This is a genomic window from Sorangium sp. KYC3313 (genome assembly GCF_052075895.1).
Lineage (GTDB): Bacteria > Myxococcota_A > Polyangia > Polyangiales > Polyangiaceae > Sorangium > Sorangium cellulosum_B.
In genome coordinates, this window is record NZ_CP197255.1 from 10138530 (window position 1) to 10196200 (window position 57671).

The 57671-nt window shown below is 70.1% G+C and carries 40 protein-coding genes (2 of these 40 cut by a window edge); 22 read left to right on the forward strand and 18 right to left on the reverse strand.

Translation table 11 applies throughout. The features are described from left to right. A protein-coding gene (locus ACSRUE_RS38445) for a hypothetical protein (RefSeq protein ID WP_441287913.1) crosses the window boundary here: on the reverse strand, positions 1 to 1054 show its 5' portion. Its footprint begins 977 nt before the window's first position; the window shows 1054 of its 2031 coding nt (coding positions 1–1054); it begins with the start codon at positions 1052 to 1054; its stop codon lies beyond the left edge, outside the window. A gap of 324 nt (positions 1055 to 1378) precedes the next feature. On the opposite strand from ACSRUE_RS38445, the gene ACSRUE_RS38450 reads away from it, so the two are divergent. Continuing rightward, positions 1379 to 1549: a hypothetical protein gene (locus ACSRUE_RS38450; RefSeq protein WP_441287914.1), complete on the forward strand. Its 171-nt coding sequence runs from the start codon at positions 1379 to 1381 to the stop codon at positions 1547 to 1549. 95 nt (positions 1550 to 1644) lie between these two features. Here ACSRUE_RS38450 and ACSRUE_RS38455 read toward each other — a convergent pair whose 3' ends face one another. Continuing rightward, positions 1645 to 3678 (reverse strand): hypothetical protein, encoded by a 2034-nt coding sequence (locus tag ACSRUE_RS38455; RefSeq protein WP_441287915.1) that lies wholly within the window; start codon positions 3676 to 3678, stop codon positions 1645 to 1647. A 124-nt stretch (positions 3679 to 3802) separates the two neighbouring features. Between ACSRUE_RS38455 and ACSRUE_RS38460 the strand changes: the two genes are divergently transcribed. Further along, positions 3803 to 4615 (forward strand): sulfite exporter TauE/SafE family protein, encoded by an 813-nt coding sequence (locus tag ACSRUE_RS38460; protein WP_441287916.1) that lies wholly within the window; start codon positions 3803 to 3805, stop codon positions 4613 to 4615. A gap of 20 nt (positions 4616 to 4635) precedes the next feature. On the opposite strand, the gene ACSRUE_RS38465 is transcribed toward ACSRUE_RS38460, so the two are convergent. Next, on the reverse strand, positions 4636 to 5256 hold the full coding sequence (locus tag ACSRUE_RS38465; protein WP_437944103.1) for an SAM-dependent methyltransferase: 621 nt from the start codon (positions 5254 to 5256) through the stop codon (positions 4636 to 4638). A 15-nt stretch (positions 5257 to 5271) separates the two neighbouring features. Then, positions 5272 to 6405, reverse strand: coding sequence for a lysylphosphatidylglycerol synthase domain-containing protein (locus tag ACSRUE_RS38470; RefSeq protein WP_437769142.1), 1134 nt, complete (start codon positions 6403 to 6405; stop codon positions 5272 to 5274). A 114-nt stretch (positions 6406 to 6519) separates the two neighbouring features. Here ACSRUE_RS38470 and rfbF point away from each other — a divergent pair, with 114 nt between their 5' ends. The 4 genes from rfbF to ACSRUE_RS38490 are packed head-to-tail and all read left to right on the forward strand — an operon-like array spanning position 6520 to position 10344. Next, entirely contained in the window at positions 6520 to 7290 is a 771-nt protein-coding gene (gene rfbF, locus ACSRUE_RS38475; RefSeq protein ID WP_437769875.1) for a glucose-1-phosphate cytidylyltransferase, read from the forward strand. Beyond that, positions 7287 to 8363 (forward strand): CDP-glucose 4,6-dehydratase, encoded by a 1077-nt coding sequence (rfbG, locus tag ACSRUE_RS38480; RefSeq protein WP_437870461.1) that lies wholly within the window; start codon positions 7287 to 7289, stop codon positions 8361 to 8363. Before rfbF ends, rfbG begins: the two co-directional genes overlap by 4 nt. Further along, entirely contained in the window at positions 8360 to 9310 is a 951-nt protein-coding gene (locus ACSRUE_RS38485; protein WP_441287917.1) for an NAD-dependent epimerase/dehydratase family protein, read from the forward strand. Before rfbG ends, ACSRUE_RS38485 begins: the two co-directional genes overlap by 4 nt. Further along, positions 9307 to 10344, forward strand: coding sequence for a glycosyltransferase family 2 protein (locus ACSRUE_RS38490; RefSeq protein ID WP_437769145.1), 1038 nt, complete (start codon positions 9307 to 9309; stop codon positions 10342 to 10344). Before ACSRUE_RS38485 ends, ACSRUE_RS38490 begins: the two co-directional genes overlap by 4 nt. Here ACSRUE_RS38490 and ACSRUE_RS38495 read toward each other — a convergent pair. The 4 genes from ACSRUE_RS38495 to ACSRUE_RS38510 form a co-directional block, all read right to left on the reverse strand. Then, complete coding sequence (locus ACSRUE_RS38495) at positions 10302 to 12035, reverse strand: DUF6798 domain-containing protein (RefSeq protein ID WP_441287918.1); 1734 nt, start codon at positions 12033 to 12035, stop codon at positions 10302 to 10304. The genes ACSRUE_RS38490 and ACSRUE_RS38495 overlap by 43 nt on opposite strands. A gap of 138 nt (positions 12036 to 12173) precedes the next feature. Next, on the reverse strand, positions 12174 to 12905 hold the full coding sequence (gene aqpZ, locus ACSRUE_RS38500; protein WP_437769147.1) for an aquaporin Z: 732 nt from the start codon (positions 12903 to 12905) through the stop codon (positions 12174 to 12176). Positions 12906 to 13115: 210 nt separating this feature from the next. Beyond that, positions 13116 to 15065 (reverse strand): GNAT family N-acetyltransferase, encoded by a 1950-nt coding sequence (locus ACSRUE_RS38505; protein WP_441287919.1) that lies wholly within the window; start codon positions 15063 to 15065, stop codon positions 13116 to 13118. A 178-nt stretch (positions 15066 to 15243) separates the two neighbouring features. After that, positions 15244 to 16050, reverse strand: a complete 807-nt coding sequence (locus ACSRUE_RS38510; protein ID WP_437769149.1) for a class I SAM-dependent methyltransferase — start codon at positions 16048 to 16050, stop codon at positions 15244 to 15246. Positions 16051 to 16284: 234 nt separating this feature from the next. On the opposite strand from ACSRUE_RS38510, the gene ACSRUE_RS38515 reads away from it, so the two are divergent. Beyond that, on the forward strand, positions 16285 to 16827 hold the full coding sequence (locus tag ACSRUE_RS38515; protein WP_012234603.1) for a DinB family protein: 543 nt from the start codon (positions 16285 to 16287) through the stop codon (positions 16825 to 16827). An 84-nt stretch (positions 16828 to 16911) separates the two neighbouring features. Here the strand turns inward: ACSRUE_RS38515 and ACSRUE_RS38520 are convergent, their stop codons facing one another. After that, positions 16912 to 18408: a hypothetical protein gene (locus ACSRUE_RS38520; protein WP_441287920.1), complete on the reverse strand. Its 1497-nt coding sequence runs from the start codon at positions 18406 to 18408 to the stop codon at positions 16912 to 16914. Between the two features lie 594 nt (positions 18409 to 19002). Here ACSRUE_RS38520 and ACSRUE_RS38525 point away from each other — a divergent pair. Next, positions 19003 to 19344, forward strand: a complete 342-nt coding sequence (locus ACSRUE_RS38525; protein ID WP_437769151.1) for a hypothetical protein — start codon at positions 19003 to 19005, stop codon at positions 19342 to 19344. Between the two features lie 70 nt (positions 19345 to 19414). Here ACSRUE_RS38525 and ACSRUE_RS38530 read toward each other — a convergent pair whose 3' ends face one another. Then, entirely contained in the window at positions 19415 to 20371 is a 957-nt protein-coding gene (locus ACSRUE_RS38530) for a LysR family transcriptional regulator (protein WP_437769152.1), read from the reverse strand. A gap of 206 nt (positions 20372 to 20577) precedes the next feature. Here ACSRUE_RS38530 and ACSRUE_RS38535 point away from each other — a divergent pair, with 206 nt between their 5' ends. The 3 genes from ACSRUE_RS38535 to ACSRUE_RS38545 all read left to right on the forward strand — a co-directional run bounded on the left by ACSRUE_RS38535 (position 20578) and on the right by ACSRUE_RS38545 (position 25233). After that, the gene (locus ACSRUE_RS38535; protein WP_437769153.1) at positions 20578 to 21201 is read left to right on the forward strand and encodes an RNA 2'-phosphotransferase; all 624 of its coding nucleotides are present in this window, start codon (positions 20578 to 20580) and stop codon (positions 21199 to 21201) included. 872 nt (positions 21202 to 22073) lie between these two features. Then, a complete protein-coding gene (locus tag ACSRUE_RS38540) occupies positions 22074 to 22823 on the forward strand; it encodes a glutathione S-transferase (protein ID WP_441287921.1) in 750 nt (249 codons plus the stop codon). Positions 22824 to 23448: 625 nt separating this feature from the next. Beyond that, on the forward strand, positions 23449 to 25233 hold the full coding sequence (locus tag ACSRUE_RS38545; protein WP_441287922.1) for a hypothetical protein: 1785 nt from the start codon (positions 23449 to 23451) through the stop codon (positions 25231 to 25233). A 180-nt stretch (positions 25234 to 25413) separates the two neighbouring features. On the opposite strand, the gene ACSRUE_RS38550 is transcribed toward ACSRUE_RS38545, so the two are convergent. After that, complete coding sequence (locus ACSRUE_RS38550; RefSeq protein ID WP_441287923.1) at positions 25414 to 26754, reverse strand: hypothetical protein; 1341 nt, start codon at positions 26752 to 26754, stop codon at positions 25414 to 25416. 299 nt (positions 26755 to 27053) lie between these two features. Here ACSRUE_RS38550 and ACSRUE_RS38555 point away from each other — a divergent pair, with 299 nt between their 5' ends. Beyond that, positions 27054 to 28187, forward strand: a complete 1134-nt coding sequence (locus tag ACSRUE_RS38555; RefSeq protein ID WP_441287924.1) for a hypothetical protein — start codon at positions 27054 to 27056, stop codon at positions 28185 to 28187. A 671-nt stretch (positions 28188 to 28858) separates the two neighbouring features. Here ACSRUE_RS38555 and ACSRUE_RS38560 read toward each other — a convergent pair. Further along, positions 28859 to 29278, reverse strand: coding sequence for a hypothetical protein (locus tag ACSRUE_RS38560; protein WP_437769159.1), 420 nt, complete (start codon positions 29276 to 29278; stop codon positions 28859 to 28861). A 586-nt stretch (positions 29279 to 29864) separates the two neighbouring features. Between ACSRUE_RS38560 and ACSRUE_RS38565 the strand changes: the two genes are divergently transcribed. After that, a complete protein-coding gene (locus ACSRUE_RS38565) occupies positions 29865 to 31526 on the forward strand; it encodes a glycoside hydrolase family 43 protein (protein WP_441287925.1) in 1662 nt (553 codons plus the stop codon). Positions 31527 to 31604: 78 nt separating this feature from the next. On the opposite strand, the gene ACSRUE_RS38570 is transcribed toward ACSRUE_RS38565, so the two are convergent. Together ACSRUE_RS38570 and ACSRUE_RS38575 are read right to left on the reverse strand one after the other, a co-directional pair. Further along, entirely contained in the window at positions 31605 to 33167 is a 1563-nt protein-coding gene (locus tag ACSRUE_RS38570) for an RtcB family protein (protein ID WP_441287926.1), read from the reverse strand. Positions 33168 to 33405: 238 nt separating this feature from the next. Continuing rightward, positions 33406 to 35307: a hypothetical protein gene (locus ACSRUE_RS38575; protein WP_441287927.1), complete on the reverse strand. Its 1902-nt coding sequence runs from the start codon at positions 35305 to 35307 to the stop codon at positions 33406 to 33408. A gap of 955 nt (positions 35308 to 36262) precedes the next feature. Between ACSRUE_RS38575 and ACSRUE_RS38580 the strand changes: the two genes are divergently transcribed. Then, positions 36263 to 37606, forward strand: a complete 1344-nt coding sequence (locus ACSRUE_RS38580) for a hypothetical protein (RefSeq protein ID WP_441287928.1) — start codon at positions 36263 to 36265, stop codon at positions 37604 to 37606. Here ACSRUE_RS38580 and ACSRUE_RS38585 read toward each other — a convergent pair. The 3 genes from ACSRUE_RS38585 to ACSRUE_RS38595 form a co-directional block, all read right to left on the reverse strand. Further along, positions 37595 to 40834, reverse strand: a complete 3240-nt coding sequence (locus tag ACSRUE_RS38585; RefSeq protein WP_441287929.1) for a serine/threonine-protein kinase — start codon at positions 40832 to 40834, stop codon at positions 37595 to 37597. The two genes, ACSRUE_RS38580 and ACSRUE_RS38585, sit on opposite strands and share 12 nt — an antisense overlap. A gap of 33 nt (positions 40835 to 40867) precedes the next feature. Continuing rightward, a complete protein-coding gene (locus ACSRUE_RS38590) occupies positions 40868 to 42181 on the reverse strand; it encodes a sigma 54-interacting transcriptional regulator (RefSeq protein ID WP_441287930.1) in 1314 nt (437 codons plus the stop codon). Between the two features lie 208 nt (positions 42182 to 42389). After that, positions 42390 to 44720 carry a 2OG-Fe(II) oxygenase gene (locus ACSRUE_RS38595; protein WP_441287931.1) on the reverse strand — a complete coding sequence of 777 codons (2331 nt, stop codon included), beginning with the start codon at positions 44718 to 44720 and terminating at the stop codon, positions 42390 to 42392. A 198-nt stretch (positions 44721 to 44918) separates the two neighbouring features. Here ACSRUE_RS38595 and ACSRUE_RS38600 point away from each other — a divergent pair, with 198 nt between their 5' ends. From ACSRUE_RS38600 to ACSRUE_RS38625, 6 genes are all read left to right on the forward strand, one after another. Beyond that, on the forward strand, positions 44919 to 45989 hold the full coding sequence (locus tag ACSRUE_RS38600; protein ID WP_441293177.1) for an AraC family transcriptional regulator: 1071 nt from the start codon (positions 44919 to 44921) through the stop codon (positions 45987 to 45989). A gap of 170 nt (positions 45990 to 46159) precedes the next feature. After that, positions 46160 to 47791, forward strand: a complete 1632-nt coding sequence (locus tag ACSRUE_RS38605) for an AAA family ATPase (protein ID WP_441287932.1) — start codon at positions 46160 to 46162, stop codon at positions 47789 to 47791. Further along, the gene (locus ACSRUE_RS38610) at positions 47788 to 49320 is read left to right on the forward strand and encodes a VWA domain-containing protein (RefSeq protein WP_441287933.1); all 1533 of its coding nucleotides are present in this window, start codon (positions 47788 to 47790) and stop codon (positions 49318 to 49320) included. Before ACSRUE_RS38605 ends, ACSRUE_RS38610 begins: the two co-directional genes overlap by 4 nt. Before the next feature lie 232 nt (positions 49321 to 49552). After that, positions 49553 to 50113 carry a hypothetical protein gene (locus tag ACSRUE_RS38615; protein ID WP_441287934.1) on the forward strand — a complete coding sequence of 187 codons (561 nt, stop codon included), beginning with the start codon at positions 49553 to 49555 and terminating at the stop codon, positions 50111 to 50113. A gap of 285 nt (positions 50114 to 50398) precedes the next feature. Then, a complete protein-coding gene (locus ACSRUE_RS38620) occupies positions 50399 to 51550 on the forward strand; it encodes a hypothetical protein (protein WP_441287935.1) in 1152 nt (383 codons plus the stop codon). A gap of 43 nt (positions 51551 to 51593) precedes the next feature. Continuing rightward, the gene (locus ACSRUE_RS38625; RefSeq protein WP_441287936.1) at positions 51594 to 52160 is read left to right on the forward strand and encodes a hypothetical protein; all 567 of its coding nucleotides are present in this window, start codon (positions 51594 to 51596) and stop codon (positions 52158 to 52160) included. 98 nt (positions 52161 to 52258) lie between these two features. Here the strand turns inward: ACSRUE_RS38625 and ACSRUE_RS38630 are convergent, their stop codons facing one another. Continuing rightward, positions 52259 to 55063: a hypothetical protein gene (locus tag ACSRUE_RS38630; protein WP_441287937.1), complete on the reverse strand. Its 2805-nt coding sequence runs from the start codon at positions 55061 to 55063 to the stop codon at positions 52259 to 52261. Positions 55064 to 55482: 419 nt separating this feature from the next. On the opposite strand from ACSRUE_RS38630, the gene ACSRUE_RS38635 reads away from it, so the two are divergent. Further along, complete coding sequence (locus ACSRUE_RS38635; RefSeq protein WP_441287938.1) at positions 55483 to 56499, forward strand: ABC transporter substrate-binding protein; 1017 nt, start codon at positions 55483 to 55485, stop codon at positions 56497 to 56499. 56 nt (positions 56500 to 56555) lie between these two features. Next, positions 56556 to 57671 carry the start of an ATP-binding protein gene (locus tag ACSRUE_RS38640; protein ID WP_441287939.1) on the forward strand. It continues 1704 nt past the right edge of the window, so only the first 1116 of its 2820 coding nucleotides appear in the window; it begins with the start codon at positions 56556 to 56558; its stop codon lies beyond the right edge, outside the window.

Genomic DNA, 57671 nt, shown 5'->3' on the forward strand with positions numbered 1-57671 from the left:
GTTCCCGGCCGGCCGCGCTGCCGAGGAGATATTCAGCGGCGACCGGCGCGAGGAGGAAGTCGTCGTCGATCATCTTGTAATCGTAGACGGGCTCGCGCAGCGCCCCGGGGATGCCCGAATCGAGGTGCATGAGCGCGGCGTACTCGCCGATCGCCTCCTCGTGCGCGACCTCACCGGCCAGGCTCAGCCGATCGAGGACCGAGCCGAGGCCCGCCTCGACCACCGCCGGCTTGAGGACGGGCAGGAGCATCCTCACCGCGAGCAACGTGTCCCGGCCGAAGTACGTGAGGAAACGCCAGGACCCGGCCAGCAGCTTCTCCCGGTACGCGAGGAAGGCGAGCGCCTGGCGGTGGCGCGGATCGTCGCTGGCGCGCTCCGTCACGAGCTCATCGAGGGGCACCGGCGTGAGCGGCGCCTCGTCCGAGAGCGCCGTCACCCGGACACGGAGGCCGCTCGGCCCTGCCGCCAGCGCGATCCGGCCGTCGTCCCCGAGCGCGGCCGTCGTGCCGTCCTGCGGCTCGATGAGCAGCTCGAGGTGATGATCGCCGTCCAGCATCGTCCGCCGCACGGCGATCGCCGCTCCCCGCTGCGAGGCGAACGCCTCGACGTCGTTCCCGAGCCAGGCCGGGACCTCGGCGTCGCGCCCCACGTCGCGGAGCGTACGGACACTCCCGAGGAGCACCCGATGGACACGCAGCACCGGCGCCTCGCTCGCGAGGAGCGCCGACACGCCGCGCATGACGCCGGGCCGCTCCACGCGCTCCACGCGCTCCACGCCAGCGACGTCCCCCTCCACCGAGAGATCGACCGGCGCGGGCAGAGAATCGAACCACACCGCGACTCCCATGTTCCCTGCCGGAAAAGCGACGATGAGCCGCGGCGACACGCCCGACGTCGTCAAGAGATGAGCGGCGATATGGCCACGACGGAAGAAGTGGTTGTCTATCTGGCCTTCTTTCAGCTCGAAGGCCAAGAGCTCGGCAGGCGGCGGCGCGGAGGGCGCCTCGCCGTGCGGTGCGCGGGAGACACAGGAGGCGGCAAGCAGCGTGGACAAGGTGGTTCCCCTCAGAAATCGCTCGATCTTCGTGGGCCTCGTGGGCACCGCGGGACCGTACCCAGCCGGGGCGCGCCTGCCAAGGACCAAGGGTCTTCGTTGGCCGCCAGCTTACGTCTCCGACGCGCTGGCCGCTTATCGCGGGTTTTCAGAGAATTTAGCGACCAACCAGGGCACCAGGGGGCGCGATCGCGACGAGGAGATGACAAAGAAAGAGCTCACGCCTCTGTTGCCCTGTGATAACCCATCCGAGAGCTCAGCTGTCGATAGCGGGTTCGCAGCAGGCCAGTGACCTGCGCGCCATTTTGAGGAAGGGGGTTCGAGATGGACGAAAGCATCTCCGGCCAAGCCGCGGCCGGCAGCAATGGTTCTGATCGCGCGAAGCTCAGCGTTCCGCAAGAGGGCCTGATCACCACCGGGGTTGATGGCAGCCTCGGGTTGAATTGCCTGAAAGCGCGGATTTTCGAACCGCCGACACCAAGAGCGCAAATATAGAATCTTATCTTGGCGTCCCTGGCGCGCTTGGCGGTTGATTTCTCGCTTGATCGACGTGATCGCTATTCCAGGCAGGCGAGTGAGGCGTACGCCGGTCAGCGCCCCTCGCCCCCCCGCCCTTGCTTCCCCCGGCGGTAGAGCCCGATGACCAGCGCGAGCACGGCGGCGCCCAGCCCGGCGACGGCGATGAGCCGCGCCGTCGTGCTCCACCGGCCGAACGGCCGCGGGCTGGCCTGTCCCGCGCGGGGGAGCGGGACGAGCGCGCGGCGGGCCGCCGCCGCCTCGGCGAGCGCGCGGCGGACGCCGGCGGCGTCGAGCGAGGCGTCCGCCGGGATGAGGGCGCGCAGCGCGGAGCGCGCCCTGAAGAACGGGGCGCCGTCGCTGCTCCACGCGGCGGGCGCGCTGTCGAGCGCCTCGTCGAGCGCGGCCGGGATCACCTCCTTGACGATCGCGTCCACCGCGCCGGGCGACGCCGACCTCGCGAGCGCGATGTAGCCGGCGTCCTGGATCCCGCGGCGAAGGCTCTTCAGGCGCATCGACGGGAACACGCCGGGAAAGCCGACGGATCGGGAGGAGAACGCGCCCCGCTGCGTCCCGGGATAGAGCAGCATGCCGTCGCCGAGGCACGCGTCGCCGTCGCGGTTGTGGAAGTTCTCGGCGACGGTGAACGGGTCGATGGGCCCTCGGCCGCCGCGGTTGCCGTCGTGCCAGAACGCCGTCTCCCACAGGAACCAGCGGTCCACCTCGTGGGAGGCCGCGATCCAGCCGTCGGCCATGAGCCCGGTGAGCGGCGCGTCGATCATGAACGTGCCGGTCCGCGGCAGCGCGCCGTTGTACACCCAGAGCCGCTGGCCGGCCTCGCGCGCGGCCCGCGCCCACGTGGAGTCGAAGCGGTTCGCCGGCGTGAGCACGAGGTCGACGTCCTGCTCCACCGGGGGGACCTCGCCGCACGAGTGCCCGACGAGGACGCGCGACGACAGGCGCGAGCCGCGGATCAGCCGGCGCCAGCCAGGCCCGCGGGGGCTCTCGCACTGCTCGTCGATCGCGTAGAGCATCACGTCGTCCACCGTCGGCGGGAGGAGGTCCGCGACCGCCTCGACGCGGAGGAGGGTCGCTTCCCCGGGATCGCCGAAGCTGCCATAGGCGCCGAGCGCCACCGCCCCGGGCGGCACGCCCGCGCCCGGCCCCCGGTAGCCGCGCGCCTCCGTGAAGAGCGAGCCGTCGATCGCCGCGCGCAGCCGCTCGACCTCGGCGGGGCTCCGGACCGACGCGAAGCCGTCGACGTGGTGCTCGTGGAGCAGCTGCCAGAGCTGCTGCTCGACGGCGGGCCCGCCGCCGACCCGCTCGGCGACGGGATCGGCGTCGTAGAACGCGATGAAGTCGACCGCGCCGTACGGCAGCACCGCCGGGGCGACGTCGAGCTTCAGATCGAGCGATGCGAGCTCGCCGTGCGACGCCGATCCGACCACCACCCTCCCCTCGTAAGCGCCGGGGAGGGCGCCCTCCGGGACGTGGAGATCGATCCAGACCGCCCGGGTCTCGCGAGCGCCGACCTCGAGCGGGTACGGCGCCCAGGGGGGCGCGAGCTCGACCGGGATGAGCGCGTCGGGGAGGAACCCGAGGTGCACATCGTCGGGCGGCCGCGCCGCAGGGCTCCACCCGAGCGACTCCAGGGGGCGCTGCTCGTTGCGCGAGCGCCGCGTGATCTCGACGTAGTGCTCGACGAAGCGGCGGATCGAGATCGTCCCCGCGGGCCCCGCTCCCTGCCCCTGCGCGGGCGGCTCGGGCGCGTTGGCCGGCGCGCCCGGGCCGGCCGCGGGGCCGAGCGCGGAGAGCTCGACCGTGACGCCGCGCACGGGCTCGGCGCCGGCCTCGACGACGACCTGGAAGGCGACGACCTCCGCGCGGAGCGCGCCGAGCCGGATCGGCTCGCCGGGCCGGAAGACCGCGTTTCCTTCGCCGCGCGAGAGCGGCAGGCCGACGTCCTCCCGGCGGACGCGCGTGCCGTCGTCGGCCACCCAGACGCGCGCGCGCTCGGGCTGCCCCTCGCCGGCGGCCGCTTTCGCGAGCGCGCCGCACGCCATGGCGGAGAGCAGCGCGGCGGGGAGGTGCGGGAAGGATCGCGGCATGTCGCTCGGCTCTCCGAGGAGGAGCGACCGCCGGGGTCGGCCGCAACGCCATCCTAGGGGCGCCGCGCCCGCCCCCTCAAGCGCGGCGGTTGACAGGCCGGCGGGGCTCGGGCGATCTCGCGCCGTGGATCTGACCAGAGCGGCACTGCTCGCCGGCGGCGCCGCTGTCGCCGGCGCCATCAACGCGGTGGCCGGGGGCGGCACGCTGGTGTCGTTCCCCGCGGCGATCGCGGCGGGGCTGCCCCCGCTCGCCGCGAACGCGACGAACGCCGTGGCGCTCACGCCGGCGTCGCTCGCGTCGGCGTGGGCGTATCGCCGGGAGCTCTCCCGGGACTACCGGGTCCTCGGCGTCCTGTTCCTGCCCTCGCTGCTCGGCGGCGTCGTGGGCTCGGCGCTCCTGCTCGTGACGCCGCAGCGCGTGTTCGACGCCGCGGTGCCGGGGCTCGTGCTCGTCGCGACGCTGCTCCTGCTCTGGCAGAACCTGCGCGCGGCGAAGCCCTCCGCGGCGAAGCCCTCCGCGGCGCCGTCCTCCGCGGCGGATGCCGGCGCGGAGCGCTTCGCGCTGCCCTCCCGGCCGTGGCTCGTGTTCCTGCTCCAGTTCCTCGTGAGCGTCTACGGCGGCTACTTCGGCGCGGGCATCGGCATCATGATGCTCGCGCTGCTCTCCTCGTTCGCGGGCGACGTGGACATCCACCGGCTGAACGGGATCAAGACGGTGCTCGCGAGCCTGATCAACGGCGTGGCGGCGCTCGCGTTCCTGTTCGCGGGCGCGGTCGACGCCGTCGCCACGCCGATCATGATGGCGGCGGCGGTGGTGGGCTCGCTCGCCGGCGCCGTGGTCGCCCGCCGCATCGAGCCCAGGAAGGTGCGGTGGTTCGTTGTCGCCCTCGGCCTCACGCTCACGGCCAAGCTCGCGTGGGACCGGTTCGGCGGCTAGCCCGGCGGCTGGCCCGGGCGCTACGCGACCCGCGGCGCCTCGAGGCTCATCATGAAATGGGAGGCGGGCATCCTGAGGGTGTCGCCCACGAAGCGCTCTTCGATCCGGCCGAAGGACCGGTCGGCGAGCCGCCGGAACGCCTGCGGGGTGCGGATGTAGTCGCCGCGATCGTTCTTCGCGATGAGCCGCGCCAGCGAGGACTGGCCCTCCCAGAGGGCGGTGTCGAGCGTGATCACGCGGCCCGAGGGGCGGATCGAGCGCGCGACCAGGGAGAGCAGCGAGCTCGCCACCTCGTCGTCCACGTGGTGCAAGAGGCCCAGCATCAGGACCCGGTCGAAGGGGGCCAGCGCGCGCGCGTGCAGCTCGCCGAACGGCTCGTCGTAGAACCTGGCCCGATCCCCGTGGCGCGCGCGAGCCGCCGCGATGTGGCGGCGGTCGGTGTCGAACCCGTGGTAGTCGACCGACGGCAGGCGATCGAAGTAGTACGCAGGGCCGCAGCCGATATCGAGCACGCGATCGCCGGGGCGAAGATCGAGCGCATCGAGGCACGCGCGCCGGGCCAGGTCGGCCCCGACGAGGCGCTGGGAGAGGACGTACAGGGCGGCATGGCCGCGATCGAGCAGGTGGGAGGAGAGCGCCATGAAAGGGCGGCGAGCCTAGCTCGCGCCCGGCGGCGAGGGTAGCCCCTGCGACCTCACGTCCTCGGCCGGATTTTCCGCGAACGCCTGGCTCAGCGGCGCCCCCTCCACCGCGAGCGCGATCGCGCCGAGCAGCACCGCGAGCCCGATCTGCAGCGAGTAGGTCGAGAAGACGAGCGCCGAGCCGGGGCCCATCACGACCGCCGGCGCGAAGTAGAGCGAGAGCGCCGCGTAGACCGCCATCTGGAACGTGCCGAAATACCCCGGCGCGTTCGGGAGGAGGACGCCGAGGTGGAGCACGCCGACGAGGACGGCCGCCCGCGCGAAGTCGATGGGCAGAAGGCCGCACCCGAAGGCCAGGATCTGCATCGCCCACACGTTCAGGAGGAAGTACCCCGCCGTCGCCAGGAGGAACGGGGCGGTGTACCGGAGCCGGGGCAGGAAGCCGAGGCCCGAGGCGACCCGCTCCACGGCGTCGGCCAGGCGGCCCGCGAGCTTCGTCGAGACGAGCCCGACCACGCGCTCGGTCGCGCGCCGCGCCCAGGCCCTGCGGAAATAGAAGACGCCGATCGCGAGGAACGCCGCGCCGAAGACGGCGAGCGCCAGGTAGGCGGCGCGCGGGACGGCGGCGGCGGGGACCGCGAGATCGCCGATCCGATCCGGGAGCGGCTCGCGGGGGCGCGCGAGCGCGAGCCCGGCGAGGAGCAGCGCGCTGAGGAACAGGCCGTCGATGATCCGCTCGGCGGCCACCGTGCCCGCCGCCGCCCACGCCGACAGGCCGCGGCGGCGGATGAGCAGCGGGCGCACCGCCTCCCCGGTGCGGAACGGCATCAGCACGAGCGCGCCATAACCGATGAAAGAGACGGCGACGACGCGCCGGAGCGGCACGGGCTCGATGGGCTCGAGCAACCACGTCCAGCGGTGGGATCGCAGGTAAAGCGCGCCGACGTAGAGCACCCCGTGCAGCGCCACGGCCCACCACGCGACGCCCGCGAACGCGGCCCTGTCCGGCACGACGGGCAGCCCCCCGGCGCGCAGCACCCACGCGCAGCCGAGCGCGACGACGAGCGACGCCGCGATCGCGAGGCGATGCCTCTGCAAGCTCCGGAACCGGAAGAGGCCTCGCAGCGACGCCCGCTTCGCCATGCTCATGCGGCCGCGTCTACCACGACCCCGCTGCCCGAGGTAGCGAAGCACGAGGTGCCCACAGTTCGCGCCGTGTAAGTTCCGTCGTTCTGATCTATCCTCCGGCGCCCCATGGAACCCATGAAGGTCGTCCTGCTCGCCGGAGGCTTCGGAAGCCGGCTCGCCGAGCACACCGAGGCTCGTCCGAAGCCGATGATCGAGATCGGCCCGTATCCGATCCTCTGGCACATCATGCAGATCTACGCGGGCCACGGGTTCAACGATTTCGTCGTGGCCTGTGGCTACAAGGGCGAGGTCATCAAGGATTACTTCCACAACTTCTACGTTCGCAGCACGGACTACGTGGTGAACCTGCGCGACGGCGCCCAGCGCTTCGTCCGCAGCGCCGCGCCCGACTGGACCGTGGCCCTCGTGGACACGGGGCTCCACACGATGACGGGCGGCCGGCTCCGGCGGCTCGACGGCTGGCTCGACGGCCCGCGCTTCATGTGCACCTACGGCGACGGCGTGGGCGACGTGGATATCCGCCGCCTCGTCGAGTTCCACAAGTCCCACGGCAAGCTCGCCACGGTCACGGCCGTCCGCCCGCCGGCGCGCTTCGGCGGGCTCTCGCTCGAGGGCAACCTCGTCCGCGAGTTCTCGGAGAAGCCCCAGTCCGGCGAGGGCTGGATCAACGGCGGGTTCTTCGTGTTCGAGCGGCGCGCGCTCGACTACATGACCGACGACACCACCGTGCTCGAGCGCGAGCCGCTCGAGCGGCTCGCCTCGGAGGGCCAGCTCGCGGCGTACCGGCACGACGGCTTCTGGCAGCCGATGGACACGCTGCGGGAGAAGCGGCTCCTCGAGTCGCTGTGGGAGTCGGGCAAGGCGCCCTGGAAGACCTGGGCATGACCGGCCGCGGCGGCTCGTTCTTCGCCGGGCGCGCGGTGCTCGTCACCGGGCACACGGGCTTCAAGGGCAGCTGGCTCTCGCGCTGGCTGACGCTCATGGGCGCGCGCGTGGTGGGCTTCTCGCTGCCGCCGGAGGGGCGGCCGAACCTGTTCGAGCTCGCGGGCATCGCGGGCGACGTCGCCTCCGTGACCGGTGACGTGCGGGATCTGCCGGCGCTGCTCTCCGTGGTCGAGGAGCACCGGCCGGAGATCGTGCTGCACCTCGCGGCCCAGCCGCTCGTCCGGCGCTCGTACCGCGAGCCCGCGGAGACGTTCGCGACCAACGTGATGGGGACGGTGAACGTGCTCGAGGCGTGCCGGCGCGTGGGCTCCGCGCGCGCCATCGTCGTCGTGACCTCGGACAAGTGTTATGAGAACCGCGAGTGGGTCTGGGGCTACCGCGAGGACGAGCCCATGGGCGGGCACGACCCGTACAGCAGCAGCAAGGGCTGCGCCGAGCTCGTCACGGCGGCCTACCGGCGCTCGTTCTTCTCCGGCAGCGGCGCGGCGGTGGCGTCCGCGCGGGCGGGGAACGTGATCGGCGGGGGCGACTTCTCCGAGGATCGGCTGGTGCCCGACATCGTGCGCGGCGTCGCCGCCGGGGAGCCGATCGTCATCCGCAACCCGCTCGCGACCCGGCCCTGGCAGCACGTGCTCGAGCCGCTCGGGGGCTACCTCCTGCTCGCGCGGCGGCTGTGCGAGGCGCCCGCGGCCCACGAGGGCGGGTGGAACTTCGGGCCGCGCGACGGCGACACGTGCGCGGTCGGCGGCGTCGCCGAGCGGCTCATCCGGCAGCTCGGGCGCGGCGAGCTCAGGCTCGTGCCGCCCGAGCACCGCTCCGGCCCGCACGAGGCGCAGCTGCTGCACCTCGACATCAGCAAGGCGCGCGCCCGGCTCGGCTGGACGCCGCGGCTCACGCTCGACGAGACCCTCGCGCTGACGGCGCGCTGGTACCGCGCGTACCTCGACGACCCCGCGTCGAGCCGCGCCGAGCTCGACGCGCAGATCCGCGCGTACGGGGTCGACCTCGCATGAGCGCCGGGCTCGGTGCGGTCCTCGTCACCGGCGCCACGGGGTTCATCGGCGCGGCGCTCGCGGCGCGGCTCGCGGCGACGGGCGCGCGGACGGCGTGCATCGTCCGCGCGGAGAGCCCCCGCCGGGCGCGGCTCGCGGGCATCGCCGGGGTGGAGATCACGCCCGTCGCGTCGTTCTCGACGCCGGAGCTCGCGCGGGCCGTCGCGGCGATCCGGCCCGAGGTGGTCTTTCACCTGGCCGCGTCCGGGGTGAACCCGAGCGAGCGGGATCCGGAGCTCGTGGTGGACGGGAACGTGGGGTTGACCACGCGCCTGCTCGCGGCGCTCGAGGCGCACCGGCCGGCGCGCTTCCTCCACGCGGGCTCGTGCTCCGAGTACGCCCCGGCCCCGGAGCCCGCGCGCCTCCGCGAGGACCACCCGCTCGATCCGGCGTGCGTCTACGGCGCGGCCAAGGCGGCCGCCTACCTCTGCGGCAAGGCCGTCGCGGCGCGGCTCCGGATCCCCTTCGTCGCGCTGCGGCTCTTCGGCGTCTACGGCCCGGGCGAGGGCCCCACGCGCCTCATCCCTCACCTCATCGCGCGCTTCCGGGCGGGCGAGGCGCCGGCCCTGACGCCCGGCGCGCAGGCGCGCGACCTCACCTACGTCGACGACGTGGTCGAGGCGCTGATCGCCGCCGCGACGTCGAGAGGCCTCGAGTCCGGTGTGTACAACGTGTGCTCGGGCGCGCCGGTGCGCGTCCGCGAGGTGGCCGAGCGCGTCGCGCGCTCGGCGGGCTGGCCCGGCGGCGACCTGGGCCTCGGGCGCCTCCCCTACCGGGACGGCGAGCCCATGTGGATCGTCGGGGATCCATCCCGCTTCGCGGAGGCGACCGGGTGGCGGCCCCGGATCGCGCTCGACGAGGGGGTGCGGCGCATGATCGAGGCCGCCGATGCAGAGAGGGCGCCGTGAGCGACGCGGGGAGCAGGCGCAGGCTGATCTCGATCGTCGTGCCGGTCTACAACGAGGAGCGCAACGTGGCCCCGCTGTACGAGGCGATCACCGCGGTGATGCGCCGCATCGCGGATCGGTACGACCACGAGCTCGTCTTCACCGACAACCGCAGCACCGACGGGACCTTCGACGAGCTCGTGAAGCTGGCGGCGCGGGACGAGCGGGTCCGCGTCTTCCGCTTCTCTCGCAACTTCGGCTTCCAGCGCTCCATCTACACGGGATACATGAAGGCGCGCGGGGACGCGGCCGTGCAGATCGACTGCGACCTGCAGGACCCGCCGGAGCTCATCCTCGATTTCGTGAAGGAATGGGAGGCGGGCGCCCAGGTGGTTTACGGGATACGCCGCAGCCGCAAGGAGGGCTATCGCATCACCCTGCTCCGGCGGGTGTTCTACCGCCTGATCGATTTCCTCAGCGAGGATCACCTGCCCCACGACGCGGGCGACTTCCGGCTGGTGGATCGCCGGGTGCTCGAGGTGCTGCGCCAGGTCGACGACACGAAGCCCTACCTGCGCGGGACGCTGGCCACGCTCGGGTTCAAGCAGACGGGCATCGCCTACGATCGGGCCGCGCGGGAGCGGGGAGAGAGCAAGTTCCGGATGAAGGATCTCGTCGGGCTGGCGCTCGACGGCATCCTCAGCCACTCGACCGTACCGCTCCGGGTCGCGACCTACACGGGGCTCGTGGTCTCGGCGCTGACGCTCCTCGCGATCGCGGGCTACGCCGTCGGCAGGGTCGTCTATGGCGCGGACTGGCCTGCTGGCTTCGCGACGACGACGCTGCTCATCCTGCTCTCGCTGAGCATCAACGCCCTGTTCCTGGGGATCATCGGCGAGTACGTGGGCCGCATCTACCAGCAGGTGCGCAGGCGCCCGCTCACGATCATCGACCAGAGCGTGGACCGGGCGCCGCCGCGCGAGGCGGGCGCAGCGCCCCAGGCCGAGATCCGTTATTCGCGGACGTCCAGCACGGTGAACCCGCGGTTGGAATAAGCCGTCTTGTACCTGCGCAGCTCCTTGTTCTGGCCGCGGCGCACGACGACGTAATCCACGCCGTAACGTTGCCGCAGGGTCTGGACGCGGGCCTCGTCGAGGCTGCTATAGCCCTGGAGATCCCGGTGGCTGCGGATCTTGCGCCCGGTGACGTCCTCCAGCCGGCGGATCCACTCGAGCACCTCGCCCGGGACGATGGGGTTCGACTTCCAGTCGACGACGATCGGCCGCTGCCCGTGGTAACGCATCCTCTCGTTGTCCGGCGGCGTCAGGAAGATCGCGTCGACAGGGGTGCTGGCCTGCATCCAGGCGAAGAGGGCCCGCTCGTCGGCGCGCAGGCCGGAGAGGACGCTGGAGCTCCGGCGGACCTCCTGGAGCCTCGGCGCGAGGAAGGTGAGCAGGACGGCGACCGCGGCGGCGAGCCCCACGAGCGCGCCGCCGCGCTGCCAGAGCGCGCGGGCGCGCGCGAGGCCGGGCTCGGGCACGAAGCGCCGGGCGGACTCCGAGGCGAGCCAGGACAGCGCGGCAACGGCCACGACCCCGGCGGCCAGCGCCGGGAGGCGCGCAGACTCCTCGACGCTGCCGTGCAGGGCGAGGGCCCCGAGGCCGCCGACGATCAGGGCCATCGCGGTGACGCCGTAGCGACGCCCGGCGGAGGGCTCGAGGATGACGCGCACCGCCCCCGCGCACGCCAGCGCCGTGAGGAGCAGCTCCACGTGCGGGGTGATGCGCCACGGGAAGAGCTGCGTGACCGGGCGCAGCTGCGCGAGCGCCGAGAGGCCGACGCCCGTCCAGATCACGAGGAGGAGCGCGAGGATCAGGGTGACCAGCCTCGCCGCGGGGCCCTTGCGGTTCCTGGTGAGCGGCACGGCCGCGCCCAGCCCGAGCAGGTGCCACGCGATGAAGCCGAGGAAATCGCGCTCGCGGCCGTGGATCATGAAATGGTGAGGGGCCCGGATGGTGGTGTAGATCTCCTGCGCGAGCCGCGCGTCCTTCGCCCCGGCGGTGGCGAGGATCATCGGCGCGAAGAGCGCCAGCACCGCCAGCGGCGGCAGGAGCTGCCGCGAGGCGCGGCGCCAGAGCTCTTTCGGGTCGCGCACGCCGAGCCCGAGGTGCGCGAGCGCGTACGCGCCGAAGAAGAGGATCAGGTAGTTGGCGTGGAAGAGGCCGCTCACGGCGAGCGCGATGCCGGAGGCGAGCCACTGGCCCCGCACGAAGAACGGCACCGAGATGAAGAACGCCGCGGTGCCGAGCGATGAGGGCTGGAGGATATAATCGAACGCGAAGATGGCGCAGGCGCCCCGGGTGCGCGTGAGCGTGGCGAACGCGACGAGCAGGAGAAAGCCGGGCAGCGCGTGGCGGCGATCGACGAGGGCGCGCAGCAGGAAGTAGAGGGCTGCCGTGCCGGCGCCGATGACCACGGTCTGGGCGATGCCGACGGCCCACCCCTTCTCATTGAGCGCGAGGAGCCCGGCAGCCAGGTACTTGAACGTGGGGTGATAGTGCGTCGTGCTGGTCGCGAACCAGTCCCGCGCGAGGATGTCGGGGTGCACGAGCCGCAGCGACCCGAGCATGTACACGACCTGGTTGTTGATGCCGCAATTCCACCCGAACGAGGCCCCGAACAGCAGCGATACCACCGCCGCCAGCGTGACCTCAGCGCGATCCCTGATGCGTTCTAGCCCGGACATGGCGGCGCGAGACTAGCGCGCGGCCGAGCGCACCGCCAAGGGGCAGCTCGCTTGCTCTCGCGGCGTGTCCGCCGGCGTCTTCTCGGCCGCCTCAGCCTCCTGGGCCTTGTCCCCCTCGTCCCCCTCGTCCCCCCTTCGTCAGATTGCGGGCGGCGACGTGACGACGGCCCGGCCCGGCCTCGGGCCCACGAGCACCGGATAGAGGACGCCGGCGAGCACGCCGCCGGCGAGCGGGGCGAGCCAGAAGAGCCAGAGCTGAGACAGCGCCCCTCCGCCGACGAACAGGGCAGGACCGGTGGAGCGCGCCGGGTTCACCGACATGTTCGTGACAGGGATTCCGATGAGGTGAACCAGCGTGAGCGCGAGGCCGATGGCGATCGGCGCGAACCCGCGCGGCGCGCCGTGATCGGTCGCGCCGAGGACCACCGTCACGAAGCCGAACGTGAGGACGATCTCGGTCAGGAGGCTCGCGAAGAGCGAGTATCCGCCGGGCGAGCGCCCGCCGTAGCCGTTCGACGCGAAGCCTGCCTGCACGGCGAACCCGGCGGCGCCGCTGGCGATCGCATAGAGGATGCCGGCGGCGACGATGGCGCCGGCGATCTGGGCGAGGACGTACGGCAGGAGGTCTCGCGCGGGGAAGCGCCCGCCGGTGATCAGGCCGAGCGTCACGGCGGGGTTGAAGTGCGCGCCCGAGATGTGGCCCACCGCGTAGGCCATCGTCAGCATGGAGAGCCCGAACGCGAGCGCCACGCCGAGGAAGCCGATCCCCATCCTGGGATACGCCGCGGAGAGCACGGCGCTCCCGCAGCCGCCGAGCACGAGCCAGAACGTTCCGAGAAACTCTGCGGCCGTACGCCTGGACAACGACATCTCCATCTCTTCTTCTCCCCTGCGGAAGGCCCCCTCGGCGCGGGCCGAGGCGCGGCGGCGGCCGCGCCCGGCCGTGGGGCCATCCGACGGCTGGCGCAGGCCGCACGGTCGACCGGCGGGCACCCGCCGAGGCGATGCTCCACCGGCCCTTCGTCGACATTGGATGAGCTCCGGCCCGCCGCGTTGCGGTCGGACCGCTTCGAGCGCCCCTCACGGATGCTCGATCTTCCGCAGCCGGTACGCCCGCGCGTCCCACAGCGAGAACGCCCGCTCGCCGCTCGCGAGGACGTCGAACCCGTGGCGGGCCGCGAGCCGCGCAACGTCGGCCGCGTCGCGCGCGGGGTCGCCGCGGTACGAGTAGCCCAGGACGACGAGCTCCCCGCCCGGCCGCAGCGCCCGGCGCGCCTCCGCGACGAGCCGATCCACGACCTCCGCGCCCGCGGCGACGACGTACGGGAACGAGTCGACCGCGTACACGAGATCGAAGCGGGCCGACGGCGCGTCGCCCAGATCGACGCCCGACGAGACCGCGAGCACGACGTTCGAGCGCCCCGCGCAGCGGCGCCGGGCGGCCTCGATCATGCGCGGCGAGACGTCGAGCCCCCACGCCTCGCGCACCCTCGGCGCGAGCGCCGCCTCGAAGCGGCCGATCCCGCAGCCGATCTGCAGGATCGCGCGGTCCTCCCCGATCGCGCCCCACCGCTCGAGGAGCTCGACCACCTCCCGCGTCGCGCGCTCGAGGATCTCCGGATCGCCGAGCGAGTACGCGGCGACGCTCGCCTCCTCCGAGCGCTCGCAGAGCTCGTCGAACAGCCGCGCGGCGGAGCGACAGGCACCCCGGGCGTCCTCCCCGGCGACGCGCGCGTCCCGGTGCGCGCCCAGCATCGCCGCCACGGTGGCGAACGCGGCGCGCCGCTCGTCCAGGCAGCGGCGCAGCGCCTCGAGGCGCGCCGCCCGCTCCCCCTCCCCCGCCGCCGGCCGCGCGGCGTGCGCGGCGTGCGCGGCGTGCGCGGCGTCGATCACGCGCGCGGCGGCCGCGAGGTCCCCCGCGACGCCGAGCAGCCGCACCAGGCCGACCTCCGGCGACGCCTCGCCGGACATCACGGCCTGCACCGCGCCCTCGCCGTCGCTCTGCCCGTCGTCCCGCCCGGGCCCGCGCGCGCCCCGGCGCCGCAGCCGTCGGCGGAACGTCCAGCGGTCGACGGCGCCCCAGTCGTACTTGTACGGCTCGCGGCCGCGGAGGAAGTCCACGGTCCGCGCGCCCTCGCGCGCCGCGTGCTCGATCGCGCTGGCGAGCATCACGAGCCCCGGGCTGTACCACGCGAGCTCCGGATCGAAGCCGGTGATGTACGACGCGAGCCCGCCGCGCTCCGCGAGCCCGTAGAGCGACGCGATGATCCGCCCGTCGAGCCGCAGGCCGAAGAGCCGCAGCGCGCCCCGCGCGCACAGCGCGCGCGCGGCCTCGCGGTGGAACGGCCGGAGCGCCTCGTCGAGCACGCCCCCCTCGCCGCGCGAGCGCCAGCGCGCCTTGTGGTTCGCGAACAGCGCGTCGAGCAGCTCGTCCACGCTCGCCGCGTCGGCCACGTCGAGGCGCAGGTCCCCGGCCCGCGCGAGCCGCTTCCGCGCGCGGGCGACGCGCGCGCGCATCCCCGCGGGAAACAGCTCGTCCGGCGCGGCGCCCTCGGGGATCGTCACCGCCGGACACGCCTCGTGCCTCTCGACCTCGTCCGACCAGCCGGGGGGCGCCTCGGCCAGGAGCAGCGGCGACGACGCGCGCAGGTCGTGGAGATCGGCGACGTCCCACGCGCCGGCGCGCTCTTCGAGGCAAGCGAGCGCCGCGTCCGCGACCGCGCGCTCGTACCCGGACGCGGCCAGGACATCGTTGTAATCGGTGATCCCGGCGCCGAGCAGCGCGACGACGCGCTCGTCGCCGATGCGGTGAACCGCGAGGGGCGCGAGGCCGACGAGCCCCCTGTCCGACCGGAAGACCAGGGCGAGCACCTCCTCGGGCCCGAGCGCGCGGCACCACGGGATCAGCCACTCCGGCCGCTGGAACGTCGTCGCCGCCGGGCAGCGCTGCCACAGCGCGCTCCACGGCTCCCGCAGCGCCTCGAGCTCCTCGCGGCGGCTCAGCACCTCTACGTCGAGTCGTTCGCTCACCTGCCCTCCGAGCGGCGGGCTCAGCGCTCGTCGGTCGTCGTCGAGCGCGCGCGGGCGCTCACCGGGCTCCCCGCCCCTGCCGGCGCCGTATCCTCGCAGAGGCGCGCGGCCACGCAACCGGGGCGCGCTATCTCGGAGAGGGCTCTGGAGAGCTCGAGCCAGCCGGCCCGTCGCCTCTCTAGGCCCCTCCCGCGCGCGCCACGGCGAAGATCAGGTGACGTTGCAGCCGGATCCCCTCCGGCGCGCGGCGGCGCTCGAGCTCGGCCGCGAGCGCTGCCTTGACCCGCGTGGCCTCCGCCGGATCGAGGTTGGACAGGAAGTTGCCGAACGAGCTGGCCAGGTAGAACGCGATCACGTCGTCCGTGTCCGCGAAATGGTCCGTGAAGGTGCGGATCTGGAGCCTCGGATCCTCGAAGCCGGCGAGCAGGAGGGTGCTCGTCAGGTCGTCCGAGGTCACCTTGTAGGTCGTGCTGCCGAGCGTCTCCGCGGTGGCGGTCACGCCGAGAGACGACCGCACACCCTCGATCACCTGCTCGAGCTCGTGCGGGCGCTCCCTGGCGGCCGAGCTGATGCCGAGGCGCCCTCCCCGCTTGAGGACCCGGCGCGCCTCGCGCAGCGGGCCGAGCTTCTCGGGCAGCCAGTGGAGCACGCTGTTCAGGAACACGACATCGAAGCTCCCGGCCGCGAACTGCGAGAGATCCTCGGCCTGCCCGACGCTGGCGCGGAAGTTCGGCCGGCGCTTCTCGTTCGCCAGCTCGACCCGGAGCGGCAGCGGATCGACGCCGGCCACCGCGCCGGAGGGGCCGACCCGCTCGGCGACGTAAGCCCCGAGCCGGCCCGTCCCACACCCGACGTCGAGGACGCGCTCGCCCAAGGAAATCTGGAGATCTTCGATGAGCAGCTTTCCGTGGTTGAACTGCCGATCGCTCACGCGATCGTACGTCTCGGCCAGGACAGCTGAATCGAGCGAAAGGCTGACCATCATGGCTCCTTGAGAGAGGAGGTGGAGATCGGCGAAAGACGGGGGCCGAATGGAGGGTCTCCCCGAGCGCCACGCGTCTGCTATCGAGGACAATAGTCCGCCATAACGGACCGAGCAAGCGCTATCTCGATGGCTGCGCGCGATGTGCGCGTGATGGCGGCGGTGCTGGCCCGGTTTCGCCGTCGGGGGCGGGCGTGGTAGCGTTCGCGCCTGCTCTCGAACAATGAGGAGTCGCTCATGAGCTGGATCGACCAGTACCGCGCCTTGGCTCGCTACAACCGGTGGATGAACGACAGGCTCTTTGCGCTGGTCGGCGAGCTCGACGACGTGGAGCGCAAGCGCGATCGCGGGGCCTTCTTCCGGTCGATCCACGGCACGTTGAACCATATCCTGCTCGCCGACCGCACGTGGATGGGGCGCTTCACCGGCGGCGCGGAGCGGTTCGTCTCCCGTGATCCGAGCGGGAAGGCCATCGAGATCACCGCGCTCTCGCAGGAGCTCTACGCGGACTTCGGCGATCTCTCCCGCGAGCGCGCCAGGACGGACGCGGATATCCTCGCGTGGGTGCACGAGATCGATGACCGGGCGCTCGCGGGCGACCTGACGTACACGCGGAGCGGGACGGTCTACACCTCTCCGCTCTGGTGGTCCGTGGGGCACTTCTTCAATCATCAGACCCATCACCGCGGTCAGGTGACCACCCTGCTCACGCAGATGGGAATCGACCCTGGCGCGACCGATCTGATCGCGATGCTGCGGGACGAGAGCCGCGGGCGATGACGCGCGCCTCGCCCCCCGGCGAGCGCGGATGTTCGACGGTCCGATAGCACCTTGGGCGGGCGGGCGGGCGAGGCCAGCCCGGGATCAGCGGGCGGCGCGCCGCCGGCCGTCCTGCCGCGCCAGGCTCGCCGCCCTGACCTCGACGAGCGGATTGCGCGCCTCGGCGGCGCGCAGCCGCTCGAAGCGCTCGATCCTCGCGCGGTTGCCGCTCTGCCGCAGCGTCCGCGCGAGCACCACGCTCTTGGCGAGCCGGATGAACCGCAAGCGGTGGGCCGAGTCCACGTCCTCGACGTCTCTCCTGCCCGCCCGGGGCCCGAATTCGCGTTCGTAGGCGGCCCGGAGCCGGTGCTCTCCGTGGAGGCCCAGCGCGTCCGAGAGCCCCTCGAGCGCGGCCCGCTCCGCCGGGGTCGACCACGAGAGGACCCTGGAATAGGGCGTCGCCATGGTCTCGTGATCGGGCTTGATGACGAAGCGGCGCAGGAACACATCGGACGTCGCGACCGGCACATCGCCCGTCGCCTGGTGGAGGAGGGCGTACGCGAACGCCTCGTTCATCCCCACGAGCTGGTTCCGATCGTAATCGGCGCCGTCGACGCGCTTCCCGAGGCGATCGACGCCCGCGAGGGCGGCGAAGAAGAAGCTGCTGAAATCGGTGTAATCCGCCTCGTCGATCTCGGGCGTGCAGCCCGACGCGGGGCGGTCCCGGGTCGCCGCGAAGAAGCCGACGATGTCGCGCTCGACCAGCTCGCCGTCGGGCCTGCCGCCCTCGAAGAGGAGGTTCGCGAACGAGCCGGAGTAGCACTGGGCCATGACGAGGACGACGGGGGTGCCGCCGGGCAGCTCCTTCACGCGGGCGGCGAGATCGCGCACGGACAGCGCTCCGCCGCCCCAGAGGTCGAACACGTTGTTGTCGAGGTCGTGCCCTGGATCCGGGCTCCCGTGGCCGGCGAAATAGAGCAGCAACGGGTCGGCGGGGCGCGCATGGACGAACCTGCGCCAGATCGCGTCGAACCCCGGGCGGGTGGTCGCCCCGTCGATGCGCGGCAGCCTGGGCGCGCGGTAGCGCGTCTGGTCGCCGTCGAGGAACTGCACGCTCCGCGTGCCCCGGCGCCCGTCGGCGAAGAGGACGCGCCGCTCTGCCCTGGCCGGGAGCAGCGACTGGAAGTACCGGATGTGGCCTTCGATGGCCACCTGGTTCATGGGCGGCCTCGGGCCGCCGCCCACGACGAGCGCGCGCCAGGCCGCGGGCTCGGGGGAAGCCGGGGCAGGCAGGGCGGGCGGGGCGGGCGAAGCCGGGGGCGCGGCCGGCGCAGGCAAGAGGGCCTGCGGCGCGGCCGGCGCAGGGCGCGGCGGGCGCCGCGGCGAGGGGGCTGGCGCACGGCGCGGCGAGCCCACCGGCGCGGGGCGCGGCGGGTGAGCCTGCGGGGCGGCCGGCGCGGGGCGCAGCGGGCGCGCGCCCGCCGTCGCGGCGGTCGCCGTGGCGACGGCGATCACAGCGACCCGGAGGAGCAGATGGTGCGCGGCGGTCACGTCCTCGGCCTCGGCAGCGCGCGCATCGCGGCGCTCGATTCTAGGTAGCACGACCGGCTCCCCCGCGTCGACACGCGCTCTCTCGATCTCTCGGCCGCCCAACCGGCTTGGCCCGGCCCACGTGGGTTACATCGAGCGCGAGCTACACTGGGGACGCCTGGTTCCGTGGCGAGCGCCACCGGGATGCCCTCGCTGCGTGCTCGTGGGCCTCCACGAGGGCGCCGCGCGTCGCGTGTCGGCCTGTTTCTGTCTGCCAGGCAGTCTGTCGGCCAGCATTCAAGCAGGCAGTCTGTCGGCCTCTCTCCTTCTGGTTCAATCGGATCCAGGGGAACGCGATCTCCGACGAGGACCTGCGCCAGCCGGCAGCATTCCGCCGCAGGCGGGGCGAATTGCATCGCCGAGCCCATCCTCGACCACAGCAGAGATCCCCTGCTTTCACCGCGGTCTCCGCCAGGTGACCGCGACGCGTCGCGGGCACGACGGCGCGGTCCGGCAGCGCGGCGGGCTCCGCGGCGCGCCGCGCTCGGTCCAGGGAGCCACCGTATGGCCGAGGTCGACCCTCGCGTGCCCGGATCTTCTCATCGACCTCTGGCATGCGGATTGCCGTTCCCGCGCCATCGATGCACGAGCACAGGAGGGAAGACCATGTCGGACAGCTCATCGAAGACGACCATCGTTCATGACGAGATCCGCCAGTGGGCAGAATCGCGCGGAGGCCGCCCGGCGACGGTGAAGAGCACGCAGGAGGGCGGCGAGCCTGGCATCCTCCGCATCGATTTCCCCGGGTACAGCGGGGAAGACACCCTGGAGGAGATCTCGTGGGAGGACTTCTTCGACAAGTTCGAGGAGTCGAACCTCGCCTTCGTGTACCAGGAGAAGACAGCGGACGGGCAGCCGAGCAACTTCTCCAAGCTGGTGAGCCGCCCGGCCGACGTCGGCGGCAAGAAGGCGAAGCAGGGCAAGCAGAAGTCGAGAAAGGCGGCCTGAGCCCGGAAGCCAGGACCCGGCCGGGAGACCGGCAGAGACCGGCACGCGGCAGGAAGTGTGATGCCGGGGCTCAGCGCCGGCGCGCGGGCGGTGTCGGGGCGGCGTCGGTCGCGCTCGACGCGCCCGACGCGCTCGACGCGCCCAACGCATGGTTTCTCTGCCACGCCGCGGCGTGCGCGAGCAGCGCGTCCCGGAGCTCCGCGGCCGCGCCCTGGAGCTCGCCGCCGCGCCGGCGGACGAGATAGAAGACCTTGCGCGGCAGCTCGGGCAGCGGGCGCGCGACGAGGCCGCGGGGGAGGCGGCAGCAGGCGTTGACCACCGCGATGCCGACGCCGAGCTCGACGAAGTGGAGCATCAGCTCCCAGCCGTTCGCCTCGACCGCCGGTTCCCAGCGGACCCCCGCCGAGAGCAGCGCCTGCGCGAGCAGGGCCCGGTGGGGCCGCGACGGGCCGGGGACGACGAGCCGCGCCCCCTCGAGGTCGCGCAGCCGGATGTGGCGCTTCCGGGCGAGCGGGTGGCCGTCGGGCACGACCAGGACCTGCGCCACCTCGGTGAGGCGATCGGCGGCGAGCCCGTCCGGCGCCCCCTCGAGCGGCGCGACGCCGAGGTGCGCCTCGCCCGCCGCGACGGCCTCGATCGTGCCCTCGCGGTCGCGCGTGAGCAGCCGGAGCGGGGCGGCGCCACGCGCGGAGAAGGCGCGGATCCCCTCGCCGAGCAGGTAGAGGTACGAGCCCTCCCCGGCGCAGAGCACCACCGGCTCCCGGCTCTCGCCGTGGCGGAGCACGTCGAGGAACGAGCGCGTCCGCTCGCCGACCTCGCGCCCGAACGCGGCGACGCGCTTGCCGTCGGCCGTGAGCTCCAGCCGTTGCCCGCGCCGCTGGTAGAGCGTGACGCCGAGCGCCTCGCCCAGCTTGCCGATCTGGGCGTGGAGCGCAGGCTGCGAGACGTGGAGCGCCCGCGCCGCGCGCGTGAAGTTGAGGTGCTCGGTGAAGACCACGAAGGCGCCGAGCCAGTCGAGGTTGAGCATGGCGGCAAGCTATCGCGAAACGCGATAGCGACTCCAGAAATACTTCTTCCGCATGATAGCCGGGCGTCTATTCTTTCCTCTGCCGATTCCCTTCACGGTTTCGGTCCCGGTCCCTGCACCGTCCAGGGGCCTTCCGGAGGCCTCTGCGTGCCCGCGCGAATCGCGGGCCGCGGCTCCGGCTCACGAGAAGAGAATGGAGCTTGACGATGGGCCGCGATCGCTTGACCGACACGAGCAAGAAGCTCTCCTGGCTGCTCCGCCACGCGGCGCCCTCGCAGGGCGTCGCCATGGACGACGCCGGCTGGGTGGCCGTGGACGACGTCCTCAAGGCGCTCCGGATCTCCCGGCCGGTGCTCGACGAGGTGGTGGAGAAGAACACGAAGAACCGCCTCGAGATCCGCGGCGACCGGGTGCGCGCCTCGCAAGGCCACTCGCGCGACGGCATGCCGGTGACGCTCGCGGGCCTCGAGGCGTCGTGGGAGGAGGTCCACGGCGACGCGTCGATCTGGCACGGCACCAGCGTCGACGCCGTGAGGGGCATCGCGCGCCACGGGATCCGGCCGGCGGCGCGCACGCACGTCCACTGCACCGACGCGCTGGGCAGCGCGGTGGGCAAGCGCGCGAAGGTCGACGTGATGCTCGAGATCAGCCCGGCGAGGCTCCGGGCGCGCGGCGTGCGCGTGTTCCGCAGCCAGAACGGGGTGATCCTGGTGCGGGAGGTGCCGGTCGAGTGCCTCGTGGGGCTCTTGCCCATCGTGGCGCGGGCGCAGCGGGAGGCCGAGGCGCTCCGCGCGATGCTCTTCGGCGACGGGTCGCGCGGGGCGGCGTGATGTCCGGATAGGCCCAGGCGCTTCGCGCGACGCGGATCATCGGTGCGTCCTCGAGCCGCCAAGCGTGGGGACCAGCTCGTCGCCCTCGACCGCGAACGCGCGCCCCACGACGGCAGCGTCGCGAGACAGGTCGTCGAGAAAGTCAACGGGGCGTCATCACTGAGCCTGCACGTAGAGCGAGAACGGGAATTGCCCTCCCCGTCGATGAAGGTCGCGTCAGGGACGTCGAGCACGAACTCGTGCATGCCGGCGCCCGCGGCCCCCCACGGGGCGATCCGGGTGTCGATGACGTCGCAAGGGCATGAGTTGCTGAACGACTGCCACTCTTCGTCCGACCGTCGGCCTCTGTCGATCAAGCGCGAGGGCCGGAGGGCCGGGGAGTTGCATCACTCGTTCGCCTCTATTTCTCGGCTTTCGAGCTGCTCGGGTACGAGCCCGGCGTGCGCTGGGAAGACGGGCTCGGTCGGACGGCGGACGACCTCTCGGACCTGCGGGTATGCTTGGGCTGGTACTCGAAGAAGACGTGATCCTTGTCCGCGAGGACGACGAAGAAGTGTCCCTTGCGGCACGGCCCGGGCTTCTTGTCCTTGCGCTCCTGGATGGCCCCGGGCTGGATGGAGACCCCGGTGGCGTCCGTGGACAGGCGACGCCCTGGAGCGGGGCCGCTTCCCCGTCGCCAGAGCTGCTCGCATCCGTGACGGACCGCTCGGCCTCGTACACGACGCGTGCGAGCACGATGCGGCGCATTCCGCCGCGCTCGTAGCCGGCGGCGCAGCGCAGGGGGCACCGGCTCGTGTGTCCACGTCGGATCCGGCGGGCCGTTCGGCGGCGCGCCCATTGACCGCGGCCCTCGCCGGCGCGATTCATCCATCATGAACGCGCCAACGTACGAGCTGTACTATTGGCCTGGCATTCAGGGCCGCGGCGAATTCGTGCGCCTCGCGCTCGAGGACGCCGGCGCTCCTTATGTCGATGTCGCCCGCCTGCCCACGGCGAAGCACGGCGGCGTCGCCGCCATGCAGAAGCTCATGAAGAGCCACGCGCTCGCGCTCGAGCCCTTCGCGCCGCCGTTCCTCCGCTCCGGCGATCTCGTGATCGCCCAGGTGGCCAACATCCTCTTCTACCTCGGCCCGCGCCTCGGCCTCGCGCCGGACGACGAGGCGAGCAGGCTCGGCGCCCATCAGCTCCAGCTCACCATCACCGATCTGGTCGCCGAGGTGCACGACACGCACCACCCCATCTCCGTCGAGCTCTATTACGAGGACCAGAAGCCCGAGGCCCTCCGCCGCAGCCAGGCCTTCCTCGCCGAGCGCATGCCCAAGCTCCTCGGCTATTTCGAGCGCGTCCTCGAGCGCCACGGCGGCCGCCACGTCCTGGGAGGCGCGATGTCCTACGTGGATCTCTCGTTGTTCCAGGTGATCGCGGGCCTCCGCTACGCGTTCCCGCACGCCATGGCCGCCTTCGCGCCCAGGATCCCCGGGCTCGTCGCCCTGCACGACCGCGTGGCCGAGCGCCCGCGGATCGCGGCCTACCTGGCCTCGGATCGGCGGATACCCTTCAACGAAGACGGCATCTTCCGGCACTATCCGGAGCTCGATCCGGCGCCGTCGAAGAGGCGGTGAATCCGCCCGACGCGATCTCGAGCTTCGTGCGGGTCGCGCTCGCGCAGAGAACGCTCGCGACGCTGCACCGCGCGTGCGTCACGCGTCGTCTCGACGCTGAGCCGCTGGGGCGGCGTGGAGCAGCTCGCGCCCCTCATCGCGCGGGTCGGTCCTCGTAGGTCTCGAGCAGCACCCACCGCCCGCCCTCGAGGCGGTACACCTCGAGCGTCGCCGGCTGAGCTCGTAGGACCGATTCCCTAGCTGTAACCTGTACGGTACATGGACAGCACTACGTACAGCGCGCCCCCCCACACCTGTCCGGGCGCCCACTCGCGATACGCGCCGACATGGATCGACAACGTCCGCATTCAGCGATGAATCTGCACGCGAGATTTGCTCATGTCGCGCGCCACGCGCATTGTGGGGGTTGCGTTACGTATGCGGGAGATGTTACGGGTGGGCCTGCGTCATTCTGAATTTTTCCTCGATGAGCAGCCCCGAATGCCTCTCCTGGAGCTCTTGGGCGGTAAAGCAGCAATCACGCCGACTCCTGCCTGACTGCGACAGGCACGGGACTTGCCGTGCGCCGGCCCCCCACGGGTGCCCACCCCTTGGGCCTTCACCTCTTCACTCGTAACAGGAGCCAATGAGAACCAGGCACACGGTCGCACTGCCCCTCTTGTGCCTCGGTGTCATCATCGCTGCCAGTTGCAGCGATACGGCGCCCCCGCCCATCGGCCCCCCGCCCGACGAAACGCTGCCGGCGGGAACGAACATCTCAGGGGGCGACACGACAGAAGCCCTCGACGCCATCGCCGCCAACTGGCAGCCCTCGCTCGACCCCGATTACAACAACCTGACCCCACGGCCGGGTGTCGAACCCGCGACGAAGGGGCAAACGGACGACGTAACCGTCACGGCCACCGAGCTCGTCTTCCCCAGAGCGACGCACCCGGAAGTTCTCACCTGGAAGCCCGGGCGCATCGTCGTCGCGGGACCGGGTGCAGGCGCAGGGAGAAACCCCATGGGCTTTGCTCGGCGCGTCGTGAGCATCGCCGAGCAGGGAGCGAACATCGTCGTCTCGACGGAAATCCCCGTCCTTCAAGAGCTCTTCGAGGGCGACGTGCAGATGACGTTCGACCCCGCCAAAGCTCAGGAAGTCGACTTGACCAAGCTCGACCTGGAGTGGGCCGCCGAGAATCTGTACGCCAATGTCGACTTTTCCAGCGAAAGCCCCGGAGTTCTCACCGACAGCTTCCCCCTCGAGGCAGGCGACGTCGGTGAGGACGGCATGTCGCTGCCTCCGGCGATGCCTGGCGATCCGGCCTTCGGTTGGCTCGCCAAAGCCGCGAAGAAGGGCGTCAGCGCCGTCGGGGGCGCCATTGGCGGAGCGGCGAAGGCCATCGCGAGCGCGTCGAACACCGTTTGGCAAACCGTGACAGCGAAGAGCTTTGACGGCAGCGTTCCGCTGGACAAGGAAATCAGCAAGTCGGTTTCACAAGACTTTCTCGACCTCGACTACAAGAAGACCTTCAACCCCTCGGGCAAGTTGCCGCTGGAGCTAGGCATCAAGGGCAACGCAATCGTCACCGGCACGCTGGCCTTCAACCCGAAAGTGCAGGTCGGCTTCACCGTTCCGGGGCTGGGATCCATCGGAGGGGACAAGCCGTTTGCCTTGTGGGTCAACGCCGACAGTTACCTGCGCGCATCAGAGAAGATCGATCTCGCGTTCAAGGCTACCCTCGAGTCGGCCGGAGGCAAGTCGGGGGTCGACCTGGAGAACCTCTTCAAGGAAGCGCCCACGACCCGGGCCGAAGTCGAGACGCACACCAAAGAATTCTTCATGGGCCATCCGGATCTCAAGCCGGGCACGGCCTGGACGAAGACGATCTTCATCTCCAAGCCAGTGACACAAACGGTCGCCGCCGGCCCCGTGCCGGTGGTCTTCACCGAAACGTTCCAGCTCGATCTCGAGTGCGGCCTCCAAGCGCAGGCGAACATCACCGCGGTGCTCGAGACAGAGCAATCGCTGTCGCCCCCGACCAGTTTACCGTGGCTGGCTTCATGCCAAGCGGCGATACCACGTATGGTGCAGGTGGGCGCACGGTGCAGCTCACGGGCGGCGGCCATTGCGGCTGGAATACGGTCACGGGCGGCAACCCGATCGAGGTCGTCCCACCGCTCCAGCTCGTGGTTGCGCTCGTCACCCCCGCCACGTTGCTCAAAGACGCCACGCAGCGACCATGAGCGCACGGAGAGGCCGACCTGCAAGCTTTCCGTTCAAGCGCTTGGAATTGCTGGCGCTTGGAACTGCTGGCGTCCCCGGATCAGGATCGGGAATTTAGCGACAGGACTCGCTCTCGACGCCGCCCCTGGGGCCGCACTGCCCAACCCGGCTGCGACTGGACCGTCGCCCATTGCGGGGACGTAGGGCCTCGGGCGTGATGCGGGTCGCGCTGGAGGGGCTCGACGATGGATCCGATTGTGATCTACATCGCGCTACTGGGCCTCGACGAGGGCCCCGGCTGAGGGTCGACCCCCGCCGGAGGCCCTCGGGCGCCTCATCCGCCAGCGGTCGGGTCGAAGCGCTGGACATGCCTGTGCCAACACCTCATCGCCGCGAGCTCACGGCGGCCGCACGCTTCTTGAAGCGCGACCTCAGCACCGCAAACGCCAATGCACCTGCCGCCACGAGGCCCACGCCGACAACCGTCGCGTTCGAGGGCGACCCACCGTAGGGCGACGTCGATGTAGGCGCCGATTCCACCAGGCGAATGGCCAGATCATCAAATAATGCCGCGGCCTCCCCCCGATTGGTGATTTGCACGTAATAACGCCCCTGCGGCAGCTCCAGCGACGCCTCGAATCGACCACCCGCACGCGTGAATGCTGCCCGTGCCCCGAGCGCCGTTGCCTCGTCGACCAGCTCTCCGGCCCGAACGACGGCCTCCAGGTCACGCTCGGCGCCCCCGGCGACGCGGAGCGAAAGGATCGCCTTTCCCGCTGCCGGCGATTGCCCACGGAATTGCAGGACCGATCGCGGCAGCGGCGCGTCCGGCACATCACGCCGCCCGGGAACCAAAAACCCATCCGCATGGGCGCGCGTCATCGCCCCAGGGTTGAGCTCGAGCACCCGCTCTTCCAGCAAGAGCCCATGCTCCTCCGCTGCGCGCTGCCACATCGCGGCAAGCGCCGGGTCCATCGATTGCAGCTCCACGACCAGCCCGCGAGCCCAAGGACCAAGCGCTTTCGGAGGCGACGCCGTGTGGACCAGGTAGCGCGTGAGACCCTCGACGAAGCGGTCCTTTCCCTCCGTGTACACACCCCACAATGCGCTCGAAATAGCCAATGAATCGTTATGGGCGGCGCCGGTACGGGCTTCCGGGAAAACAACCTTTATACGAAGAGATCGAGCGGCCTCCGTTGGAAATGCCGAACGCTCTCCCCAGACCGGATCGCCGCTCTTGACGGCCGCGTAGAAATCGGCGAGGGCTTCTTTGATGATCGCAGGGTCGTCCGAGCTGCCTGCGGCGTCGAGGGTCCAGCGGCTTTCGCCCAGCATCGGATGCATCCAGACGTGCGCAAGCTCGTGCGTCACCACGTCCGGATCGGCGCAAAGCTGCGAGCCGCGCACGCCGAACAGAATGGCTCCTCGCCCGTCGCAGAGCGACGAATCACGAAGCACCTCATTGCAACCTCCCCATTCATCGGCGGACGTGATGCTGCGCGCGTTCGCTTCGGCAAGGTTCGCGATGAGCAGAATGTCCGCATGCCGAGCGGCGTCTCCGAAGGCAAGGCCTGCGAAGAAGGCATTCGCGCTGCGAGCATGCGTATCCAATCGTCCGAGCGCCTCGACGGCCGCGGCGGGCAGCGAAGGGTCGACCTTCTTGACGAAGGCCGTGCAGGGTGCTTGTTCGGAGCGGACGCACCACCGAAGGTCGAGCTGGGTCACGGTCGGTCGGCTTGTTGCAGCAAGGTGAGCGAGGGCTTTCTCGCAGTATACGCGGCACGCCGCCACGCATCAAACGACTTCGGCCACGAGAGCTCGCTCTGGTCGGGGCCGGAGCAGCAGGTTCCTGTACACCGGGCAGAACGCGTTTCGACAGGGAGGAGCGCCGACAACGGCGAGCACACAGATCGCGGCGAGCGCGAAATCACTGGCGAGCCGCCGCCCCTCTTCGTGGTCTTGAGGTCCGCGGAGGCTCACCCCATCTTCGTGCTTGAGCATATCGCCTCCTGGAGCTCGTCACGATGGAGAGTCATCCCGAGCCGCTCCTCTGGGGCTACAACGTCCACCGGGAGGCTGACCGCCAGGCCATGCTCGAGGTCCTCGGGCTCACGAGCGTCGCGGAGCTCTTCTCCCCCATTCCCCAGGAAGAGAGCCTCGGCAGGGAGCTTCGCCTGCCTCCTCCCCACGGCGAATGGGCGCTCGGCAGGCACCTGCGGGACCTCGCGTCCAGGAACGCATCCACCCGGAGCCACCTGAGCTTCCTCGGCGGCGGGGTCTACGAGCACCACATCCCCGCGGTCGTCGACAGCCTCACCTCCAGCGAGCGGTCGGTGACGGCCTACACCCCCTACCAGCCGGAGATGAGCCAGGGCCTGTTGCAGATCCTCTTCAAGTACCAGCGCATGCTCTCGCTGCTGACGGGTCTGCCGATCGTCAATTCGTCGCTCTACGATGGCGCGACGGCCATGGCGGAGGCAGCCTGGATGGCCTGCGCGGCCACGGGCCGGCGACGCGTCCTCGCCGCCTCGCGCATCTGGCCCGAGTGGAAGTCGGTCCTCGAGCTCTACATGCGCGGGCGCGGGGTCGAGGTAGACTACGTCGCCACGGATCCCGCGTCGGGCCGGCTCGATCTGCGCTCGCTCCAGGAGTCCTTCACCCGCCCCGCGGCCACCTTCATCCTGCGGACCCTCAATTCCCTCGGCATCCTGGAGGACATCCCGGCCGCGGCGGACTCTTGCCGGCAGCACGGCGCCCTCGTCCATGTCTCCTGCTACCCGATGATGCTGGCGCTCCTGAAGGCACCGGGCGAGCTCGGGGCGGACATCGTGACGTGTGAGGGCCAGCCCCTCGGCCTGCCGCTGTCAACCGGAGGCCCCTCGCTCGGTGTACTCGCCTGCGCGAAGCGGCTGCGCGAGCTCATGCCGGGGCGGCTCGTCGGAGAGGTGAGGGACATTGACGATTACACCGCGCTCGGCCACCGCGCCTACGGCGTGGACGACGGCAGCTATCCGCTCGGGAGCTGCACGATGAAGTACAATCCGAAGCGCCACGAGCCCCGGGCGAACCTGGAGGGGTTCGCCCACGCCCCCCCGAGCGCACGCTGCCCGGCCTCCGGGAGCTGCTCTTCCACCTCGCCGAATGGTTCGGGGAGCTGACGGGGATGGACCACTTCACCCTGCAGCCCGCGGCCGGCCCCCACGGGGAGCTCACGGGCCACATGATCATCCGCGCGTGGTTCGAGTCCCGGGGCGTGAAGCGGGATGTGATCCTCATCCAGGACTCGGCCCATGGCACGGCCCCCGCGTCACCTGGTGACCGAGTTTCCCGTGCTCGACGCCTACGTCAAGCGCTGTTAGGCGCGGCCAGCCTTCCCAAAGGCCTTGCGCGACCAGATGGCGGACTACGCTCGAAACGCTCCAGTCGCAGCCTGAGGCTGTGAATGGCCAAGCCCTTCGCTCCCCGTGGCGGGCTCGACGTTCGGTCCAAGCTTGCTCACCGGTGCAGTGCCACCGGCGGCCCGAGCAACCGACCGGTCGTCTCGTGAACGAGCCGGGCCGCCACCTCATCCCCGAGGGTGACGGCGCTCATCCCCGCGCATCCGACGGATCGCACCGGTTCGCCCCCGCGGAATCGTCCCGCCAGAAGCGCCGGGCGCTGGCGCGCAGAGGACAGCGCCGCTCGAGCGACAGGAATCTTACCTGACGCTCTACAGACGGCCAGGCACGCCGCGCGTCAGGCGGAACGCTCTCGAGCAGGGCCGGGGGCCGGAAGGAGAGCGCGCGCCTTGCGCGAGGTGCGGAGTAAGGCGAGAGCAGGGCGCGGCGCTTCAGAAGGCGGCGTCGCGGAGCTTCGCCTTGTACTCCGCCTTGTACAGATCATGACAGGCCTTGCAGCTCGCCTTGGCGCCGTCGATATCGCCCTTCTTGGCCTTCTCCGCGCCGTCCTTCGAGATGGCGACCCACTTGGGCATCCCGGGCGGCGGCTTCGACGCCACATAGTCCAGCGCCGACGCGATCTTCGCGCCGTCGCCGCTCGTGGTCGCCGACTGCATCACCGTCTTCATCCAGCCCTGCATCGGACAGGCCTTCTGTCCTTTTGCGCCGCAGCCAAAATCCTTCCCCTCGGCGACCGATGCGGGGACGTCCGCCTTCCCGCCCGCGGCCCATGCTGCGCCCACAAAGCCGCCGGCAGAGCCGATGCCGACGCTCATGATCATGGCCCCCATCAGCTTCCTACTCATCGACATCTGGCGTCTCCTGATCCGGTGAAAGAGCAAGCTCGACAACCCCATCGCAGCCCCAAATGTGATCGTTCACATGGACGACGTCAATCCAAATTAGCCGATGATGGGGCGAGCTCTTGGCCGGAGCGCGCGCTCGAGTCGTCGCGCACAAGAGGCGATACCCGGGGCGCCGGTCGCCTGTGGCATCGAGCGCAGCCGTCCGTGCGCAGGCCGGCATCGAGGCGCCAGCCGTCCGTGCGCAGGCCGGCATCGAGCGCATCGAGCCTGCGATCACCGCGGTCCGGCGCCCGCCCGCCCCCCGTGACGCGGCGCTCCGGAAGAGCTCGCCAGCGCAGTCCTCCCTTCGGGATCGAGGATCCCGCCCGGGCCGGTCGATTGGGTTTGACACCAGGAATGTGATCGTTCACATTTTGAAAGGGTATACTTGTGCTTTGCCCTGGGGGGGTCGTCCTGCGTGCCTTTGCGCGGGCTGCCCTCTCATTGGAGGGCGCCTCCGTCGAGTCAGCACCAGGGGTGCGGGGCGCCGGCAATTTCGCTCGCGAGAGGATTCAACGTGCGCTTAAATACAACGTTCTACCGAGCAAGAAGAATGACCCTGTCGGCGATGGCGCTGGGCCTCGTCGCCGCGATCCCCTCCCCCGCTCGGGCGGACAACCCGATCGTGCAGACCTTTTACACGGCCGACCCCGCGCCCATGGTGCACGAAGGCAGGTTGTACCTCTACACGTCCCACGACGAGGACGTCACGGTGAACAACTTCTACACCATGAACGACTGGAGGTTGTACTCCACCACGGACATGGTCAACTGGACGGACCACGGCTCGGTGGGGGGCTACAAGACCTTCAAGTGGGGAACCGACAATGCGTGGGCGCCGCAGGGTGTCGCCAGGAACGGCAAGTACTATCTGTACGTGCCGCTGAACAACAACACCGGCGCGAAGATCGGCGTTGGCGTATCGGACAATGTGGCAGGCCCGTTCATGGACCCGCTGGGAAAGGAGCTGGCCGTGGCGCCCGGAGGCGGCAACATCGACCCGACGGTGTTCGTCGACGACGATGGACAGGCCCACATGTACTGGGGGAATGCCAAGCTCCGGCACGTGAAGCTGAACTCGGACATGATCAGCACCTCGGGAAGCATCACCGAGGTGCCGTTGAGCGGCTTCACCGAGGGGCCGTGGCTCCACAAGCGAGGGTCGCTGTACTACCTCGTCTACGCCGCCATCGCCGGGACCGAGAAGATCAGCTACGCGACCAGCAACAGCCCGACCGGGCCCTGGACCGTCCGCGGCGACATCATGGGCGCTGGCCGGACCTACACCAACCACGCCGGCGTCGTCGACTACAAGGGGCACTCGTACTTCTTCTATCACAACAGCGCATTGCCGGGCGGCAGTGACTTCAAGCGCTCGGTCTGCGTGGAGGAGTTCACCTACGGCGCCGACGGCAGCATTCCGAAGATCATGATGTCCACGAACGGACCGTCCGCCGTCGACACGCTGGACCCGTTCAAGCAAGTCGAGGCCGAGACCATCGCCTTCTCGTCCGGGCTCAAGACCGAGGTGTGCACCGACACCGGCGCCGGCATGAACGTCACGTCCATCAGCAACGGCGACTACATCAAGGTGAAGGACGTCGATTTCCTGGACGGCGTGACCTCTTTCGAGGCGCGGGTATCGTCCGCAGCCAGCGACGCGAAGATCGAGCTCCACCTCGACAGTCAGAACGGCACGCTGCTCGGGACGTGTGACGTCTCGGGCGCGTCGTCCTGGACCACCAAGACCTGTGCGGTGACCGGGGGCAGCGGGAAACACGACCTGTTCCTGAAGTTCGTCGGTGGCGGCGGCGACCTCTTCAAGTTCAACTGGTGGCGGTTTACCGGACCCACCATGCCGGGTGACGGGGGCGACGGAGGAGGCGGCGCCGGCGGCTCGGACCAGGGAGCGGGCGGCAGCGGTGGCAGCGACGGCGCCGGGGGCGCGCCCACGGGCACCGGCGGCAGCGCCGAGGCCGGGGGTACGACCTCGGGCAGCGGCGGCTCGGTCACCGGAGCCACCGGCGGAACGACCGGCTCCGCCAGTTCGGGCAGCGGCAACGGCGCCGGCCCCTCCGGCGGGAACGACGGGGCCGGCAACGACTCGGACAGCTCGTGCGCTTTCCGGACGGGCGCGAGCACCGGGGGAGGTGGACTCGCCGCCGCTCTCTGGCTGGCCGCTTCTGCGCTCGTTCTCGGGCGTCGGCGCCGGTAGCCGCTCGGCGGGTGGAACCGGGAGCCCGCACAGCTCGGGCTCCCGCTCGCGGGCGGAGCTGTCGTCCGGCGCGTGCCCTCATCCCTTGACCGTGACGAGCGGCCAGAGTCGCGCCACGCGCCGCGCGATCCCTGCCTCCTCGACGGAGCGCACCACCGGCGTGATGGGCTTGTAGGCATACGGCGCCTCCTCCTTCATCCGCTGGTGGTACTTCGCGAGGATGTCGCGCCGCCGCCGCACGTGGGGCGCGTCGGGGTCGAGCGGCGTCACGACGTGCAGCTTCTCGACCGCGCGCCGGTAGACGTCCTCGTCCGCGTGCGCGGAGCGGCCGCGCGTGAGGCTGCGGCCCGCGCCGTGGCACGCGCTCGCGAGCAGCGCCGCGTGCCCTGCGCCCGCGAGCACCCAGCTCGAGTCGCCCATCGAGCCGGGGATGATCACCGGGTCACCGGTGTACGAGAACGCGCCGCCCTCGCCGTCGGGTCCCCCGGCGGGCGTCGCGCCCTTGCGGTGCAGGTAGCGCGGCTCGGCCCCGTCGGGCTCCCAGATGAGGTTGTGCGGCGCGTCGTACACGAGCGTGCTCGTGACGTGACGGCCAAGGACCTCCCGCATCGCGCGCACCACCATGAGGCCCAGGAAGAGGCGGTTCGCGAACGCGAAGTTCGCGGCGTTCCGCATCGCGTCGAGGTAGACGGAGGCCTCGTGGGCGTGGGGGCCCACCGCCGGCAGCACATAGAAGCCGTGCGCCGGATGGGGCACCCCCGCCGGGTACAAGGCGCGCGCGCGCTCGTTGAAATAGCCGCCGACCGCGTGTCCGAGCCCGACGGAGCCCGCGTGGGCCATGATCGTGACGGCGTTCTTCGAGAGCCCGAACGAGCGCGCCGTCGCGCCGTCGACCAGCTCGTCGACGGCCTGTATCTCGACGAAATGATTGCCGCCGCCGACCGTGCCGATCTGGATGTCACGCCCGTCCGCCCGGCCCGACGCCTGGATGTACGCGTCGAACGCGAACGTCCCACGCGCGGGGAGCCCGCCGTGGAAGTGCACGCGATCGAGATCCGCGCGCTGGGCGCGAGGATCGTAGTGGGCCCACAGGCCCGTGCGGGCGTTGTCCGCCGCCGTCTCGTGCAGCCCGGACAGGCCGTCACGGAGCATGGCCGCGCGCTGGCGCGGCGACATGGGGATATCGCGCTGGCCCTGGAAGAAGATCGCGCGGAGCCGCCGCTTCAGGGCGCCGATGTGCGGCGCGAGCTCGTCCCGGTCCACGTCCGTCGCGAGCAGGCGCATGCCGCAACAGACGTCGTTGCCCACGGCCTGCGGCACCACGAACCCGCGGGCATCCACGACGGTGCCCACGGGGATGCCCGCGCCCTTGTGAAAGTCGGGCGTGAGCACGATGGAGCGGATCTCGCCGGCCGTGCCGCCCCAGAACGGGGCGATCCTGCCGGCCTTCTCCCATGTCCGAAGATCGCGGAGCGTGCCTTCAAGCGAGGCGAACCGGAGGAGCTCCTCGATGCCGTCGGCCTCGACGACGACATCCTCCCTGGCCACGAGGGTGATCGGAATACCGAACGGATTGTCGATGCGGGCCGTCGCGCCATCCAGGCGACGCACCACCGCATCGAGATGCAATTTGCCAACCATGCTGCTGTCCAATCCACGAAGACGCACGCGGCCGGCGCGATCACGCGACGGGGCCGCGGCTCACTCTCCCCCGATTTGGACCCGGTGCGCGAACGAGGGGATCGCACACCGCAGCAGCGAGGAGCACTATAGACGAGGGACGCCGGTCGTCAAGCGGCGCCGGCCGGCTCGACCTGCCCGGCCGGGGCGGGGCCCGGGCGGCGCGTTCGGTGGCCGCGGGCCCCGCGCTCATCGCGGTTCAGTGGACGCTCAGCAGCGGCAGCCGCAACACCTGGAAGGGCGGGATTCCAACGCGGAACGAACACGACTGGTTCGCGAGGCTCGCGAGAGCCTGCTTGCGGTTGTCCATCTCCGCGAACGAATGGCTGAGCCCCCGATTGTCCGTCACCGTCAGCGGACCTTGCAGGAAGGCCGAGATGCCGGGAACGCCGCCGGGCCCCGCGGGGCGAATGTGGTAGAAGAGCGTGTCCGTCTCGCCCGTATGGCAGCCGCTGCACGTGTTGGACGAGAACCGAAAGCGCGCGTCGAGCTCCGCCGGCGTCTCCAGGTCCGGGTGATCCCAGAAGGTCCCGGCGTTGTAGGTCGACGCGCCGCCCATGAAGGGAACGCCCCCGCGGGCCTCGGGCATCGTGTAACCGGGGCTCATGGAGGCCAGGATCTCCGTGAGCAGCGCGTCGCTGCCGTTCAGATCGATCGGCGCCGGGGTCGTGCCCGGAACCGACGTGAAGCTCGCCTGGTGCTCGCGGGGGTTGTTCTTGGTGGTGGTCTGTTGCAAAGGTCCGCTCCCGGGGCGGATCACGAACTCGCGCATCTGCCAGATCCCCGTCAGATCGATCTCGTTCGTGCGCAGCTGGTTGAGCGCGCTCTGGTTGGGGTTGTCCGGCGCGGCGCCGTTCCTCACCACCTGCTCGGTCAACGCCTCCAGCGCCGTGCCGTAGGCGGGGTCACCGGGGAGCAAGGCGCTCAGGTTGACCCACTGGTTCGCCCACTCCTTGATGTCGACGCAGCTCGTGATGGGCACGCCGTACTCGAAGATCGCCGCGGCCTCGATCGGCTGGCAGGTGTCCGCGCTGTCCCTGGCGTCGCCGTCACGATTGCCGTCGCGCACCTCCATCAGGCCGAAGACGAAGCGGAGCTCGCCTCCGTTGTTGCCGGCGGCCCCGCCGAGGTAGGGCGAGCTCTGCGCGAGGTCAGGGCGAACCAGGATGGCCTGCAGCCGAAACGGCGCGATGCTGAGGTTCAACGCGCCCCCGCCGCTCCTCTGGCGCCAGGGGTTGATGATCATGCTGTCCACGTTCGCCGCGGCGGCCGCGCTCGTCGCGTCGAGGACCAGGCTGCCCGAGCTCGCGTTGACGATCTGCTGGGTGCGCCACGAAGCCAGCCACTGCTCGACGAACTGGCTCGCGGTGAGCCCGGACCCGATGGCCATCTGTTCCATCAGGTAGCCGAAGGTCCACTTCTTGAGCGGGGCGTTCGCGGCGATCGCGTCGCACGGGTTCATGGTGCGCGCCGGGTCCTCGATCACCGGCAGGGAGCGGATCAACAGCGACTTCTGCGGGTTGATGGCGGCCGTGGTCACGCCGCCGAGCGTGCGCAAGGGGCCGAGCTCCGCCAGGTTGGGCAAACGGATGGTCGCGCCCTTCTTCAGCGCCTCGATGTCGATCGCGTTGGTCTGCGAGATCTCGATGGCCTTGGAGGCGATGCGCGATCCCGGCTCGAACGTCTGGAGCCTGCGGGTCTTGAGCTTCGAGATCTCGCTGTTGATCTGGCTCAGCCGTTCCAGGTCGATGGGGACCGAGGCGGAGAACAAGCCGTCTCCGGCCTTGAGATCCGGCTTCGTTCCCGAGTCGTTGAAGGTGATCGCCTTCTCGCGCGCATCGAGGCTCATCTGGAACGCCGCGCCTTTGTTCTCTTCGATCACCCGCTTGCGGTCGCTCGGCGCGAGCTCGAGCGAGAGCACCCCGACGCCATCCGACGTGAGCCGCAGATGCAGTTGATCGACCCTGGGCGCCCGCTTGGAGGGCGCCACGATGAGCGAGTCGCTGTTCGATCCGGCGAGCTCCGGCTCTTCCGGCTCGGTGCCGCAGGCGGCGAGCAGCAGGGCGCAGGTCAACGCTGCGCCTATCGATCGATTCTTCATGGAATTCTCCATCGCTGGTCGTTGGTGCGCGCGGCGCGAAAGGCTCCCGCGCGTGACGAGAAGATCCAGAACGTCTGCAATCCTCACGCAGAGCTGGACGTATCCCCCGCCCTTGGCCACGGATCCCGGGCCGAGTGATGGCTATCCGGGCGCCTGACCGCCCGGTCGGGCAGACGCTTGCTGGTACTGCAGCTCCGGTGCCAACCGGACGGACGACCGCGTGTGGCCAGAGCTGGCCTTTCAGGCGCGTGCCAAACGCGGACGCCCGCGCCTCGACGGGGTGATGCCGAGGGCTGGATGTGGCGTGCCATGGCGGCCCATCGTTCGTGGCTCCACGCCGAAACGGACCGCCGGCCCGGCGCATCGGTACCGTCGCCGTCCTGTGACGCCCCTGGCTCCGCGCCGCGCGGTGCAACAGCGGGGCGCCCGACCTGTTACGGGGACACGTGCGCGGCGCGTTTTTCCGCAGCGCAACACGGTGTATCACCGGCGTAACACCCCGGTTTATCGCGGGCGCTGGGCGCGCCGAGCGGGCTCACCGCGCCGGCGCTCGGCGCTGCCTCGACGGGACGGCGAACGTGCCGCCCGCGATCAGAACCAGGCATCCAGCCACGCTGGTGGGCAACGGCGCGCAGCGCACACCGTGGCACGAAAGATGCTCTGGCGGCGGTAAAAACCATTCAGCATCGATGGGGCCAGCTGGCCAACCGCCGCGCGTCCGTGCCAGGATGCGCGTCCGCGAGGGGCGCTCACCTGGCGACTCGAGTTCAGGAGAAGGAGAATGCCTGTGGCCATCAGCCGTTTGTACATGGCGCTAGCCTGCATCGGCGTGGGTTCTTTCCTGGGGTGCGGCGGATGCATCGTCACGGTGAATCCCAACGGGCCTGTGACGCCGGCGTCCACAGGTGGGCCAGCAGCGCCAGTCGCGCCCCCGGGGCAGCTGCCTCACAACGGCATGCCCAAGAACGGCATCAGCGCGGAGGCGCTCCGCGCGAACAGCGAATTGCTCGAGCGCCTCAAGGTGAGCAAGCTGAACAGCCTGAAGCTCGACGATGTCAGGCCTTTCAGCACGCAGGACCCGACGCTGGAGCCCCGCGCCGTTCAGCTGATGCACTACATCGTATCTTTTGCCCTGAAGGAGGGCCAGAAGGTGTCGGCCCGCGTGGGGAACAAGCGCTACGAGTGGAACGGGCAGATCGGGGCATGCGCCGGCGGGGGATCGCTCGGGGACTGGTTCAACGACCTTCCATCCCCGGAATGCCTGCAAGCGGTCTCCGCCGGCGTGCTCGCCCGGGTGAACGCGCTCAACAAGGTGGTCGTGGTATCCATGCGCGGCCCAGGGGATCTCGTCGCGCTCCACGACAAGGTCCCCGCCGAGACCAGGTCTCGAGAGAGGAACACCGGCACAGGCGAGGCCACGAAGATCGAGAGCTTCGCCGCGTGCAACGCTCCCGGAGGACCGCGTCAGGCGACGAGCGACTGCGGGTGGACGGCGCGTTACGTCGGGCAATGCGTGGCGCAGCGGTCAGGCGATAGCGGGCCGAGGAAGGTCACGCTCAAGCTCAACTCGGCCCACGCCAGCTCATCTCCGGTGTTCGTGCGCGTGTGCGCGGGCATACACGGCTGCAACCATGTGGACTACGACGCGGCAGATCCTCGCAGCAGGTACATCAAGCACATCAAGAGCGACACGCTCGACGGTCCGGGCGACACGGTGGATTTCTTGTGTCCCCCGAATGGTCCTGCTGGCACAGGCATTGTTGACGAGACGAGCTCCACCCCCGAACAGGTCGGGTACTTCAGCGTGATGCTATCGGAGCGAAATTTTGCGGTCGACGTGAAATTCGAGAATGCGCTGGGCGAGGGCGTGAGGTATCCGGCGAAGGAGGTGGAGCTGTTCAGGTACCGCGAGGGCGGGTTCTACGGGAACATCTTCGATTCGAACCCCGGGGGGGCTCGGCCCGACGGGGTGCTCTTCGACAAGCAGTACGCGTGTTATGGCGAGGACTGGAGTCAAGGCATGGCGAACCTCGCCGACAGGCTCTGCGCCCTCCCTGCGTCCGACGCGGCAGCGCAGTGCTTCGTCCATGAGCCGAAGCCATGCTCTCCTTTCAACGGGAATCCGGGCGCTTGCGCTCGGTCCGCTGGTGACAGGCGATCCATCTACACGCCGTGTGATGAGGCGGGCGCAAACTGGAAATACCCTGTCACGGTCTATTTGAACCATCCATGCGATCTCAGGAGCGATGCCGGGTGCTCGTCGTTCAAACCCTGGTTGATCGACCGTTCACTCAAGTAGCCTCGCCGCGAGCCGCCTCATCGACTCGACCGCCGGGACAGGGGCGTCCACCGCCGACCAGGCCTTGATCACCCGCTGGGCCAGCTCGAGGGCCCGCTGCCTGTCCCCGCGCCTCGCCGCGCGCTCCGCCTCGCGCACCGTCTTCAGGCTCGCGCCGTTCAGGGCCTCGCTATCGTCCGGGCTCGCCCGCTCCAGCCGGTCCACGAGCTCGTGCTCCCCCTCGCGCTCATAGGTCGCGACCATGGCGTCGCCGAGCACCTCGACGAACGGCTCGGGCTCCTGCAGCAGCGGGCGCCACGCCAGCGCGGCGCCCCTCCGGTCTCCGCTGGCATGACGCTCGGCTCCCGTGATGAAGCTCTCCGTGTTCGGCAGCTCGCCTTCCGGGAACCGGACCCGGAGCTTGCGAAGCCGCTCGAAGCAGCGCCGCGACACCGCCCGGCTGGCGCGGGCGCAGACGGCCCCCATGCGGAGCGGGACGCTGATGTGGGTGCCCTCGAGGAGGGGTGGCTCCGGGTCGAGGAAGCGGGCGGCGATGAGGTCGGCGATCTCGCGCTCGCGCCCGAGGACGAGCGCGAGCTCCAGCGCGCGCCAGGCGATCTGGAGGCGTTGCACGCGGACAAACCCGGAATCGAAAGGGGAGATGGCCATCGCGCGCGTCGCCCGCTCGAGGGCGGCGCCGATGCCGGCCTCGCTCGCCTCGACGCGGAGGAGGAGGAGCTCGCCGCCGACCTTGTGCAGCACCTGGCTCCCCTGGCCCACGGCGAGCGCTATCCCGCGCGCCTCCTGGCGCGCTCCCTCGCGGAGGAGCCGATCGACCAGCGTGTCGGCCACGTTCATGTCCAGGGGCGAGAGGACATAGGCACGCCGCGCGAACCTGAGGGCGCGCCTGCGAGCCTGCTGCGCAGGAGCCTCGGCCGCTCCAGGGTCGGAGTCCTCGAACAGCCACCCATACGCCTCCCACGGCATCCAGGCCCGCATTCCCTGCAGCGCGCTCGCCGCGCTCCGGGTCCCGTGCGTCACCGTCGCCAGCTGCACCCAGGGCGCGCACCACTCCCCGATCGGGTTCTTCGGCTCGGCCTGCACCGCGCTGAACGCCATGTCCTTGGCGAGCGTCGTCGTCTCCGTGGCGCGCCTCTCATCGGGCGACGGCAGCAGGCACGATAGGGTCGCCGCGAGGGTCGAGCGCCCCCAGGCCGACGCCTCGCGATCATGGAGGCGCTGGAGCTCCGCCACCGCCGTCGGATCGACGGCACGCCGCATCATGAGATCGACGCGGGCGCGCGCGGCGAGCTCACCCGGTGAGGCGTTCGCGCTGACCGGTGGGAGCGCGAGCACAGGTGCGGGCTCGCCGAGCGTGTAGGCGCAGCGGAAGCGCTCTCCTGGTCCCATCTCCGCGAGCGCGCCGCCGCGCGCCTCGAACCGGGCGCACTCCTGCCGGAGCCCGCCGGCGTTGTGGGTCATGGCCAGCGTCAGGTCGAGCAGATCCAGCGCCCCGTCGACCGTGCGCGCCCTCGAGTAATCGGCCACGGCGTCGTCGAGGCGCGGGGCCTTTGGCAACGCCCCCGCATCGACCCAAGGGTCCATGGCGTTCCTCACGGCTTCATAGAGCGCGCTCGCCCTTCCGACCGAGGACGCGAGCTCCCTGCCGTCGGCGGCCCGCAGCGTGACCGTGAGCCGAAAGGCACGCGACGGCTCCAGGACGACCGCCCCGTCCACGTAAGCCGCTCCCCTCCCGCGCGCCGCGTCCAGCGATTGCGCGCGAGCCTCCGGCCCGGCATAGGGATCGATCGGAGCCGTGTCCGCGTGCGGCCGCGGGAGCGAGAGCAGCTCCGCAGGGACCAGCGTGCGCGCCGCGCGGCCTCCGAGGAGGACCCGAGCCCGCTCGCAGAACGTCGCCGCCGCGGCCGCTCCCAGCCACCCGGCCGGCTCCTCGACCCCGGAGGCCTCCAGGATCGGGCAAGCGAGCACGGCGCTGTCGGGCTCCAGCGGAGATCGCACGACGGTGGGAGGAGGAGCAGGCGCTGGCCGGTGAGGGAACGCCCACCGGACGGCGCCCAGACCCATCGCGGCCAGCGTGACGATCGAGGCTGCGATCCAGCGCCACCGGCGCGACCGATGCACGATGGCCTGCTGCTGAGGGGAGGTCGGGTTCGGTGAATCGCTCTCGGGCTCGGAGCGAAGCGGCTCGGTGCCGGACCCCCATGCGCCGGGGCCCACCGAGTCCGTGCGCCTCACTGCCTCGCCGCCGCCCCACCGCCCGTCGGATGGGAACGTGTCGGTCCGCGTCGGCCGCTCGCCGACGGGCGGCGCCCCCTCACGAGCCTCGTCCACGTCGGCCTGCTCGGCGGGCAGATCGTGGCCTGGCACGCCGAGCGCTCGCGCGAGCGCCTCGACGGCGGCGCCCGCCGTCGAGAAGCGCTGGCCCGGCGCGAGCGCCGTCGCGCGAGCAAACCAGGCGTCGAACGCGGGCGGCAACGTCACGCCGTGGCTCGCGGCGCGCTCGCACGCACGGTCCTTGGGGCCCTGCAGCGCGATGAGCGCGAAGGCGACGGGGCTGTCGCCAATGCCCACTTCGTCCTCCCAGTAGGGTCTGCCGACGAGGAGCGTGAACGCGATCATGCCGAGCGCGTAGATATCGGCGGAGCGTGTGATCCTGCCGCTCTGGAACTGCTCCGGCGCCATGTAGATCGGCGTCCCGACCGCGCCGGTCGAGCCGCGGGTCGCGCCCTCGCGCAGCACCTTCGCCACGCCGAAATCGAGGATCTTGAGGCGCGGGGCGTCGTGCTCTCGCTGCTCCAGGAACAGGTTGCTCGGCTTCAGGTCGCGGTGGACGATGCCGAGCTGGTGCATCTTGTCGATGGCCGGCGCCGCTTGGCCGAGATAGGCGAGCACCTCCTCCGGCGGGTGGCGGCCCACGCGCGAGAGCCGCTCACTCAAGGTCTCCCCCCGGAGCAGCTCCATCACGAGGAAGGGAGTCCCCGTGGCGTCATCGACGCCCGCGTCGACGACATCGACGAGCGCGGGGCTGTCGACCTGACCGGAAACGCGGGCCTCCAGCGCGAATCGCTCCCTCAGGTCGGCGCGCTCGACCGTATGAGGGTGCATCACCTTGAGCGCCCGCCGGCGCTCCGTCTGGACGTCGATCACCTCGTAGACAGCGCCCATCGCGCCCGCGCCCAGCCGCCGCACGACGCGGTATCGGGCCGCGATGACCGTGTCCGGCGTCACGGTCGCCTCACCCCACGACCGCGGCGCAGCGCCTCACTGGCGGAAGTCATCGGGGTCGATCTCATAGCGCTTCAACCAGCGATGGATCTGCATCCTGGCTTTGCCCATGGCGCGCGCCACGCCGGCGATGTTTCCGCCGTGCTCGCGCAGGAGCGCCTTGAGCTCGTCGGACCGCGCGGGATCGTCTGCCTGGGCCGCGGCGCCTACGGCGTTGCGCCGCAGCGCGCTGTTCAGGTGATCGAGCTCGATCGTACCCCGCTGCGCCAGCACCGCCGCGGTCGTGATGCACTGCTCGAGCTCGCGCACGTTGAGCGGCCAGCCGTACGTGACGAGGGCGCGCGCCGCGCGCGGGTGCAGCTGGATCTGCTCGGCGCGCGCTCCGTCGGCGCGCCGGAGGATCGCGCCGAGGATGAGGCCCAGGTCCTCCCGGCGAGCCCGGAGCGGCGAGAGCTCGACGGCGTGACCGGAGAGCCGCGCGAGCAGGTCGGAGCGGAAGTCGCCCGACGTCGCCATGCGCTCGATCGGCCGGTGTGTGGCCGCCACGACGCGAAGGTCCACGGAGATCGAGCGCGTGCCGCCCACGGGGCGCACCTCGCGCTCCTGGAGCACGCGGAGCAAGGCCACCTGGGCGGACAACGGCAGGTCGCCGATCTCGTCGAGGAAGAGCGTCCCGCGATCGGCGCTGCGCACGAGCCCGGGGCGATCCTCGGTGGCCCCGGAGAAGGCGCCCTTCCTGTGGCCAAAGAGCTCGCCTTCGACGAGATCCCGCGGCAGGGCGCCGCAGTTGATCGCCACGAACGCGCCCGGCCTGCCCGAGAGCGAATGGATGGCGCGCGCCATGAGCTCCTTGCCGGTGCCCGTTTCGCCCTGGATCAGCACGGGGATGGTGGAGGCCGCCACCACCCTGAGCTGCTCGAACATCTCGAGCTGTGACGGGATGAGGGAGAGCAGCCCGGGGACGTGCGCGGCGAGGCTCGACGCTTCCAGCAGAGTGACCTGTTCGGCGCCGCGGGGAATCGCCGCGCGGTAGAGGAAGAACGTGCGGCCCAGCTCGAGCACGTCGCCCTCCGCGAGCTCGGCGTGCTTCCTCGGCGCCCCATTGAGGATGCTGCCGTTCTTGGAGCCGCAATCCTCGAAGCACCACCGGCCGAGGACCCGCATGATCCGCGCGTGCCTCGACGAGAGCCAGGGGTCGTCGAGCCGGATCTCGACGCGCCGGCGTGAGCCGCTGTCCGCGACCTCGAGCCTGCGGGCATTGCCGCGGCCGATAACGACCTCCTCCACGTCATCGAGCGCGATGCGCGCCGACGACGCGAGCGGCCGATGGCTGTCCGCGATCAGAAACAAAAAGCTGCCGTTACCTGATTTGTCCAGATACCGCTGTCCGCCCGTGGCGGATAGCGTTCGTTGTTCAGGTTCACCAGGCACGAACCAGTCGTACCCAGTCGGGCAGACGCGGTCAATATGCCACGGGCGGCATTCCGAGCGGCTGCCGCGCGGGTTGCGTCTGGTCATCGACTGGCCAGCGTCCCGGCGTCCTCGCCAGATGGAGCGGTCAACCGAACGCGCTGCGCTCCTTCTTGAGCCAGGTAAGCAGCGCCTTCTGTTGCGCCCGCAGCGCTGCTTCGCGGTCGAAGAGCGCCTTCTCTTTCGTCAAGACGAGCGTCTGGGGGCTTCCGCGGCGAAGCGTTGTGTGGGTGACGGGCAGGCGGTGAGCATCGATCACACCGTGGATGTGCCGCCTCCGTTCCTTGGCCAGAGGCCACGCGAGCTGGACCTGGGCTCGATCGACCAGAAACGCCGCGAGCACCTTGCACAGCGCACAGGAGCACCCGGGCGGGGGCTCGATCGACCAGTCGTCCGCGCTGCGCGCGTTCGCCGCGACGGCTCGTTCGAGCAGGACCTCGACGCGGCGAACGAGCGCCTGCAGCCCGAGGGCCTGCACCGCGGCGGGCTTGCGCCCCTTCCGGCACCTCTTCAACAGCGCGCCGGCGGTCATGAGCGGCAGCGCCGACTCGGGCGCCGTGAGGGAGGCGATGAGGTCGTCGCGAATGGAGGGCGCCCGGATCGCGGCAGCGGTCTCCAGCAACGAGAGCAGATCGTCGACGAGTCGATCGGCGCCGGCCTCCCTGACGGCTTCCGGCAACAGGAGCGCGCCCTTGCGCCCTTTCTCGAACGAGTCCACCTCGCGCGAGAGGAGCCACGCGGCGAGCGCCTCGCCGTGCTCTCCGCCGGCCCGGAGCGCCTCGCCGAGGCGGGGGAGGAACGAGAGCCAGGGCGGGGTATCGTAGCGCGCGCGCTCGGCCCACGCGGAGAAGACCTGTTTCGACCACGAGAAGCCGTAGCGTTCGACGAGGGCCACGAAGGCAGGCACCACGCCGGGACGCAACCGATGTGGCCCCGAGGGCGAGACGAGCCCGAGGGCCAGATCGGCGTCGCCGAGCGCCGCCGATACCTCGATCAGCCGCTTGAAGGACGCCTCGCTCAGCTCGTCCGACGCAGCCGTATGCCAGGAGGGCAGGAGCCTTTTCGCCTTGTCGCGGGCCTCGTCCGCCCTGCCCGCCTCGACGTGGGAGCCGAGCTCGTCGACGGCCCATGACGGCGATAGCTTCGCGCGCACCTCGAAGGCCAGATCCCGCGGCCACATCACGACGGCGGCCCGATGATACCAGCGGTCCACGGTGTTGCCGTAGTTGCCCATGTACCCCTCGTGCTCGGACTGGAACGGCGCCATCTCGGTCGAGGCCCTCGTGAAGCATACGTCGTCGCCCGCCCGCATGGTCGCGATGCCGGGCGCGCTCCGCCCATCCGGGCCGACCCAGTGGCGAAGCACGACATCCGTACAGAGGAGATCGATGAGGTCGTGCTCGTCCGCGTCGCGGGCGCCCTCGGGATCGTCGTCGTGACCGCGATCGCCGCGCCAGCGACCACCGTAGTCATCCCAGGCGCCCTCGCACGACCAGCTCTCGTGCACGTCGGCGAGGGCGAGGTACACCTCGCAATCGAGGCGCTCGGCGACCTCTTGCAGCGCCGAGGCGCGCAGCCGATCCGTATTCTTGAGGTGGCCCCATCCGAGGCTCTTCTGCGTGTACTCGTGGTCCAGGAGGTAGATCAAGCGGTCCGGCCGCCGTGGGGGAGACTGCGCGTACGGCAGCGAGATCGGCGTCGAAAGGTAGGCTTTGCTGCTCGCCTCGATGCGCTCGATCGCGGCGCGGCCGAGCGGCGCGCGAGCCTCCGCTGCCCCGCGGTAGAGGAGGTGGTACGTGAGGGAGATCCGGTAGCCTGCGTCGACCGGCTTCACCTCGTGGCGACAATCCGCGTAGAAGGCGAGCAGCGATAGATCTTTTGGACCCCGCGCGGCCCCGCGAAAGACCTTCTTCTTCCCGTCGTGCTCGACGACGATGGATCCGCCCTCGTGCCTGGACGGCAGCTCCACCACGAGGGTCCCCACCATGTCGTCGGCGCGCTCCGAGTCCTGGTGCGGCGCGAAGAACTGGCCGGGTCCGTACACGAGCATCTTGTCGAGCTCGGCGTGGAGCTCACCGCCCTCGGGCAGCCCGAGGCCTTGACGGACGAGCGCCAGCTTCGGAGCGAGGGTGCGCCGCCACCGCCGCGTGTCGATCTTGAGCCGGCGCCGGCCGATCTCCCAGCTGTCACGCACGCTCGTATCGAGCAAGGTCTTGTCGCGCCGGCCGAACGGGGCCGGGCGGGCGACGGAACACAGCTTTCGCGCGGTGGCGGCGGAGATCGGGAAGCGGATGGGGCCGACCCCCTCGACCTCGATGTGCAGATCCTCGCCGCTGCACCCGAGCTCCGTGGCGAACGCGCCTGCCGGCTCGACGGCGGCGAGCGCCGCGGCGATGTCCTTCAACAGACCAGCTTGCAAGTGGGTGTCTCCTGCCAGGGACGCATACCACGGCCCCAGACGCTTCGGATATCCAAATGGGCCGTTCACCGGCGCAATGGGGCTCTGCACCAGAAAAACGGAGCGAGCGGGCCGCGCGGATTCGCTGGATGACCTCGAAAAGAGATTTTTCTTTCGTCAGAATGAGAATTTGCGACCCTTGAAGGCAATGCCACCGTGATGACGTCCGTTGCGAGGCTGGTCGTCGACCTCGGGCTCCGCGACGGCATCCGGCTTGGCGCGATGGAGCGCGCCGCGCGCCTGCCGTCGCTCGCCGCCGCTCCCGACCGGCGCATCGAGATCGACCGGCTGCTCGATCTGTGGACCTATCTGCGTCAGATGCTGGACGACCCGTCGCTGCCGATCCGCGTCGCGCAGCGGGCGAGGGTGGAGGACCTGCATGTGCTCGGCTTCGCGATCATGAGCGCGCCGTCCATCCGCCATGCGTTCGACACCGCGGCGCGGTACAGCGCGCTCCTGACCGACTCGGGCCGATGGGAGGCGATCGAGAGCGGGAAGCGCGCCGAGGTGCGGTGGCATCGCCTGCGGCCGCTCACGCTGGGGCACCGCCTCTCCAACGAGACCGCGCTGGCGCAGAACCTCGGCTGTCTGCGGCAGATGGCGGGCGACGCCCTCACGCCGCTGGAGGTGAGCTTCCGCCACGCGGCCCCGCCGCGCCGGACTGCGCACGTGGAGTTCTTCCGTTGCCCCGTGCGGTTCGACGCGCCCTGGGACGGGATGGTGTTCCGCCGCGAGGTCCTCGACATGGTGCCTGTGGGCGCGAACCAGAGGTTATGGGAGTACCTGTGCCGGAGCGTGAGCGCCCTCTGCGAGCAGCTCGCGCCGCCGTCGAGCGCGGACGGCGTGCGGCACCAGTTCGCCCGCGCGCTCGCGAGCGCCGAGGGCGGGGTCCCGACGCTGGACGACGTGGCTCGCTCCCTCGGCACGACGGAGCGGACGCTGCGCCGGCGCCTGGAGGTCGAGGGGACGAGCTTCCGGAAGCTGGTCGAGGAGGTGCGCCGCGACCGCGCGGCCGACCTGCTGGCGAGGAGCAGCGTGACCGAGACGGCGCTCCGGCTCGGCTTCTCGGACACGACCGCGTTCACCCACGCGTTCGGGCGCTGGTTCGGCTGCCCTCCGCGAGAGCTCCGGGGCGCGAGGGGGGATGGCGAGCCATCAAGGGACGTGAGCGGGGGCGAGCCTGGGACGGCGTCCAGGGCTGGGTCGCGAGCCACGATGCGACATGTGTGAACGGGTGCGTCGGCGTTCGACAGCACGCGGACTTGTGGCGCAGCGCTGCTGGTGAGATCCTCCGTGCGAAAGGTCACCAGAAATGCTCGAATGGACAAACTTGGTCCGCCCTTCGGTTGACTACTCGACTACTCGTTAGCTGGCAGAAGATGCTGTACTGTGGGTAAGCAATGGAAGTTTCCAACCTGGAACTGACGACCAAGATTCGAAAGCTGAGGGATCTGTTATGCGGAGGTTTGGTTGAACGCGACGTCGCGATCCGGCTCGCGCTGATCGCCTCGCTCGCAGGCGAGCATCTGCTCCTGCTTGGGCCGCCCGGAACGGCGAAGAGCCTGATCGCCCGTCGGCTCCGGCTCGTCTTCTCAGAAGCCACCTACTTCGAGCGTCTGCTCACGCGCTTCACCGTACCAGAGGAGCTGTTCGGTCCGCTGTCCATCAAGGGGCTCGAGGAGGATCGCTACGAGCGCCTCACTTCGGCTTACCTGCCAACGGCATCCATCGCGTTCCTCGACGAGATATTCAAGGCGAACAGCGCGATCCTCAACGCGCTTCTCACCCTTCTCAACGAGCGCGAGTTCGACAACGGGACACACCGCGTCAAGACGCCGCTGATCGCGGTGGTCGGCGCGAGCAACGAACTGCCCGAAGGCGAGGAGCTCGGCGCCCTCTTCGACCGATTCTTGCTACGCCTCCACGTCGGCCCCGTGTCCAAGGACGCCTTCCCGATCCTGCTCGGACTTCGTGGACACGCATCCCCCGAGATCCCCGAGGCCCTAAAGCTGACAGCCAGCGATATTGCGGCCGCGCAATCGGCGGCGGAACGGGTCGAGGTCCCCCCTGATGTGGTCGCGATGCTCTGCGACCTCCGCGACTGGTGCACCTCCGAAGAGATCCCGGTTTCCGACCGTCGCTGGCGCAAGATTGTGACGCTGCTCCAAGTCGCGGCTATTACCAACGGACGCAACAAGGTATCGATATGGGACTGCTGGCTGCTCCAGCATTGCCTGTGGGACACGCCCGAGGACCGTCAGAAGGTGTACAATTGGTACGCGTCGCGGGTAGGCGCGAGCGCAGCGATGAACCCGACCAGGCTCACGCGGATCGTTGTGTCGTGGGAGGGAAAGCTGAAGGCGGACCAGGACAGTCGCTCGCAAATGCGGGACGAGCAGGGGCGGCTACTCTACAAGGCACCAGATGGAAGCCTGACCGCTGACACCAGGGGGCGCGTCCAGGGAATGCGCGGAGAAGCTAAACTCTACTTGGCGCCGGCGCAATGCTGGACTCGCCAGTACTGCCAGGAGCAATACCGGGTTCGCGACCGAACCGATGGTGGCAAGGGATACACCACGAATGAACTCGACGCCCTCTACGTCGGCGAATATGAGCAGTTCCAGCACTGGCGCAACCGCCCAACCTACCTCGCCGATCCGAGTAATTGGAGCATGGCAGACATTGATCTGGCAGCCAGCATGGAGCCCACGAGACACAAAGGCCTCTACGTCGATGCATGTCTTCGGGAGATCGACGAGCTCAAGCTCGATGTCACCAAGTACAAAGCTCTCTTGTTTCAGCATATGCAGTCGATGGAAGACGAGATTCGTGCGCATCTGTGGGTGACTTCGGATTTCATCGAACCTTCGTTCCAAACTCTTCAGCAAACCCGACACGATATTGAGACGCTCCTCGTCCGAGTTCACAAGGTGAGGACGGGATTCGAGCTCCTGCCGCGCGAGGTCGACGGCGGTGGGCAGCCAGCGCCAGCTCTCAAGAACTCCGGCGCAGAGTCATCAGGAACAAGATGATGAGCAACGTCTTCGACGCGGCGTCCCTGGAGCGCCGTTATGCTTTTCTCGACGATTGCCCGGAGAACTTGCTCCACGAAGTGGTGACGTTGCCGGTGGGCAACCTGCCCGAGCGAGTATCGGGCGTCCGCTGCTGGCGCGATGCGCTGCTCGCAGGGAGGCTGCCTTCCACGGACACCTGGCCGCCCCATGAGGTGGCGGCCCCGGTCCGCCGTGCGCTCGACGAGATGGGGCTCGTGCGCTTCTGCAAGGACCAGCCCGAGCTCGTCGACGCCGTGATGAAGGACATCCTCGCCGCATTCGCGCGCTGGACCGGGGTGCTTCGGTCCGAAGTGGTCGAGCGGCTGCGCGAGCTGGAGGAGCTGGAGCGCAGCAAGCGAACGGAGAAGGACGAGGTGCGAGCGCGCCGGCAGAATCGCGCAGCGCGCTCTGTTCCGCTGGACGAGGAGACGCTTCGGCGTCTGCGGGAACAGGCGGAGCGCGAGATGGCAAGTCGGGGAAGGGACGCGGACGCCGGCCTCATCGAGGCGTGGGGAGCGCGAGTGCGCGCCTGGGTAGAGATCGGTGACGTGTTTGGAGATCTCGGTGAGATGCTTGGCCGTGGTTGGGACCTCTCCCGCGGGGTGCTTCGCCACACGGGCTGGCTCGACCTGCTGCGCCTGCACAAGCTAGTAGAGAGGATTCCGCAGCTTCGTGAGATCGTGCGGGCGCTAGGGCGGCTGCAGGTCTCCGACAAGCAAACATCGGTAGCGGAGAAGATCCTGGTCCCGGTCCGACGTCTCGAAGAAGAGCGGCAGGAGAGCCGAACTCCCCACATCCCCGCGGAAACCCGCGGCGTCGAGCGCAGCGGCGAAGTCGCGCGAATGCTGCCCGTCGAGGCTTCGATGCTCGGCCATCCGAAGTTGCGGCTCCTCTGGCACGCGCGTCGAGCGGAGCGAGCCCTGCTTACCTACCGAGTGGAGGGTGTCGAGATCGAACGCGCGTTGGTTGAGCGCGAGACGAACGAGGAGAGCGATGGGCAAAAACCCCGTCCCGAACGCGGACCGATCCTGGCCGTGATCGACACCTCGGGCTCGATGCACGGGCTACCAGAGCAGGTTGCCAAAGCGCTTGCGCTCGAGGCCTTACGCACCGCCCATGCCGAAAAGCGCCGCTGCTTCCTCTACGCTTATAGCGGTCCTGGCGAGATTCTTGAGCACGAGTTGAACCTCTCGCCTGAAGGCATCGGTCGCTTGCTCGCGTTTCTTGGCTTCTCCTTCGGGGGCGGCAACGACGAGGCCGGGGTCATGGAACGAGTGCTCGAGCGCCTCAAGGAAAATGACTGGAACAAGTCGGACGTTGTGCTCGTTAGCGACGGCGAGTGGCCTGCTCCGGCGAGTCTAGTATCTTCGGTTCAGAGGGCACGGGATGATGGCACGAGGTTCCACGGCGTCCAGATCGGAAACCGAGGAAACACAGGTCTACATGCCATTTGCGACCCCATACACGTCTTTCAAGACTGGATAACGGCGGGAGGCTCGAAACAGTGAACAGTCAGCTAACAGCCGGTTGCAGCGGACGGCGCTGCGCACTGCCACTGAACCGGATCGCTAGAGCGACAGACCGGCTGAAACCCCAGAAAAGGGCAAGCATTTGAACCGCCAAGCGCGCCAAGGACGCCAAAATTGTGTCTTGTTCTTGGCGTCCTTGGCGCGCTTGGCGGCTCACTTCTCGCTCGCTCAACGTGATCGGCGTCCTAGGTAGACTAGCAACGGTCGATCGATGAAAGCTCTCGAGCCTCTGCGGCTTCTCTTCGAGCTCGCGAGCTCGTATCGAGTACCGGCAGGGATCGTCGCCGCCATCAACATTGCCCTCGCGATCGGCGCGTACTCGGTGCTTCCGAAGCATGCCGCCGGTTCCACCGCCCGTGTCGGCGCTTTCGCCCTGGCTGGTCTGCTTGGCGGGCCAGCGGCCGTTGCGGAGACTCTCATCGCGATCGAGCTCCTTGATTTCCGGCACGAAGCCGCCGGCCTGGCGCTCGCCTTCCTGCCGGTCTTGCTGGTACCAACGACGGTGGCCGTCCTCGTCTGGCTTTTCGGCGACTCCCTCGCCGGCGGCAGCAGGCGCCCCGCCTTGACGCTGCTGGGCGCGATCCTCGGAGCCACGACCATGGCTCCCCTGTTGGTCGTCGCGCTCGAGCACTCGCCGCCGCCGCTGCTGCGCGAGCTTTCGCGATTGCTTTCGGAGTACGTCGCACCCTTCGTGTGGTACGCGTTTCTCGCGCTTCCAGTGGCCGCTGGCGCGGCTTGTGGGTTCACCGTTCTACGTCGCGCGTCTCGCTAGATGCACAACCTCTCGGCCGATGCTGCCGGTACACGAAGGGCCCCCGGGGTTCGAATACCACGCGCACGGCTCCCCATCGCGGCGGAGCTCAGCGAGCGCCGCGATCAGCCCTCTTCCCGCCTTGGGTGTCAGCGTCGCGAGCGCCGACGCGTGGATCAGGTCCTCTCTCCCCTGGTCCGGACCTCGGCTCGCCGGACAGAGAACCTACACCGCCCGCCACCGGGTCTTCCGCATTTTTTCCTCGGGCGCTCGCGCAGGCGGCGGAGCAGCGGATAGCGTGGAAGGATGAAGAACCTTCTGCAATTTCCCCTGGTGATCGCGCTGTTCCTCGCCGCCTGCGACTCCACGCCGGGCTCCGGCGGCGACGGCGGCGCAGGGCCGGACGCGTCCTCGTCGGGCCCGAGCGGCGGCGGACCGAACAATGGCGGCGGGGGCGGCGGAACGAGCAATGCCGGCGGGAGCGGCGGCGACACGTCGCCGTCCGGTACGCTGAGCGAGCGCTACCCGGACGACGTGGGGCTCGCCGGTGACCCTGCCGTGCTCTTCCACGACGACTTCGAGCAAGGCTGGGGGCGCTGGGACGGGCCCACCGCCGACACGCGCTATCTGCACATCGAGACCGACGCGGCGACCGCCCACGCCGGGCAGGGCTACCTCCGCTCGACCGTGACGACCGCCGATCTGGCGGAGGAGACGTACATCTCGTCGTCCACCTGGGTCACCCACGAGCGCGTCGACGCGCTCTACTGGCGCTTCCACGTGCGCTTCCCCGAGCTCGCCCCGAACCCGCACCACTGGGTGCGCATGGCGGCGGGCACCGAGAGCTGGGACAGCAGCGGCCGCGCGAACACGGTGCCGCCCGGAGACGAGGGCTTCTGGTTCGACTTCGACACGACCACCGACGACGTCTTCAACTTCTACGCCTACTGGTACAAGATGCGCTCCGGGCGCTGCAACGACGGGACCGCCACCCCTGGATGCGCCGGCGATCAAGGCACGACGTACTACTACGGGAACGTCTTCCAGCCGCCGGAGCAAGCGCCGTTCCCGCGCGACCGGTGGTTCTGCGTCGAGATGCACGCGCGCGCCAACACGGTCGGCCAGAGCGACGGCGCGCTCGCGTTCTGGATCGACGGCGTGGCGATCGGCGACTACCGCCCCGGCTACCCCGACGGCACCTGGCTCCGCGCCCAGTTCCACACGGGAGGGTGTGACTTCAGCGCGTGCACGCCGCCCGAGCCGTTCGGTGGCTTCGACTTCCGATCGAGCGATGACGTGCGCTTCAAGAGCTTCATGCTCGACGCCTACTACGAGCGCGACTCCGACGCGCGCCGGCGGGCGGAGATGGAAGAGCTCGGCATGACCGTCTCCGACACACACACCATCCTCTACGACGATGTCGTCGTCGCGACCGAGCGCATCGGCTGCCGCCGCTGAAGCACGCTCCGCGCTCGGCCCCCTCCATGGTACCCTCCCGCGCATGGGTACCGCGAACGCCCCCGCCCCCCGACGGCGCTCGGCCCTGCGCTGCGCCGCATGCGCGGGCCTCCTGCTGGCCGCGTGCGGCCCCGCGCCCACGCTGGCCGAACCGCGCGCCCCGGAGCCACCGCCCGCCCCCGAGACGGTCTACATCGTCCTCCAGGATCCGCCCCCGGCGGCGACGACAACGGCGGCCGACGGCTGGGTGCCAGAAGAGTTCCCCGGCGACAACCCGTTCCAGCGGACGCGGACCTGGATCGGCGATTACGATTGCCCGCAGGGCACGACCGAGATGACGTTCCGGATCCTGGAGGTCAAGGGCGACAGGATCAAGGCCGTGTTCGGCTTTCATCATGCCGAGTCCGGCGCCGCCGGCAAATACATCATGAGCGGCCGCTACGACGCCGAGACACGGACAGCATCGTTCTCGCCAGGCGCCTGGCTCGAGCGCCCGCCCAACTACGTCACCGTGGGCATGAAGGGCGACCTCGCGCTCGACGGCTCGCTCTTCGCCGGGCGCATCGAACACCCCGACTGCGGCGCGTTCCGGCTCCGGCCGGCGGGGTAGCGCCGCCCCTCGCGCTGCTCGTCGCAGGGCCGCGCCGAGCGACGAGCAGCGGTTTCATGATGTGGGCAGTCGCGCGAGCGAGGGGCGCCGCGCGGTCCTCAGGGCGTGCTCGACGGGTCTGCCGGGTCGCTGCCCTCGTCTTCCTCGTCGCCGTCGCGGAATCCATCGTCGTCGCGATCCAGCCCGATCCGCACCCCCGAGCCCGGCGGCACGCACGTGTACGTGAGCTCGCCCCGGTTGCGCGAGGCCCGGTGCCGCAGCGCCGCGTCGCCGATCGGCGCGTCGCAGAGCCGGTCGCCGACGAACAGGCCGGCGCCCACGTAGAGGAACCCCGCCGCCTCGTGGTTGCGCGATCCCTTGACCACGAGATCGCACTCCCCTGCGTCAGCCCGCGCGCGGAGCAGATCGATCCTCGGCCCGACCGCGGCCGCGTTGTGCTGGGTGAGCGTCACCTGCTGCCCGACGATCGGCGCCAGGTTGCTGTCGAACGCGAGCAGGAACTGCTCCACCTCGCGCCGCATCACCTCCCCCTCCGGCCCCGGCGGGAACCCGCCCGGGGTGAGCGGCGACTGGTTGAACCCCATGTCGGGGGTCGCCGAGCTCACGAAGCGGAAGAGCGTCGGGACGCCCCCTTCGTTGTTGAAGCCGAAGCCGCGGACCTGGTCGCCCAGGAACGCGTCGCTGCCCGGGAAGAGATCGTTGTTCGCCATCCCGAACATGCCGACCTTCTGGTACAGATTGCGGAAGTGCGGCGACTTGAAGGCCTCGGTCTCCAGGTCGAACGTGTACCGGCCATCGGCGCCGAAGAAGCCAGGCGCATCGACGCCGAACTCCTCGTTCCCGTGGCGGTCGAGCACATGGCACGAGACGCAGGTGCCCTCCTCGCTGAAGTCGGACACGTTGTTGAAGAAGAAGCCGCGCCCGGCCTGCTGCGCCGGCGTGAGCGAGTTGTCCAGCGCCCGGATCGGGTTGGGCGGATAGGTGACCTGCAGGATGAAATCGGCGAACGCCTGCATGTCGGTCTCGGGGATGAACTCGCTCCTCCCCAGGAGATCCGTGAACGCGGCCTGGAACTCCATGAACGCCGTCACCTCGTCGAACGTCCCGCTGTCCGGGTGCGCGCTCGGCTCGTCGTCGCCGCCGGTGCGATCGCCGCGCCAGTGCATGGGCCCGTGGTTCGCCATCCCGCGGAGGCTCTGCGTCGTCATCGGCCCCTTCATCGGGTGGTGGGTGTCGGGTATCCCGAAGTCCAGCGGGTGTGACTCGAACGGCCCCGGGATGTCGACGACCACGCCGTCCGGATTGCCGAGATCCCAGGCCAGGCTGTCGAAATCGCCGTAGACATGGCAGCTCGCGCACGACGAGTCGCCGTGGCTCGACTCGAACGACGCGTCGTAGAGGAACCGGCGGCCGGCGACCACGCTCGGCGGCTCCGGGTTGTGCATCGGCACGTGCGCGATCTCGGACTCGGTCGTCGTGCTGAGGATCGAGATCGCGTTGTCGAAGCGCGTGATCGTGTAGAGGCGCCGCCGCGCCTCGTCGAGCAGGAGCCCCGTCGGGCCGCCGCCGGGCACCGGGATCTGCTTGGAGGTGCTCGGCACGAAGGTGTCGTTCTCCAGGGCGGCGGTGCTGAACACCCCGATCTTGGACGACCCGATCGTCGCCACGTACAGCGTCTTTCCGTCCCTCGTGATCGCCATCTGCTGCGGGATAGCGAGGCTCTTCCCGTTCTCGGCGTTCGGGACCGGGGCGCAGCATGCGCTGTAATCGATGTGCTTGTTGAGGTGCCTCGGCGTGACGCTGCCCGCCGGGCCGAGGACGGTGATCCTGCTCTCGTGCAGGTGGCCTCGTACCGTCTGGCCGGCGAAGATCCCGGGCCCCTCGAAGCGCTTCTCGTTCCTCGCCTCGGTGTTCGACACGTACACCTTCCCGCTGACCGGGTTCACCACCATGTTGTAGAGGATGGTGCCGACGCCGGTGTAGACCCCGGCGGCGCCGGGCAGCTGCCTCGGCGGGCTCGCGTTCGCGTCGATGACGAACACGTCCTTGTCGGGCAGCGAGAGCCGGACGGAGCTGTCCCAGACGCGGTTCAGCTCGTCCACCCAGTGGGAACCGTTGAACTTGACGATGAGCCCCGTCTCCGGGTGCGGGATCCCCTCCACGTTGGTGGCCGGCCCCGGCACGCCCCCCGCCGCCTCTCCGCCGTTCGGGATCAAGCCCTCGTGGAGCGCGGTGGTGCGGTTCCCGGAGTGGAAGGCCGCCGCATACACCTTGCTGCCGTCCGGCGTCACCGCGAGCGCCCGCGGGGTATCGCTGAACAGCGTGACGATCGTGAGGGGCGCGCCGGCGAGCGTCGACCCGAGGTGGGCGGCGTCGAAGACCCATACGTCCGCCCGGCCCACGCCGGGGGTCGTGAGCTGGGGGTCGAACGGGATGTTCTGTCCGCGATGCGCCGTCGTGATGAACGCGCGGCGCTTTCCAGGACCCGCGAACACGATATCCCGCGGCTCGTCACCCACGAGCAGCGTCCGCACGACCCGGCCCGAGTGCGCCCCCTGGGTCAGCTCGACGACGCTCACGCTGTCCGACAGGTGGTTGACGACCCAGACCTCTGTATCGCTCCGCGCCGCCACGGCCACCGGCTCGAGGCCGACGGGGATGGAGGCGCGGTGCTCGATGCCCTGATTCTTGACCCGATACACCTCGAGGTGGTTGTCGGGCGTGTTCACGGCGAATAGCAGCTTTCCGTCGGGCGAGAGCGCGAGCGGACGCACATGGCCGCTCTCGAAGAGGGTGAAAGACGACGCCGCCTCGGCGGTTCGGCCGGCCGCGAGGGCGACGAGCAGCGCCGACGCCGCGACGAGACGGGCGAGGACGTCGCGCACGACAAAGTACGAGCCCATGAGTCACCTCCTATGAGTGGGGTTCTCCGCACATGATTTCGAATGGCAAGCAGACGATAAGGCGCGAAGGTTATTGAAAGGTAGTCGTGGCTGGCGCGCATTGCAATATCGCAATGGTCTTGCTTCAGCAATCGATCCCTTCGGCACACCTGCGCCGAGCTACCTACCGAGGGGCCGCGACGGTGCGAGGCAGTCCTGTCGGGCAGACGGCGCCGGCGCTCCTCGAGACAGCCGCGGGATCGCCGTGATCCGGTCGCCGAGCATCGCGGCGCCGCGGCGGTTCATGGTAGGCTGCGCAACATGCAGGGGGGCCTCGCAGTCGGGTCGTCGTCTCGGCGCCGGGAGCGCGGCGCGCGGCGGGAGCCCGTCGAGCGCCCGTTCGACACGCGTTCCGCGCGCCCCGCGAAGGAGCCCCGACCATGAAGACATCGGCTGTGCGACGCACCATCGGCTGGCTCACGGTCACCGCGCTGTCCGTCCTCGCCTCGGCGTGCCAGCCGGATCCCTCGCCCGGCGATCGGGGCAAGGAGGAGCGGCCGCCGCTCCGGGTCAGCCACGGCTACTGGGTCGGGTTCTTCCCGCTGTCGATCGCCGAGGAGAAGGGCTTCTTCGACCAGCAAGGGGTGAACGTCGAGCTCGTCTTCAACCCGGATCTCTACGGCATGATCTCCGATTTCACCGCGGGCAAGGTCGACGGCTTGCCGTGGACCATGGAGGTCGTCGTGCGCATCCTCGCGAGGGAGCCCGATGCGCGGGTCGTCCTCTACCTGGGCCAGACAGCGGGCGCCGACGTCATCATGGCGCGGCCGGAGATCCAGACGATCTCCGATCTCAAGGGGAAGAAGATCGCGGCCAAGACCGGCGCGCTGGGCGAGATGCTGGTCAGCGAGATGCTGGAGAGGAGCGGCCTCGCCATCGACGACGTGACGCTGGTCAACGCGAGCGAGACGGACGTCATCCCGTTCCTGTCGAACAACACCATCCAGGCCGCGCACACCTGGGAGCCCTACGCGACGCAAGCAGGGAAGGCCGGCGCCAAGCCGATCTTCTCGAGCAAGGAGACGCCCGGGCTCTTCGCCGATTTCGCGATGTTCCGCGGCGCGGTGCTGCGCGACCGCCCGGACGATGTCCGCGCCTTCATCCGGGCCTGGTTCCAGGCCGTCGAGTTCTGGAAGGCCCACCCGCAGGAGGGCAACGAGATCATCGCGAAGGCGCTCAAGATCCCGGCCGCGGACATCAGCACGGACGGGTACGAGCTCTTCTCGCTGGAGGAGGTCCGACGGCGGTTCGCCCCGAACAACGACCCCACGTCGCTGGCCCCGCTCGTCAACAAGCACATCGATTTTCTCGTTCAGGACGGGCAGCTGGGGCGCCGCCCGGACCTCGACTACATCTTCGATTCGTCCTTCCTGCCGCCCGCCACGAACCGCGAGTGACCGCCGCGGCCCGCGGAGCACCTCGACAGCATCGCCACGGAGGCTCGACGAACGCCATGAGTCGCGCAATGCAGCAGCAGGCCCCGCTCATCCCCCTCCGCATGAAGCTCATCGTGGCGCTCTTGACGGTCGCGCTCGCGCCGCTCTCGATCCTCACGCTCCTGAACAAGCGGACCAACGAGAAGGTGCTGACCGAGAGCGCCAACCAGGCGCTCGCCGCGGCCGCGTCGCAGGCCGCGACCAGCGTCGACGACTTCATCGAGAGCAACCTGGACGCGGTCCGCGTCGAGGCCCGCCTGCCCGGCCTGACCAGCTACCTGAGCCTCGGCGAGGAGGCCCGGAGGAGCGGGACCGAGGAGCACGCGCTCGCGTCGAGGACGCTGCACGGCCTCATCCGGAAGGACACGATCAACATTCTTTCGTACGCGCTGCTCGACCAGCGCGGGCAGAACGTCCTCGACACGGTGCAGACGCCCGTCGACAGGGACGAGTCCAAGCGGGACTACTTCGTCCGCGCGGTGGAGACGGGCCTGCCTTACGCCTCGTCGGTCGTGTTCGCCGGCGAGGTGCCCCAGCTCGTCTTCAGCAGCCCCGTCCGCGACGCGCTGAACAAGAAGAAGACGATCGGCGTGCTCCGGTGCACCTACAACCTGTCCGCCGTCCAGCGGATCATCCTGTCCCAGACGCGCCTCCTGGAGGCGTCGGACGCGTTCGCGATCCTCCTCGACGAGCACCACGTCCGCCTGGCGCACGGCCGCTCCCCGGAGCTCGTGTTCAAGTCGCTGGTGCCGCTCGCCCCGGAGCTCGAAGGCCGGCTCAAGGCGGAGCGGCGGCTGCCGGACAAGCCGGCCGCGGAGCTGTCGACCGACGTGCAGGCCTTCGACGAGGGGCTGCGCCGGTTCGAGCGCGAGCAGGACCCCTCCTCGACGGCGAGCCGCTTCCTGCAGGCCCGCATGGCCGCGCGGGACGCCCCCATGAGCGCGGTGGCCCTCGCGCGCGTGAGCGCCTTCGACGGCATGAAGAAGCCGCCGTGGACCGTGGCGTTCGTGCGGCCGGAGGCGGCGTTCCTCGAGCCCATCGAGGAGAGGACGACGCGCGACGCGCTGCTGCTCGCCTCGCTGATCGCCGCGATCGTCACGGCGGTCGCCGTCCTGATGGCGCAGGTCCTGACG

Coding starts and splice junctions, on each gene's coding strand:
- ACSRUE_RS38610 (WP_441287933.1), top strand. CDS start 47,788: ATGATGAGCAACGTCTTCGACGCGGCGTCCCTGGAGCGCCGTTATGCT.
- ACSRUE_RS38495 (WP_441287918.1), bottom strand. CDS start 12,035: ATGTCCGGGCTAGAACGCATCAGGGATCGCGCTGAGGTCACGCTGGCG.
- ACSRUE_RS38510 (WP_437769149.1), bottom strand. CDS start 16,050: ATGATGGTCAGCCTTTCGCTCGATTCAGCTGTCCTGGCCGAGACGTAC.
- ACSRUE_RS38545 (WP_441287922.1), top strand. CDS start 23,449: ATGAGAACCAGGCACACGGTCGCACTGCCCCTCTTGTGCCTCGGTGTC.
- ACSRUE_RS38525 (WP_437769151.1), top strand. CDS start 19,003: ATGTCGGACAGCTCATCGAAGACGACCATCGTTCATGACGAGATCCGC.
- ACSRUE_RS38620 (WP_441287935.1), top strand. CDS start 50,399: ATGAAGAACCTTCTGCAATTTCCCCTGGTGATCGCGCTGTTCCTCGCC.
- ACSRUE_RS38555 (WP_441287924.1), top strand. CDS start 27,054: ATGGAGAGTCATCCCGAGCCGCTCCTCTGGGGCTACAACGTCCACCGG.
- ACSRUE_RS38540 (WP_441287921.1), top strand. CDS start 22,074: ATGAACGCGCCAACGTACGAGCTGTACTATTGGCCTGGCATTCAGGGC.
- ACSRUE_RS38535 (WP_437769153.1), top strand. CDS start 20,578: ATGGGCCGCGATCGCTTGACCGACACGAGCAAGAAGCTCTCCTGGCTG.
- ACSRUE_RS38560 (WP_437769159.1), bottom strand. CDS start 29,278: ATGTCGATGAGTAGGAAGCTGATGGGGGCCATGATCATGAGCGTCGGC.
- ACSRUE_RS38625 (WP_441287936.1), top strand. CDS start 51,594: ATGGGTACCGCGAACGCCCCCGCCCCCCGACGGCGCTCGGCCCTGCGC.
- ACSRUE_RS38455 (WP_441287915.1), bottom strand. CDS start 3,678: ATGCCGCGATCCTTCCCGCACCTCCCCGCCGCGCTGCTCTCCGCCATG.
- ACSRUE_RS38515 (WP_012234603.1), top strand. CDS start 16,285: ATGAGCTGGATCGACCAGTACCGCGCCTTGGCTCGCTACAACCGGTGG.
- aqpZ (WP_437769147.1), bottom strand. CDS start 12,905: ATGTCGTTGTCCAGGCGTACGGCCGCAGAGTTTCTCGGAACGTTCTGG.
- ACSRUE_RS38600 (WP_441293177.1), top strand. CDS start 44,919: ATGACGTCCGTTGCGAGGCTGGTCGTCGACCTCGGGCTCCGCGACGGC.
- ACSRUE_RS38615 (WP_441287934.1), top strand. CDS start 49,553: ATGAAAGCTCTCGAGCCTCTGCGGCTTCTCTTCGAGCTCGCGAGCTCG.
- ACSRUE_RS38470 (WP_437769142.1), bottom strand. CDS start 6,405: ATGAGCATGGCGAAGCGGGCGTCGCTGCGAGGCCTCTTCCGGTTCCGG.
- ACSRUE_RS38575 (WP_441287927.1), bottom strand. CDS start 35,307: ATGAAGAATCGATCGATAGGCGCAGCGTTGACCTGCGCCCTGCTGCTC.
- ACSRUE_RS38465 (WP_437944103.1), bottom strand. CDS start 5,256: ATGGCGCTCTCCTCCCACCTGCTCGATCGCGGCCATGCCGCCCTGTAC.
- ACSRUE_RS38630 (WP_441287937.1), bottom strand. CDS start 55,063: ATGGGCTCGTACTTTGTCGTGCGCGACGTCCTCGCCCGTCTCGTCGCG.
- ACSRUE_RS38485 (WP_441287917.1), top strand. CDS start 8,360: ATGAGCGCCGGGCTCGGTGCGGTCCTCGTCACCGGCGCCACGGGGTTC.
- rfbF (WP_437769875.1), top strand. CDS start 6,520: ATGAAGGTCGTCCTGCTCGCCGGAGGCTTCGGAAGCCGGCTCGCCGAG.
- ACSRUE_RS38580 (WP_441287928.1), top strand. CDS start 36,263: ATGCCCAAGAACGGCATCAGCGCGGAGGCGCTCCGCGCGAACAGCGAA.
- ACSRUE_RS38635 (WP_441287938.1), top strand. CDS start 55,483: ATGAAGACATCGGCTGTGCGACGCACCATCGGCTGGCTCACGGTCACC.
- ACSRUE_RS38605 (WP_441287932.1), top strand. CDS start 46,160: ATGGAAGTTTCCAACCTGGAACTGACGACCAAGATTCGAAAGCTGAGG.
- ACSRUE_RS38565 (WP_441287925.1), top strand. CDS start 29,865: ATGACCCTGTCGGCGATGGCGCTGGGCCTCGTCGCCGCGATCCCCTCC.
- rfbG (WP_437870461.1), top strand. CDS start 7,287: ATGACCGGCCGCGGCGGCTCGTTCTTCGCCGGGCGCGCGGTGCTCGTC.
- ACSRUE_RS38570 (WP_441287926.1), bottom strand. CDS start 33,167: ATGGTTGGCAAATTGCATCTCGATGCGGTGGTGCGTCGCCTGGATGGC.
- ACSRUE_RS38530 (WP_437769152.1), bottom strand. CDS start 20,371: ATGCTCAACCTCGACTGGCTCGGCGCCTTCGTGGTCTTCACCGAGCAC.
- ACSRUE_RS38450 (WP_441287914.1), top strand. CDS start 1,379: ATGGACGAAAGCATCTCCGGCCAAGCCGCGGCCGGCAGCAATGGTTCT.